Consider the following 56,506-nt stretch of genomic DNA (forward strand, 5'->3'; position numbering starts at 1 on the left):
GGGCCTGATCATCCTCGCGGCAGCACCCTGCACGGCGATGGTCTTCGTCTGGTCGAACCTGACGAAGGGCGAACCGCACTTCACCCTGTCCCAGGTGGCGCTCAACGACGCCATCATGATCGTCGCCTTCGCGCCTATCGTCGCGCTGCTGCTGGGTCTGTCGGCGATCACSGTRCCGTGGGCCACGCTGACGATCTCCGTCGTCCTCTACATCCTGATCCCGGTCGCCATCTCCCAGGTCGTTCGCAGGCTGCTCACCGCCGACGRTACGACGCGGTCGCTGGACGCCCTTCTGGCCAGGCTTCAGCCGCTTTCGCTCGTCGCGTTGCTGGCGACCCTGATCCTTCTATTCGGCTTTCAGGGCGAGCAGATCATCGCGCAGCCGACCATCATCGGCATGCTGGCGGTTCCGATCCTGATCCAGGTCTACTTCAACTCGGGGCTGGCCTATCTGCTCAACCGCATGTCGGGCGAACTGCATTGCGTCGCGGGGCCGTCGGCGCTCATCGGTGCCAGCAACTTCTTCGAGCTCGCCGTCGCCGCCGCCATCAGTCTGTTCGGCTTCCAGTCCGGMGCGGCGCTGGCGACCGTCGTCGGCGTCCTCATCGAGGTYCCGGTCATGCTGTCGGTCGTCTGGATCGTGAACCGCAGCAAGGGCTGGTACGAGACCGCTCCGGCCGTCTCCAAGAACATTGCAACCGAAAGGCCATGACCATGGACGTCACCATCTATCACAACCCCGAATGCGGGACCTCGCGCAACACGCTGGAGATGATCCGCAACGCCGGCATCGAACCGACCGTGATCGAATATCTGAAGACGCCGCCTTCGCGCGCCGAGCTGGCCAAGATGATCGCCGACGCCGGTCTGACCGTCCGGCAGGCGATGCGCGAGAAGGGAACGCCCTACGCGGAACTCGGCCTCGGCGATCCCGAGCTGACCGACGATCAGTTGCTCGACGCCATGCTGAAGGATCCGATCCTCATCAACCGGCCGTTCGTCGTAACGCCGCTCGGCACGAGACTGAGCCGCCCTTCCGAAGTCGTGCTCGACATCCTCTCCGACACCCACAAGGGCGCCTTCACGAAGGAGGACGGCGAGCACGTCCTCGACGAGGAGGGAAAGCGCATTGTCTGAAGGATTCCCCGCACTCGATGAAAGCCATCTCGCCCAGCCCGACCTCGACGCCCTTCGTCCGTCGTTCTCGGCGCATAAGCCCCGGATTCTGATCCTCTACGGATCGATCCGCGAGGTCTCGTACAGCCGGCTGCTCGCCCACGAGTCCCGTAGACTGCTTGAGCGCCTCGGATGCGAGGTTCGCGTCTTCGATCCCAAGGGGCTTCCCTTGCCCGACGACGCGCCGGTTACGCATCCGAAGGTGCAGGAACTAAGGGAGCTGTCGCAGTGGTCGGAGGGGCAGGTCTGGATCAGCCCGGAACGTCACGGCGCGATGACAGGCGTGATGAAGTCCCAGATCGACTGGATCCCTCTGGCGGTCGGCTCCGTCCGGCCGACGCAGGGCAAGACGCTCGCGGTGATGCAGGTGTCAGGCGGCAGCCAGTCGTTCAACGCGATCGGCCAGCTTCGAAGCCTCGGCCGCTGGATGCGTTTCAGGAGTTCGACGCCGAAGGACGAATGAATCCGTCGTCCTACTACGACCGTGTCGTCGACGTCTGCGAGGAACTCGTGAAATTCACGCTGCTGACCCGCGATGTCTCGTCCTATCTGACCGACCGCTACAGCGAGCGGAAGGAGGACGCCGCCAAGCTCGAGCAGCGGGTGCAGTTGAAGTCGATCTGACGGCCGGCGTCTATTCGGCGGCGACGAGATCCCGTCTCGTCGTCATCGCCACGGTCGCGAACGCAGCAATTCCCACGACGCCGAGCGCGGCCGTGGCGAACAGGGACAATCCGATCCCGAAGCTCTGCATCGCCGCCGAAAAGGTAAACGGGGCGGCCGCGCCCAGCGCCAGCCTAGCGGCGGCCATCTTGCCGGTGATCGTTCCGTAGCCGTCGCTTCCGAACAGGTAGAGCGGCAGACTGCCCTGCGCGATGGAATTGATGCCGGACCCGAGGCCAAGGCAGATGGCGAATGCGACGGCCCCCGGCAGCCAGTTCCCGCTCACGCCCAGGATGACGATGCCGACGACCATGAGCGCCGCCGAGATCACCGCGAGGATCGGTGGGGACAACCGCGTGCCGAAGATCATGTTGATCAGACGGCTGAGCACCTGGGCAGGGCCGAACAACGAGCCGACGGAGAGGCACGTCCAGAGGGATACTGTTTCAGCGAAACGTTTCCGTATTTCGGCAATAGTTTTCCGTTTTTCGGCAATGTGTCAACAATTTTCTCAGGTTCGTTTTGCATGGATTCGAGTGTCGTGAGATTTGTTGCGAATGGCGACGAAGCACCTCATCGTGAAGGCCGCACGCACGGCGTTGGGCCTCTCCAGGAAAGACTTGGCGGAGCTCGCCGGCCTTTCTGATCGGACGATCTACAACATTGAAACCGCCCAAGATTACGTGCTTCTTGATACCCTGATGAAGGTCAGGTCCGTTTTCCGTGAACGAGGCGTCGAGCTTGTCGAACCCAACGAGCATAGCGGATGGGGCTTGTTCTTCGTGGCGGACGATGGCGATCGCTGAGGCCGACATAGGCGACCTTGTGCGCTCGTTTCATTCAACTAAAAACGCAACATTCAAATCGCAACGCTTTCGGGCGTGTTGCGAAACACCTCGAGAAGTCAACTCACAACGAAATACGCTGCCTTTTGGAGAAAATTCGCAGGCTAGGCATCTGCGATTCCAGCCGTTTTCGTTACTCACTCACTCAGCAATGAAATCGAAATGGCAGTATTTGGAACAATTGGATTGATCTCAGCGAGCCTGAAGCTTCGTCATGATGACTTTGTCGCTATGGAAAGGTCTTGTCTTTCACACTGTTAGCAACCGTTTCTGATGCTGCGCGATAAACTCATTCGCCCTTCACGGTCGCGAAGACGATACTCGTGTTGCCGACGATGTCCAGTATATAGCATCGGCTTCTGACGGCCAGTGATTTGCGCGCTACGATGCCGCAACCACCGCGTCAACTTCTTCGAACTCGACATCAAAGCTCATCTGGTCATAAGCAGGTACGACATGTTCAGGCGTCTCGCCCATGACAGTGTCGTAGTCGAGCGGCGTGTGCATGTGGGTCAAAATCGCCCGCTTCGGATTCAGGCGACCGATCCAATCCAACGACTGCTCGAGCGACAGATGGCTCGGATGGTATCGGTACTGCAACGCATCGATGATCAGCACGTCGAGATCTTGAAGTTTTACGACGGTTTCCGGCGGAAAGTCGCTGATGTCGCTGCAATAAGCGACATCGCCGATACGAAATCCCAATGAGGTTACGTCACCGTGCTGCTGCGTGTGCGGCTGGAAGGAAATCGTACCTCCGGCGCCACTGACCCGCACCGGGACGTCTATGCTCTCGATAACCCTGGGTTCGACGATCGGCGGGTAATTGCTGCCCGGCGGCGTCTCCATGCAATAGCCGAATCCCTGGCGGATGCGGTCCATGGTTTCGCTGTTCGCGTGGATCGGGACGCGCTGCTGGGACTCGTAGAAATAGCCACGCAGGTCGTCCAGGCCATGGATGTGGTCTGCGTGCGGGTGCGTGTAGAGAACCGCGTCGATGTGGGTCACGCCGGCCGCGATCATCTGTTCGCGAAAATCCGGTCCGGTGTCGATGACGACAGTCGTCGCGCCACCGTTGTCGTCGAACTGCTGCACCATGAAGGCCGCGCGGGTACGTCGGTTCTTCGGGTTATCAGGATTGCAAGCACCCCAGTCACCGGTAATGCGGGGAACGCCTGGAGACGACGAACAGCCGAGAATGGTGAAGCGCCGCCTATATCCCACGCTGCTAGATCCTTGGCATCTTTGAGAAAATGCGGAACGCGTTGTCGGTCGTGATCTTTGCCATGTCGGCGTAGCTGAGTCCGAGTGTTTCGGCTAGGACCTCGGCAGTGTTCACCACGTAGGAGGGTTCGTTGCGCTTGCCACGCCAACGCTTCGGCGCGAGGTATGGCGCGTCCGTCTCGACGAGCAAGCGATCGTGCGGGACGGTCTTGGCGATCTCACGCAACTCTTCCGATTTCGGGAACGTCAGAATGCCGGAGAAGGAAATATAGCCGCCGAGTTCGACGCCGACCCTTGCGAGCTCCGCGCCCGCGGAGAAGCAGTGCAGAATGAAGGGGAATGCGCCCCTACCCGTTTCCTCGGTCAGGATCGCCGCCATGTCCACGTCGGCGCTGCGGCTATGAATGACGAGCGGCAGCTGGGTCTCACGCGACGCATCGATATGGCGACGCAATCCGGTCTGCTGGTCTTCCGGCTTCTGCGTGTCGTAGAAATAGTCGAGACCCGCCTCGCCGATCGCGACGATCTTCTCATGGGCGTTGGCAAGCCGCACCAGCTCTTCGGTCTGGATGTCCAGCTCATCGCCTGCGTTGTTCGGATGCGTGCCGACCGAGCAGAAAACCGATGGATATTTTTCAGTGATCGCGAGAAGACCGTCGAGCTTGCGTACACGCGTCGAGATCGTCACCATCTGCTTGACGCCGGAATCGTGAGCGCGCTTGACGATCTCGTCCCGCTCCTCTTCGAAGTCGGCGAAATCCAGATGGCAATGCGTATCGATCAGCATGACGTCCTCACGCTTCCGGCGCGACGTAACGCGGGAAGACCGGCGTCGGCGCTTCAAGCTGCGTGCCTACGACAAGGCGGCCGGCTTCACCGAGTGCTGCAAAGTCACGCTTGTCGGCGGCGGCAGCAACGAGATCTAGCAGCTTGCCGGCCGATTCCGGCACGAAAGGCTGCAGCAGGATGGCGATCTGGCGGACGACTTCGGCCGTGACATAGAGCACGGTGCCCATGCGCGCTGGATCGGTTTTTTTCAAAGCCCAAGGCTGCTGACCGGCGAAATAGCGGTCCGTTTCCGAAACAACAGCAATGATCGAGGCCAGGGCGCGGTGAATGAGCTGCTTCCCCATATCGTCGCGGGTGGAGGCGAGCAGCGCGTCGGCGGCCGCCAACATCGCCTTGTCCTCGTCGGTCAGCGGGCCGCATTCCGGAATCTTGCCATCGCAGTTCTTGACGATCATCGACAGCGAGCGGCTGGCAAGGTTGCCGATACCGTTGGCAAGGTCGGAATTGATGCGGGTGCCGATCGCCTCTTCGCTGTAGCTGCCGTCCTGGCCGAACGATACTTCGCGCAGGAAGAAGTACCGCACCTGATCGAGACCGAAATGGTTCACCAGGTTGACGGGATCGACGACGTTGCCGAGCGACTTCGACATCTTCTCGCCCTTGTTGAGCAAGAAGCCGTGCGCAAAGACGCGCTTGGGCAGCGGCAGCTTCGCCGACATCAGGAAGGCAGGCCAGTAAACCGCGTGGAAGCGGATGATGTCCTTGCCGATGATGTGAACGTCGGCCGGCCAGTACTTGGCACGAGGGCCGTTCTGGTCTTCGATGTAGCCGGTCGCGGTGATGTAGTTGGTCAGTGCGTCGACCCAGACATACATGACGTGGGCAGGGTCGTTCGGTACCTTGATGCCCCAATCGAACGTCGTGCGCGAGATCGACAGATCCTTCAGCCCCGACTTCACGAACGAGATGACCTCGTTGCGACGTTCGGCCGGGCCGATGAAGTCCGGATTGGCCTCGTAGAGCGCGAGCAGCTTGTCCTGGTATTCGGAGAGCTTGAAGAAGTAGCTTGCCTCTTCAACCCATTCGACCGGTGTACCCTGGGGACCATAGCGCACGCCGTCGGCACGCAGCTCAGTTTCATTTTCCTGATAGTAGGCTTCATCGCGAACCGAATACCAGCCGGCGTAGGAATCCTTGTAGATATCGCCGTTGTCGGCCATCAGGTTCCAGATGTTTCTGGACGTCTCGTGGTGACGCTCCTGCGTCGTGCGAATGAAATCGTCATTCGAGGCGTTCAGCAGCGTCGCCATTGCCTGGAACTCGCCGGAATTGCGGTCGGCAAGTTCGTGCGGCGAGATGCCTTCGGCACGCGCCGTCTGCTGCATCTTCTGACCGTGCTCATCCGTGCCTGTCAGGAAGAAGACATCCTTGCCGTCGAGGCGCTGGTAGCGCGCCATGGCATCCGTCGCGATCAGTTCGTAGGCGTGGCCGATATGCGGCTTGCCGTTCGGGTAGGAAATCGCGGTGGTGATGTAGAAGGGTGTCTTGTCTGTCATGGCGGCCATTCGTGTCCGGCTTACTCTATAAAATTTATCAGCCGCTCTTAGCGCATGTGGCCAGGAAGCGAAACACTAAGTTTCATACCGGCCGGGGATTTGAGCCTGAAACGCGCCCTGCGCTTGACTCGTTTTTTTCATGGCTCTAGGCAGGAGAGAAAGAAGACAGGGCAACAGCAACGTGACATCTAAAGCACCCCGCAGCGGCGTTTTTGGCGCAGGCCCGAGGGCCACGGCTTGACCTTGGCCAGTTTTGATCCGCTTTACTCCCTTTCCGGGCTGGTTGTCGGGGCGCTTGTGGGCATCACGGGCGTTGGTGGCGGGTCGTTGATGACACCGCTTCTCGTTCTTCTGTTCGGCGTTCATCCGGCAACCGCCGTCGGTACCGATCTCCTCTATGCCGCAGTCACAAAAAGTGCGGGTACCGCCGTTCACGGCATTCATGGCCGTATCAATTGGCGCGTCGTCGGCTGTCTGGCGGCGGGCAGTGTGCCGGCCGCGCTCCTGACGCTCTGGTTTATGGCGGGCGTCGACCGCAAAAGCATCGAAGTCGCCCATACGATCACAACGGCGCTCGGCTGGCTGCTCGTCATGACGGCCTTCATGCTGATTTTCCGCAAGCAGGTTCTCGCCATAGCGCAGCGCTCCATCGGCGAGCGTCGCCGCCCCCTCCGTCCGGCTACCATCATGGTGCTGACGACCGTGCTCGGGCTGGCGCTGGGCATTCTCGTTACCCTCACATCAGTCGGCGCCGGCGCGCTCGGCGTCACGGTGCTGTTGATCCTCTACCCTCGCCTCGATGTTCGGGAAATCGTGGGCTCGGATATTGTTCATGCAGTCCCCCTCACCTTCATCGGCGGCATGGGGTACTGGATGATCGGTGAGATCGACTGGGGCATGTTGCTCGCTCTGCTTGTCGGCTCTATTCCCGGGATTATCGCAGGCAGCCTGCTTGCACCCAAACTTCACGAGCGAACGATCCGGCTCGTGCTTGCGGCGACGCTCGCCGTAGTCGCCGGGAAGCTGCTTACCGGTTGATCAGCTCGGCTGCTTGATATCGCCAAGGATGCTCATGATCGTTTGCTTGCGATCGAGATTGTAGGCGTCCGATATCGTCAACCGGTTCACGATATCCGAATAGAGCCGTGAAAACCGCTCCGCGGCCACGACCTCCCCAGCGATGGCGGCCGACCGCGCGCGGCTCATCAGGTCGTCCCCTACGTGGCTGGTGAAGAACTCGAATATTGTCTCGCTTTCCTTGCCGGAGAGCGCATCAGCCAACCGGTGCATCGCGCGCCGTGCGGCGGGGCCTTGCGACGAGAGAACCTCGTTGTAGGCGCTGATGATATCACCGCCGCCATAGTTGATGAGCTTCAGCGCCTCGCCGACGCTGCCGTTGGCGGACGAAAGCAGCGTTCTGTCTCCAGCATCGATACCAAGGTGGTCCAGAGCGCCGGCAAGCGCCTCATCGTTCAGCGGCGCGAGCTTCAGCGGAAGGCAGCGCGAGCGGATGGTCGGCAGCAGCTTGCCGGGCGCGTGTGAAATCAACAGGAAGAGTGCCCGTTTCGGCGGCTCCTCCAATATCTTCAAGATCGCATTGGCCGCATTTTGGTTCATGTCGTCGGCGGGATCGATGATCACGATGCGCCAGTTGCCGGTGCCCGATGTCTGCGAGAAAAATCGACCAGCCTTGCGCACCTCATCGACGGTAATCGCGGACTTTATCTTTCCCGTCTTCTCGTCGACCGGTCTCGCCAGGTAGAGCAGGTTGTGAGACGCACCTGACGCTATCTGTCTGCTGACCGCCGAATTCAGGTCCGGGTCGGCCATCGTCGCCGGTGCGCTTGCCGGATCGGGATGGGACAGGACGTGATTGGCAAATCGAAAGGCAAGCGTTGACTTACCGATGCCTTCAGGTCCTTCGATGAGCATCGCGTGATGCCCTTTGCCGGACCGGTAGGATTGCGCAAGGAAGGCTTCCGCTTCCCCGTGGCCGAACAGTTTCGTGTTCTCGGGCTGCCATATGGCGCCATCGAGAAGCCCGGGACGTTCCTCACTCATGAACCGTCTCCGCAATCTTTGTTTTGAGTGGCAGTCGCCGTTCGACGATGGTCAACACGTCGTCGGCGATGACATCCTCGGGGCGCAGCGCGTCCAGCACATGGCAGCGCTCCGGTTCGCGGGCGGCGATATCAAGAAAGGCTTCGCGCCGCTTTTCGTGGGTTTCCAGTTCTTCTCTCTCGAAACGATCGGGAGCGATGGCCACCGCAGCGCCGCGCCGCGAAGCGCGTTCCAGACCGGCTTTGGCCGGCAGATCGAGAATCAAGGTGCAATCCGGCATGACGCCGTTGATAGCCACGCGCTGCAGCGTCTCGATGAAATCCGGTTCGAGGTTGCCGGTAATTCCCTGATAGACGCGGGACGAATCCATGAAACGATCGCAGAGGACGACCCTCCCTGCATTCAGGGCGGGACGAATGACGCCTTCGACGTGATCGTTGCGCGCGGCCGCGAAAAGAATCGCTTCCATTCGCGTGCCCAATGCCTGCGCGGCACCTGACAGGAGGACGTGACGAACTGCCTCCGCGCCGGGAGAGCCTCCTGGCTCGCGCGTCAGCAAAACATCGAAACCACGCGACCGCAGCGATTCCGCCAACTTGCGGATCTGCGTGGACTTCCCGGCACCTTCGCCGCCCTCAAATGTAACAAACAATCCTGTGCCGGACGACAATGATAACTTCCTGCATGTTCGCGCCCGCATCGCGCTATCGGCGTACATCTACAGGAAGATTCTGGCCAGCGGAACCGCGTTGCGAAGATCTCCCTGCTTTCCCGCAGGATTGACCATCAATATGGCGATCACGTGGGCTGGGGCTTATCCCACAGCCAGGAAAACAGCAGCGATTCAGCAAGCTCCAGGATAGCGTCGATCGCGCGGCTGCTGAGCGAGCCGGTGACGACCTCGGCCTTGGTGTAAAGCGGAACCTCGCGAAGAAGCCGACTGCCGGCAGAGATCCGCAAGGTCCCGACTTCCTGATTTGCGGCAACCGGCGCCATCAAGGGCCAGTGGTAAACGATACGAGCGGCCAGGCGGTCAGGATTATTGACAGGGATATAGACGCTCACGCCCTTATGCGCGACCAGGTCCACGTTCCGTTCAGCGCCGCCATAGACGCCGGCTGCTCCAATGACCTCGCCATCGGCGAAGAGCTGGCGGATTTCAAATGCGCCCAACCCCCACTCGAGAACCCGCTTCGCCTCGTCCGTGCGTTCCTTGTCGGACGGAAGACCACCGAGCGCCATGAAAAGGCGCCGGCCGTTCCGCTCCGCCGATGCGACGATCGAATAGCCCTCACCCTCCGCGAAACCCGTCGCCAGACCGTCGACACCGAGGCCGAGGCCGAGGCCGAGCAGCGGATTTCGGTTCCGCTGGAAGATTTTATTCCACTGGAAATCCGGAAGCGCGAAATAGGAATAGTAGGTCGGGTAGCTCTGCTGGAGATCCAAAGCCAGGGTGACCATGTCGTAGACGGTCGTCTTGCTCTTCCCGTCGGGCAATCCGGTCGAGTTGCCGAAGACGGAGCGCTGCATGCCGAGGGTCTTCGCCTTGCGCGTCATCGCCTCGGCGAAGGCGGGCTCTCCGCCACTCATGCCTTCCGCCAGGATGATGCAGCTATCGTTCGCGCCCTGAATGGCGATACCCTTCAACAGGTCCTCGACACGAACGTTCGATTTGAGGGCGGCGAACATTGTGGCCGTCCGCGACGGTGCCCCGCCCGTTCGCCAGGCATATTCCGACACGAGATATTGCGTATCGAGGGTGATCTGGTTTTTTGAAAGGGCTTCGAAAACAAGGTCCGCGGTCGCGAGCTTTGCCAGCGATGCGGGAGAAAAGGTCTGGTTCTCATTCTTCGCAAGCAGAACCGTGCCGGTCGATGCTTCGACCATGTAGGCCTGTAGGGCCTTCGTCTCAAAGCCGGCGTTCGGCTCAGCCGCCGCTACCGGTCCGGTCAGGCCGGCAGGCAACAGCAAGAAGCATGTCAGGAGAGCGCGTCGCCAAGGCAAAACCTTCATTTTCCCGCCTCCGCCAACGGCTTCTGCAATTATCGCGCGGACTGTCCGGCCGATTTCTGGCGTTTGAACGAGGCAAGGATCGACTCCTCGGTCAGGCCGTCATTACGCACCATCACGGCGTCGAAGGCGAGAGCAACGGTTACGGTCTTGACCGCCTCATCCTGGTAGCCCATGGCGAGCGAACTGCCCTGCCAACCGTTCGGGCGCTCGTATGGGACGGGGCCAATTTCAGGCAGAACGACCATCTGATCGAACGGCTGTGCGCTTGCGCCGAACGACGGAGAAGGAATAGGTGTCGGGACCGGAGCGGCATTGTAAGGCGCGCTCGGCGTCGAGCCTGCATAGGACGTCGCGGACATCGGCACAGGAACATTCTCCGCACGCGGCGGTGTAAAGCCGCCGAAGCTCTGGATTTCGTCAGCCGTTATGCGCTTGCTGTTGGAGGCGACCATGACACCCGTTGCGATCTGTCCGCCACCGGGATTGACGCCCGGAATGCGACTGCCCTTTGGAACGTAGGATGCCATCAGGTACGGCATGTCGTGACCGTCCATGCGGGCGCGGCCAACGTATTGAACACGAACGTTGCCGGTGCCGCTATGCTGCAGGTCGAGCATATCGGCCGTCTTGTTCGAGAGATCGATGATGCGCCCTTCGTGATAGGGACCGCGGTCGTTAACGCGCACGATGACCGACGAGCCGGTTTCAACATTGGTAACGCGGGCATAGCTTGGAAGCGGAAACGTCGGATGCGCGGCGGAAAGATGCATCTGGTCGTAGACTTCGCCATTTGCCGTCAAGCGGCCATGGAAGGCCGAACCGTACCACGACGCAATCCCGACCTTGCTATAGGAGAAGTCTTCCTTCGGATAATACCACTTGCCTTTGACGACATAGGGATTGCCGACGATGTAACGACCGCCGCCCTTCGGGATATTGTCACCGGTCGCAACGCGCGGACTGGCCTTTACGCCATATTCCTTTTCCGAGAAATATTCCTTGCCGTGCTTCGCCTTTGCAGGCGCAGTCGGGGCCGTGCCGCATGCCGTGACCGTTGCACAAACCAGCGATAGACCTACCCATCGCACTGCCGTTGCGAATGACGCCGCCCCGAAGTCTCGTCTCATATGTCCCACGCCGCTCAAGACCGTTATGGTTAAGAAATCCGCCCTACGGGCAAGACACCCCTAATCCCATCAACCTAACGAGACTTTAATCATGCTGCTTTCGTGGCAAATTTGCGAAGACTTTCGACGTATTAGCTACAATTCTAATTAACATGGTTAATTAAATGCTAATTTAACAATTGTAACTGCGCTTAAGGTCCCGGAAGCCACACGCGAAGCCCTGCCCTGCCAGAGGTTCAGACAGTGAACGCGGCACCTATCAGCGCTTTCGTGTAATCTTCGCGGGGTTTCTGGAAGATAGCTTCCGTATCCCCCTGCTCGACAATCCGCCCATCTTTCATCACGACAACGTAGTCCGACATTGCCTTCACGACCGAAAGATCGTGGCTGATGAAGATATAGGAAAGCTTGTGACTGTCCTGAAGCAACCGCAGAAGATCGATCACCTGTCCCTGTACCGAACGATCAAGCGCCGACGTCGGTTCGTCAAGAATTACCACCTGTGGCTTGAGGATCATCGCGCGGGCAATCGCAACGCGCTGTCGCTGACCGCCTGAGAATTCATGCGGGTACCGGTTGCGCGCATCGGGATCCAGTCCGACTTCCTTCAGTGCGGCGATGGCGCGGCGGTCGCGCTCGACCTTGCTCAATCCGGGCTCGTGAACGAGAAGGCCTTCGGTGATGACCTCTCCGACTGTCTGGCGTGGAGACAACGAACCGTAGGGGTCCTGGAAGACAAGCTGCATCTCCTTGCGGAGCGGCCGCATGCGCTTCCTGTCATAGTTGGAGATATCGATTGCACCAAAGCGGTAACGGCCGGCGCTTTTGACAAGACGCAGGAGTGCGCGTCCGAGCGTCGATTTGCCCGAACCGGATTCGCCGACGATCCCGATCGTCTGCCCTTCCCGCAGCTTGACGGTCACGCCGTCCACGCCGCGAAACAGCCGGCGACCGCCGGAAAAGAGGCCGCCTCCGATCTCGAAGTCCACGGTAACGTCCCGGCCCTCCAAGATGACAGGTGCGCCATCCTCCGGAGATAATTTTCGCCCACGCGGCTCGGCGGCCAGTAGCATGCGGGTATAGTCCGCGGTTGGCCGTTCGAAGATATCTGCCGTGGTGCCCTGCTCGACTACCTCGCCGCGTCGCATGACCACGACGCGCTCGGCGAAATGCCTGACGATGCCGAGATCGTGCGTAATCAGCACGATCGCCATCCCGAAGCGCTGCTGAAGCGACGCCAGGAGCGACAGGATCTGAGCCTGGATTGTGACATCGAGCGCTGTCGTCGGCTCGTCGGCAATGAGGATGTCCGGCTCGTTCGCCAAGGCCATTGCGATCATCACGCGCTGGCGTTGCCCGCCCGAGAGTTCGTGCGGATAGCTGTCGATGCGACGGCCCGGGTCAGGAATGCCGACAAGCTCCAGCAGTTCCAGAACGCGTTTGCGCGCTTCCTTGTGGGTTCCGCCCCGGTGATGGACGATCGGCTCCGCGATCTGACGACCGATCGGATAGAGCGGATCGAGAGATGTCATCGGTTCCTGAAAGATCATGGTGATCTTGGCACCACGAATGTCATTCAGTTCTCTCGGCGCAAGCCCGACAATCTCCTTGCCGCGGTACTTGGCAGAGCCGCTTGCCGTCCCGTTCTTGGCGAGCAGTCCCATCAGCCCCATCATGGTCTGGCTCTTGCCGGAACCGGACTCCCCCACGATCGCGAGCGTCTCGCCTGCCCGCACGTCGAGGTCGATGCCCTTGACCGCATTCACCTGCCCGTCCGGCGTCTCGAAATCGACCTTGAGGCCGCGAATGGCAAGAATCGTATCTTCGGCTGCCATGTCAGCGGTCCTTCGGGTCGAGTGCGTCACGCAGGCCGTCGCCGATGAAATTCAGCGAGAAGAGCGTTGCGACGAAGAAGATGGATGGAAAGATCAGCAGCCACGGCGCCGACTGGATGTTGTTCGCACCCTCGGAGATCAGTGCGCCCCAGCTGGTCAGCGGCGCCTGGACGCCAAGCCCCAGGAACGACAGGAAGCTTTCCAGAAGGATAACCTTCGGCACGACGACGGTGACAAAGACGATGACCGGGCCGATCGTATTCGGAATAATGTGGCGGCGTATGATCTGCCAATCCGTCAAGCCGAGTGCCTGAGCGGCCCCGACGAATTCCCTGCGTTTCAACGCCAACGTCTGTCCCCGCACGATACGGGCCATATCAAGCCATTCGACCGCGCCGATGACGAGGAAGATCAGGATGAAACTCCGGCCGAAGAAGACCACCAGAACGACGACGAGAAACACGAAGGGCAACGAATAGAGAATCTCGACAAGCCGCATCATGACATTGTCGACCCGACCACCGAGATAGCCTGACGTTGCGCCGTAAAACACACCGATGCCAAGCGACACGAAGCTGGCAAGCAGGCCGACGGCGATGGATATCTGCCCGCCGAGCATGACGCGCGCCAGCAGATCGCGACCGTTCAGGTCCGTTCCGAACGGAAAATACTCTCTGTTGACCTTGCCTGTTATGACCAATGTCCGCCCGTCGTTCTGCGTGGCGCCGAGGCTAGTCTCACGAAACTCATTCGCTCGGTCGAAATAGCGCGTGGCGCGTGGGTCGATAGGGTTTTCAGAGCTGACGGTGGCGGTGAAGGCCTCGCCCTCGACCTTGAAGCTATCGAGCTTTACACGCGCCCGGGTCGCCACGCCTTCCGCAACGTCCTGCAACGCGGAAACGTCAGGGCGCGGCTTCAGGCTCGGCGGCACCGTCACGTAGGACGAGAAGACCTGATCGTAGGTGTGGGACACGAAGAGCGGCCCGACGAACGCAAAAAGGCTGATCAGGACCATCATCACGCAACCCGCCATCGCGGCTCGATTGCGTCGGAAGCGAATAAGAGCCAGCTGGAACAGGCTGCGGCCGGCTTTGCCGGAAACGGCCTGCGATGAACCCGCGACATGATCAGTCATGACGGACCCTCGGATCGAGAAGGCCGTAGAGGATATCGACCATCAGATTGAAAATGATCACGAAAATGGCGACCAGGATCACGGTTCCCATAACCAGGGTGTAGTCGCGATTGAGGGCGCCAAGAACGAAATAGCGGCCGACGCCGGGGATTGTGAAGATCGTCTCCACGACGGCGGAACCCGTCAACAGGGCCGCTGCGCATGGAGCAAGATAGGAAACCACCGGCAGCATGGCTCCGCGCATCGCATGGGTCACGACGACCACGCGCGCAGGCAAGCCATAGGCTCGGGCCGTGCGGATATGGTCGGCGTGCAATGCCTCGATCATCGAACCGCGCGTCAGCCGGGCAAAGACCGCGAGCTGCGGCAGCGCCAGGGCGATCATCGGCAGGATGAGGAAACGCAAGGACCCGTCTCCCCAGCCACCGGCCGGAAGGAGCGATAACGAGACGGCGAAGATAAGCGTGAGCACCGGACCGACGACGAAATTCGGCACGGTTGTTCCGATGGTCGCCAGCGACATGATCGAAAAATCGAAGGCACTGTTTTGCCTGAGTGCCGCCACCGTGCCCATCAGAACACCGCCGACAAGCGCCAGCAGAAGCGCGTAGAAGCCGAGTTCCATCGAATAAGGCAGGCCCTTGCCGATCAGTTCGGCCACGCTGTTGTCCTTATAGACATAGCTCGGACCAAAATCTCCACGAACGGCATTGCCGATATAGGTTGCGTACTGGCGCCATAGCGGCTGATCGAGCTGATACGTTCGCATCAGGTTCTCCATCGTCGCCGGTGGCAGCGGTCGCTCGAGATTGAAGGGACCGCCTGGAGCGAACCGCATCAAGAAAAATGAAATCGTCACGACGATGAAAAGCGTCGGCACCGCGCTCGCGAGACGGCGCAAAACGAAGGCAATCATACCCGTCCTCCTGTGCTACGGCGCACGGGCTCTCGCTCGTGCGCCGCTTGCGCCAGTCTATTACTGGGAAACGCTCAGGAAACGGCTCAGGTGCTGATTGGCGGCATTGTCATGCCAGCCCTGCACGCGGCTCGAGACAAGCCAAAGGTCAGCCTGGGTCAGGAGCGGCGCGACCGGCTGGTCGGCCATCAGATGCGTCTCGGCCTCATGCAGCAGCTTCGAACGCGCGGCCGGGTCGGTCTCCGCATAGGACTTCGCCATCAAGGCGTCGAACTCCGGGCTTTCGTAATGACCGTAATTGAACGTCTTGTTGGTGCTGAGATTGAGCGCCAGGAAGTTCTCGGCATCCGCATAGTCGGCAACCCAGCCGGCTCGTGCGACGTTGAACTTGCCGCCTTCCTGCAGATACGCGTAGTGCGAGGAAACATCCAGGTTCACCAGCGACACCTTGGCTTTGAAGGTGTTCTTCCACATGTCGGCAACGGCAGTGGCAACTCGCTCGTGGTTCGGATTGGTATTGTAGCGGATTTCGATGTTCAGCGGCTTGCCGCCGTCACCGTAGCCCGCCTCCTTCATCAGCTCGATTGCCTTGTCCTCGCGATCGAGCTGCGAAACATCGGCGAAATCGGCCTTGGCCGGAGCGCCATAGGTATCGATACCGGGCGGAACTAGCGAATAGGCCGGAATCTGCGACCCGCTATAGATTTCCTTTGCCAGGAAATCGCGGTCGACCGCCATGGAAAGAGCGCGGCGCACGCGAACGTCGCTGTATGGCTCCTGGCGGCTGTCGAAAGCATAGTAGTAAGTGGCAAGGGTCGGCGAGACGTGCACCTGGTCCGAATAGGATGTGCGCAGGCGATCGATCTGGTCTGCCGAGAAGTTATAGACGAGATCCATTTCCTTCGCTTCGAAGCGACGAACCGATGCTGCCTGATCGTCGATCGGATAGAAGACGACCTTGTCGAGCTTCACATTGGCCGCGTCCCAATAGCTGGGGTTCTTCTCGACGACGAGGTTGTCGTTCGGAACGTGGCTCACGAGCTTGAAGGCACCGTTCGAGACCATCACGCCGGGCTTCACAAAGTCGGCGCCGTTCTTCTCGACACTGGCCTTGGAAACCGGCAGTGCCGTCTGGTGCGCCAGAAGCTCGAGGAAGAACGGCGTCGGCCGCTCGACCTTGATCTCCAAAGTCTTCGCATCAACGGCCTTGACGCCGAGTTCCGCGGCAGCAAGCCCGCCCTTGTTCACCTTCTCTCCGTTTTTGATCGGATAGAGAATGTTGGCATATTCGGCCGCGGTCTTCGGATCCTCGACGCGCTGGAACGAGAAGACGAAATCGTCAGCCGTGACCGGCGAGCCGTCGGACCACTTCGCGTCCTGGCGCAGCTTAAACGTGTAGGTTAGCGCATCGTCGGACAACGTCCACGATTCGGCAGCGCCCGGCACGATCTTGCCGGATGCATCGTAGATGGTCAGCCCCTCGTACAGATCCTTCAGAATGAACTCTTCGATATTGATCGAAGTATGCGCCTGGTCGAGCGTCTGAGGTTCGCCGGCATTGCCGCGATGGAGGACCGTTTCGGCCAAGGCGGGCGTGCTTCCAAGAAGGACGGCGCCGAGCAAAAAGGCGGTGTGAAGCTTGAGTATTCTGGATCCCATTTTTGTTTTCCCCTTTTGTTGTTCTACATAGAGTTGCCGGAGTGAAAGCCATAAAATTCGAGAAATCAAGGCATTTTGCGCGCCGCCTTCTCTCGCCTCGACGTCGGCGACGGGAATACAACCCTTGATCTCCCTCAAGAATGGCACCCCTTACATCTGTGTCAGCGACGGCGGCCAAGCAACTTTTCGCCGTTTAAAAAGTCCTCGGCGCAATGTCCGTAATGCGACGCGCGTACTTCTTTTCCGCTTATGAGAATTGAGCTGATCTGGCACTATTGGTTTTGGTAGTACGGAAGCGGTGAGCTGGACACACCGCCGAACGGTCAGCGCAACCTCTGGGCGTCGTTCCTCCACCAGTGGAAAACTACGATCGCGCCCACATCCAGATAAAACAGTAAGGTTCGAACCGACTGCGCTGCGATAGATTTCAGCGACGCGAATCTGAAAGCCCGGCGCGGAGGGACCGGCACCGGGCTTATTAGTTCCAACCGACGATTTGAGGTTGATCACCGATTGGGCGACACTACAGGAAAGCGCCGCTACGGTTTCAATGGCGGAAACGCCAGATGGTTCCATGAACGAGAAAGCCCGGCGCTTGGGCTATGCGCCGGGCCTTTTTGGACTGCTGGGATGGGTTCCAACCAGTCCGCGCAACGTTCAAATGTGGGGCGTTGCGTATATGAAACGGACGCCGCACCCAAAAGTTCCTGAGCGACAAGCAACGCGTGTTGATTCTTCGGCGGCGTTATCCAGCCGAATGATTGCATCGGAGAACTTGGCTGGAGACCCGCGATGCAAAGCGCTCGTGAGAACTTGTTGTGAGATCGATTTGTGGCGGAAGAGGTGGGATTCGAACCCACGGTACGGTCTCCCGCACGCCGGTTTTCAAGACCGGTTCCTTAAACCACTCGGACACTCTTCCTGACCTGCAACCGCACTCGATGTGGAGCAACGGTCGCGAACGATGTCAGGCTTTATAGTGACCCATGCGCGTCGTCAACAGCTGCCGTGGGTTGGCAACGGCAGCTGTCTGAGTGAACTCGACGCCGGATCAGTGAGCTGTGGTCTTTCGCGTCGCGAGAAGCAGAATGAAATCGTCGGCGGCGTCCGCTATCGCCATCGCGACTTCCGCTGGAGCCCAGCCCTGCTGCTGAGCATCTTCAATGATGCGGTGCAGCGCGGGTTCGACCTCGGCGCGGCAATCCAGCAGGCGTTGATCATGGGCAGCGTGCTTATCGGCAGACTGAAGATTAATCATGACTGATACCCCTCATTTCCAGATAGCTACCATGACATAGATTAAAGGTTGAGCAAGAGGTTGCTGAAATAAAGATTCATTTCAATGGGGGGTGCGCCATTTTGACTACACTCACGTGCTCGTAACCGAGCCCTAAAACCGCCATGCGAAAGGCAAGAGCCTACGAAATTCAAGGAGATTGGCCTCCGGCGCCTTTCCGCGTTTAGACGGCTCATCAGTGCTTTCGCTGCGCGCTGATTGTCTGCCAGACTCTCGCGTCGTGATTACTCGACATAACGTCGAGTAATTTCATAAAATCCCCACAAGGTTGCATTTTGCGGAAAGGACGCGAGATCGGGTCGTTTGCTGCCGGCGAATGCCGCACTGCAGCATTCAGAGCCTGTTTTGCGCGACCCTTGCTGCAGTCAAGCTCGTGCCTATCTACTTAGATACGGCAATGATTGCGGCGAAAGCCTGAGTATAGTCAGAAATCTCTACTGTTCATCGCCGCACCTTCATGCCGCATATTCTCGACATTGATGTCTCTTTCTTCGAAAAGGATATACATTATGGAAAGCGCAGGCGTCGGCTGGTTTGCAGCCATTATCATCGGCGGTATAGCCGGGTGGCTCGCCGAGAAATTCATGAACAGCAACATGGGTATTCTGATGAATATCCTGCTCGGCATTGTCGGCGCGATCATCGCCAATGCCATCCTCGCGGGATTTGGCGTGGCGCTCGGGGGCTGGATTGGTTATTTGATCGCGGGGTTTGTCGGCGCCTGCCTGCTGATTGCGCTCGGGCGCATCATACGACGTTAATTTTCCAGACCACAAAGGGCCGAACGGTTATCCGTTCGGCCCTTCCAGTGCGACTATTTCAAAAAATTATCGACGGCTCATAAGTCCGAACAAATAGGCTACGCCTGCCGTCACCGCGAGCGCGAAGAGGGGCTCTTCGCGAACCTTGTCGCGCACGCGCTCCGTCATGACAGAGGCCTCGTCCGCGACAGCGGTCTTGGCGCCCTGCCCCAGCGCAACCACGCTTTCGGACAGCCGAGCAAGATCCTCACGCAACGCGGCGACCTGTGCCGAAAGGTCGTCCGCTGCGATTTCCGCCTTCACGCGCGCTGCTGTAGACTGGGTGGAGGCGGTTTTCAAATCGGCCATTGTCTGCTCCTCTTTGTTCGGGATGCTGTTCAACGTGGTAGCCGCACCAAAGGTTCCGAAAGGCGAGCCATTTGTTGCGACCGGGATGCCGGAGGCAGCCGCTGATATAGCGCAGATGTTTTCACGCGATAACCCTTCATTTCCTCAGAGGTTTGTTCTAAGGAACGTCGATTGCTTTGCCCGAAAGCGGGTAAAAAGAATGCGAGGTTTGCGTTTCGATGTTCGATATTCTGCGAAGAGCCGCCCACACCTGGGTCGCCAAGCTCCTCATGCTGCTTCTGGTCGCCTCTTTCGGCATCTGGGGCGTTTCCCGTTCCTTGATTAGCGGCGGCAACAGCACGACTGTCGTATCGGTTGGTGATCAGCACGTCGACGTGAACGAGTTCCGCCTCGCCTATCAGCGGCAGGTCGCAAACCTCAGCCAACAGTTCGGCATGCGCCTGACACCCGATCAGGCGCGGGCGTTCGGTGTGGAACAGCAGGTGTTGGCACAGCTCGTTGCCGGCGCATCGCTTGACCAGCTGGCCGACGACATGAATCTCGGCCTGTCCCAGGATCGTCTTGCAAAGCTCATCGGCGACGATCCGGCCTTCAAGGCCGTCAACGGCCAGTTCGACCGCACGCTGTTTACGTCGCGCCTGCGCAACGCCGGCATTCGCGAAGAGGACTATATCAAGGAGCGCAGCAAGGTTGCGGTTCGGAGCCAGATCGTCGATGCGATCTCCAACGGCTTCACGGCACCGAAGACGCTGGTCGACGCGCTGAAGCTCTATCGCCAGGAAAGCCGTGGCGTGGACTATCTGCTGCTCACCAACGCCAACATAGAACCGATCAAGGCGCCCGCAGACGACGTTCTCAACAAGTGGTTCGAAGGTGCGAAGCCGCACTATCGCGCGCCTGAATACCGCAAGATCGCCTATCTGAAACTTCAGCCGGAAGATATCGCCGACGCTGCATCGGTTACCGACGATCAAATCCGCGAAGAGTTCGACAAGCACAAGGACAGCTATCGCATTCCTGAGACGCGGACCGTCGAGCAACTGACGTTCCAGAACAAAGACCTGGCGAACGCCGCATCAAACGCGCTGAAGATCGGGACAACGTTCGATCAGCTGGTTACCGATCAGGGCAAGACGGCCAGCGACGTGATGCTTGGAGAGTTTTCCAAGGACAAGGTTCCCGATCAGGCGGTCGCGGACGCCGCCTTTGCCGTCACCAGAAATGGCGGCACGACACCCGTCATCGACGGCACGTTCGGTCCGGTAATCCTGCGCATCAGCAATATCAAGCCCGAGAACGCCAAGACGCTCGACGAGGTCAAGGACGAAATCCGCAAGCAGCTTGCGGTCTCCAACGCGTCGCAGGAGCTGATCAACGTGCATGACCAGATCGAAGACATGCGCGGCTCTGGTTCGACGCTGGAGCAGATCGCCGATCAGTTGAAGCTCAAGGCCGTTGTCGTCGATGCCGTGGATTCGGCCGGGCTCGACAAGGGCGGCAACGAGGTGAAGGACATTCCGTCGAAGCAGCAGGTACTTGCTGCCGCCTTCCGCGCGGAAGCCGGTGCCGACGTGCCGTCGCTGTCGATCGGAACCGATGGCTACCTCTGGTTCGACGTCCGCGACGTCACGCCAGAGCGCGACCGCCCGCTCGCCGAAGTGCATGACAAGGCTGTCGCCGAGTGGACCGCCGAACAGCAGAAGGCAGAACTCGCCAAGAAGGCCGAGGAACTGAAGCAGCAAGCCCAGAAGGGTACTTCGCTTGCCGATATCGCGGCCCCGCTCGGAATTTCCGTCGAGACCAAGAGCGGCATCACGCGGGGTTCCGATGACCCGGTTCTCGGAAACGGCGGCGTCAATGCTGCCTTCACCGGCCCGGTCGATACCGTTGCCAACGCCGTCGGTGCCGATGCGACGACGCAGATTCTGCTGAAGGTTACGGAAGTGAACACCGAGCCGACGGGCGACGTGCTTGCCAACCAGGACCAGCAGATCACCGCAATGGCGAACGCCGCCGGCGATGACATTCTCGATCAGATGGTCAACCTGTTGCAGACGCAGTACGGCGCCACGGTCAACCAGGCACTCGCAGAACAGGCATCCGTCCGCTAAGGGAGAGCGCAACGCATGAGCGATCTGAAACCGCTTTTGGCGAAGGCCGCGAGCCGCGAACCATTGACGCGTGAGGAGGCGCGGCAGGCGTTCGACATTCTGATGTCGGGGCAGGCAACGCCTTCGCAGATTGGCGGCTTTCTGATGGCTCTGCGCGTTCGCGGCGAGACGGTCGATGAGATCGTCGGCGCCGTGACGACGATGCGCTCGAAGATGCTCACCGTCGAAGCGCCTGCCGATGCCATCGACATCGTCGGAACGGGCGGCGACGCAAGCGGGACCTATAACATTTCGACGCTTGCCGCCTTGATCGTGGCCGGCGCCGGCGTGCCGGTAGCAAAGCACGGCAACCGCGCACTGAGCTCCAAGTCGGGCGCGGCCGATAGTCTTGCCGCGCTCGGTGTAAAGCTCGACGTCACGCCCGAGATCATTTCCCGGTGCATCCATGAAGCCGGTGTCGGCTTCATGTTCGCGCAGCAGCACCATTCCGCAATGCGCCATGTCGGCCCGTCGCGGGTCGAACTCGGTACGCGGACCATCTTCAACCTGCTCGGTCCGCTGTCCAATCCGGCCGGAGTCCGTCGGCAGTTGCTCGGGGTCTTTGCGCCACAATGGGTCGTGCCGATCGCCGAAGTCATGCGGGACCTCGGTTCGGAGAGCGTTTGGGTCGTTCATGGCAACGGTCTCGATGAAATCACGACGACGGGAACGACGAGCGTCGCGGCTCTGGAGAACGGCAAAATCAGAACGTTCGAGCTGTCGCCAGCCGATTTCGGCGTCGAGCAATGCCAGCTCGAAGCAATCAAGGGCGGCGATGGTGTGGTCAATGCGGCTGCGCTGCGCGATGTTCTCGGTGGGGCACGAAATGCCTATCGCGATATCGCGCTCGCCAACGCGGCGGCGTCGCTCGTCATTTCCGGCAAGACGGAATTGCTCAGCGACGGGATGCGACTTGCCACGCAGTCGCTCGACAGCGGCGCCACGGCAGTGGCCCTCGATAAACTGATCGCCGTGTCGAATGATATCGACTAGGATGAACCGATGACCGATATTCTGAAGAAGATCGAACTTTACAAGCGCGAAGAGATCGCGGCTGCGAAGTCCAAGGTGACGCTGGCCGATCTCAAGGCGATGCAGGCTGGACAGTCCGCGCCGCGCGGCTTCTACCGGTCGCTGGTCGCAAAGCGCGACGCCGGCAAATATGGTTTGATCGCGGAAATCAAGAAGGCCAGCCCCTCCAAGGGGTTGATCCGGCCGGATTTCGATCCGCCGTCCCTGGCTTCCGCCTACGAACTTGGCGGCGCCGCCTGTCTGTCGGTGCTGACAGATACGCCGAGCTTCCAGGGCGCGCCAGAGTTTCTGACGGCTGCGCGCGAGGCCTGCTTCCTGCCCGCGCTCCGCAAGGACTTCATGTTTGACACCTATCAGGTCCAGGAAGCCCGCGCCTGGGGCGCCGACTGCATTCTCCTGATCATGGCCTCGCTCTCGGATGCCGATGCGCAGCGCCTTGAGGATGAGGCCTTCGGCCTCGGCATGGATGTGCTGGTCGAGGTTCATGACGCCGAGGAGACGGAGCGGGCTCTGAAGCTCAGTTCTCCGATGATCGGCATCAACAACCGAAACCTCCGGACGTTCGAAGTCAGCCTTGGCGTCAGTGAAGAACTTGCGGCGACGGTTCCCGCGGAGCGTCTTCTGGTCGGCGAAAGCGGTATCTTTACCCATGCCGATTGTCAGCGGCTGCAGAATGTCGGCATCAACACCTTCCTGGTCGGCGAGAGCCTGATGCGCAAGGATGACGTTACCGCTGCCACGCGCAGCCTGCTGTTCGGTGACGCAGCCCAGGCGGCGGAGTAACATGAGCAGCGGTGGGAATGGCGGACTGACGCATATCGACTCGTCCGGCCAGGCTCACATGGTCGACGTGGGAGCGAAGGACGATACCGTTCGCGTTGCGACGGCCGAAGGTCACGTGACGATGGCTGCGGCAACGCTGGAGCTTATCCGTCAGGGCAACGCCAAGAAGGGTGACGTCATCGGCACGGCACGCCTAGCGGGCATCATGGCCGCGAAGCAGACGAGCAATCTCATTCCGCTTTGCCATCCGCTGATGCTGACGAAAGTTTCGGTCGACATCAGCGAGGATCCTGCACTGCCGGGACTGCGCGTCGAAGCGACGGCCAAGCTGACCGGCAAGACGGGCGTTGAGATGGAAGCGCTTACGGCCGTCTCGGTCGCATGTCTGACCATCTACGACATGGCGAAGGCCGCCGACCGGACAATGGAGATTGGCGGCATCCGGCTCCTTGAGAAGTCAGGCGGAAAGTCCGGCGACTTTCGGCATCCGGAGCACAAGAAATGAGCCTCCTGCCCGTCTCCGACGCTCTGGAGCGTTTGCTCTCACGCGCCTTGCCGATCGATCGACGCGAGTCCGTTCCGCTGGCAGAGGCTGACGGGCGTGTGCTTGCGACCGATGTGTCGGCGTGTCTGACGCAACCGCCATTCGACGCCTCGGCGATGGACGGATACGCAGTGCGAAGCGCCGATGCGCCGCAGCCGGGCGCGAAGCTCACGGTCATTGGCACCTCTTCCGCCGGCCACGCCTTCGAGGGCGCGATCGGGGAAGGCCAGGCGGTTCGAATCTTCACAGGGGCTCCTGTTCCCGGTGGAGCCGATAGTGTGTTGCTCCAGGAAGACGCTCTTCGCGTGGGCGATGAGATCGAGACGACCTATCCGGTTCGCCACAACCAGCATGTACGTCCGAGGGGCCAGGATTTCCTCGATGGCGAAACGGTGCTGAAAGCCGGCACTGTCCTCGACTTCTCTCGCCTGACCGTTGCCGCCGGAATGAACCATGCGACGCTTGACGTATGGCGCAAACCTTTGATCGCGTTGCTTGCGACGGGCGACGAGCTGCTTTCTCCCGGAAGCGCGCCGGGGCCAGCGCAGATCATCGCCTCGAGCACGTTCGGTATCGCGGCCCTCGCGCGCAAGGCCGGTGCTGAAGTTCTCGATCTCGGGATCGTTCCTGATGACCGCGCGGCCATCAGCGCCGCGGTCGAAGAAGCGCAGCAGGCGAAAGCCGATGTCATCGTGACGCTCGGTGGCGCTTCGGTCGGGGATCATGATCTTGTCCAGTCCACGCTTCTGTCCGTTGGAATGGAGCTTGATTTCTGGCGGATCGCGATGCGCCCCGGAAAGCCGCTCATGGTCGGCAGCCTTGGCACCACGCACGTGCTCGGCCTGCCGGGGAACCCTGTGTCCAGCCTAGTTTGCGGCCTGCTCTTTCTCGAGCCTCTGATCCGCAAGCTTGCGGCCCTGCCCGCTGTTGCGCGCAATGCGATGGCGGAAACGACAGTAGCGCTCCGGGCAAATGATCACCGCCAGGATTACGTGCGCGCGAGGCTTCAGCGTGATGCCGCCGGCAAGGTCACGGCAGAGCCTTTCGGCAAGCAGGACTCATCGATGATGAAGATCTTTGCCCAGTCGGATTGCCTGATCGTTCGCCCACCCCATGCACCAGAACTGCCGGTCGGTGGTCAATGCCCGATCATCATGCTTCGGGATCTGGTCTAGTCGAGACCGCTGCCAGCCTGCCTGCGTCGAGCGAAATAGAGAACACCCCTGCCCGACATTCATCCCCGGGCGGCCCGCCGAAATCCGGAACGGTATGTTCGGCAATGAGTATCAGCTGATCTGACGGAAGAGACCGGCGAAACGGGTCGCCGATCAGGACATCAATGCCGACCGCTTGGCACTTTACCAGAAACGGCAGGGTATCCGCGGCAACGTCGGTATCGTAGAACACATCGCCCGCGAGAATGACGTCGACGGCCGGCGGTGTCATTGGCAGAACGTTGGCCACAAGCACTTCGACGTCAACACCGTTTGCTGCGGCGTTGAGGCGGATCGCCGTTGCGGCATTCTCGTCAATCTCGGCCGCGGTCACCGCCGCAGCTCCGCATTTTGCTGCTGCGATCGCGACAACGCCGGAACCGGCGCCAAGATCAAGCACGCGCCGGCCGAAGACAATGTGAGGATACTTCAGGATATGCCGGGCCAATACCGTGCCGCCCGCCCAGCCATAGGCCCAGTACGGCGGTTTGGCATCGGCGGTGTTTCCCTGCAGCCGTGAGAGCCGACTGCCGGGATGCGCCGTGTACAGAAGGATGTCAAGCGATGCCGGTGACGGCTCGAGCCGTAGATTGGTTGTGATGAAGGAAGCAATGTCCATCAAACAACGCCCACGTCTCGACCGCTACCAGCAGGGCTCAGCCCTTATTCTTTGCGAACTTCGGCTTGCCACCCTTCGGAGGCTTTCCGTCGAATTTCGGCTTATCCTGGAACTTCGCAGCGCCTTCCGGCTTCGGCTTCCCGGGCTTCTTGCTCCACGGCTTCGCATCGCGGTCCGCGGCAGCCCCCTCGGGCTTGCCTTTCTTGAAGTCGCCGCGCGGACGATCGTCGCGGCGACTGTCGAAAGTCTTCTTTCCCTCGTAGGACTTTGGAGCGGCCGGGCGGCTGAAATCCGGAACGCCGCTCAGGCGTGTCACGCGGATGCCCCGCTCCATGGTCTTGTTCGGACCTGTTGCGTGCAGGAAGGCCTCGGCGTTATCGGCCGCGATCTCGACGAAGGTCTCGTCCTGCTGCATCTTGATGGCGCCGATTTCGCGCTTCGTCAAATCGCCGTGTCGGCAGATCATCGGAATGAGCCAGCGAGGCTCGGCATTCTGCTTGCGTCCAACAGACAATGAGAACCAGACGCTCGGACCGAATTCGCCACGGGGAGCCTTCTCGATACGCTCGCGCGGAGCATCGGAATTGGCGCGGGGGCGGCGACGGTCGTCCTGGACGCTGACATCGATCAGGTCTTCTGGCGCAGACTGGTTCGCGCGATAGAGGTTGACAAAAGCATTGGCCAATTTCTCAGGGCCGTGCGTTGCCAGAAGGCGATCGATCAGGCTCTTCTCTTCGTCCCGCGCAGGTTCCTGGAACACGGGGCTGGCAAGCAGGCGCTCCTCGTCACGTACGGTGACGTCCTCGGCTGACGGCGGCCGTGCCCACTCAGCGGCAAGGCCGGCATTGTCGAGCAAGCGTTCGGCCTTGCGACGAGCATTGAGCGGCACGATCAGTGCGCTCACACCCTTGCGCCCAGCGCGGCCAGTACGTCCGCTGCGATGAAGCAAGGTTTCGGGATTGGTCGGGAGATCCGCATGGATCACGAGGTCCAGGCCCGGCAGATCGATACCGCGTGCGGCAACGTCGGTCGCGATGCAGACCCGCGCCCGACCGTCGCGCATCGCCTGCAATGCATGGCTGCGCTCGTTCTGCGTGAGCTCCCCTGAAAGGGCAACGACATTGAAATTGCGATTGTGGAAGCGTGCCGTCAGATGATTGACCGCTGCACGGGTGGAGCAGAATACAATGGCGGTCGTCGCCTCGTAGTATCGGAGAACGTTGATGATCGCATTCTCGCGGTCACTCGGCGCAACGACCAGCGCCCGGTATTCGATATCACCGTGCTGCTTTTCTTCCGTAGCCATGGTGATGCGCACAGCGTTACGCTGGTAGCTCTTGGCGAGCTTCGCTATCGCTGCAGGCACCGTCGCTGAGAACATCAGCGTGCGCCGGTCATCCGGCGATTCTTCCAGGATGAATTCAAGATCCTCGCGGAAACCGAGATCGAGCATTTCATCGGCTTCGTCGAGCACGACGGCTTTCAAGGCAGACATGTTCAGGGCTTTGCGACGGATATGGTCGCAGAGGCGTCCCGGCGTACCGACAACGATGTGCGCGCCGCGTTCAAGCGCCCGGCGCTCGTTGCGGATGTCCATGCCGCCAACGCAGCTGACGATCACGGCGCCGGTCATCTCGTACAGCCACTCGAGCTCTCGCTTGACCTGCAGAGCCAGTTCGCGCGTCGGTGCGATCACCAGCGCAAGCGGAGCGGCTGCGGAAGAAAAACGATCGGAATCGCCAAGCAGCGTCGGCGCCAGCGCAAGGCCGAACGCAACAGTCTTGCCCGAGCCCGTCCGGGCCGAAACGAGCGCGTCCGAAACGACCAGCTCGGGGTCAAGCATAGCATTCTGAACGGGTGTGAGCTCGGCGTAACCGCGTTTCGCCAACGCCTTGGCGATCGCCGGAACGACGCCGTTAAAATCTGTCATCTGTCTGTCTTTCGGAGTTTTCAGGCGCATGGGACGCCAGTGCCAGATCTTGCCGGCAGAAAAGTTGTGCCGTTCCTACTTGGTCACGCGCCAAATGTCAAAGCGGATGTCCGCTCCACAACCACACATCGATTTCCTCGGTCCTTCCACGGATCGACGCGGATATCGGCTCCTGCAGTCGACCGGAGCGAAAAACAACGGCGCTACCACCTGCAGCTTCGACGACAGCGTTGCTCGCGGCGAGTTCCACACGGTTTGCCGCGGCTACTTCCATCAGCCGGCTGGCGACATTGACGGTATCTCCGGTTGCCGTGATCTGCTGCCGGTTGCCGGTGCCGAGCCTCGACGCAACGACGGGGCCGCAATGCACGCCGACCTTGAAGCCGGATTTACGGCCAGACAGCTTGGGGTGCGCGGAAAGCCACTGCCGAAGACGCTCGCAGAGCATGATCGCGCAGGCTGCCGCGCGTGCCGCGTCGTCGGCGGACGGGCGCGGCAGGCCGAACAGAATCATGGCGCCATCGCCCATGAAGCTCGTGATCGCGCCCCGGTGCGCGCGGGCCACCTCATCCACCAGCTCGAAGAAACCGCTTAGCAGTTCGCGGACGTCGGTAACGCCAATTGCTTCGCTCAACCCCGTAAAGCCGGAAAGATCGACGAAGACGACGGATGCCTCTTGCCGAACCGGCTTCGAAAGGAAGGAGGGATCGCGGGCCAGCCATTCTCCCATTCCGGGCGCTTCGATGCGCTGCAGCAGCTCGCTCTGCGCCGCGAAATGGATCGCACGCCGTCGATCGAACCAAAGTTCCAACGCACCGAACAAGAGAAGCGGCGGCAATGTCGCCGCGATCGGGAGTGCGGCGCTGAACCAGTAACCGTAATCGAATGCCAGCAAGTTTATCCCGACCCATAGCACCACGATCGTGGCGATCGCGGCATAACCCGGCGCGCTCCTTCGCCATGCAAGCAGCAGGATCAGCGATATCGGCAGTGCAAGAGCAATTACGCCATCGGTTGTCCGCGTGCTGCGATCCCGCACCATGTTATCGCCGACGATCAGGTGATTGATCGCCGTCGACATCACCTCGACGCCGGGCAATATCGGATCGAACGGCGTCGGAAAAACATCGCCGCCGCCCGTGACGGTGGATCCGATGACGACAACTTTGTCGGTCACGGCATCCGACGACAGCTTGCCGTCGAAGACGTCAGCCGCACTGAAGGTCGAGATCGTTCCCCGTGGTCCATAGAACGTCAACGGCAGGCGCTGCCCTCCATCGGTTGGCAGGTGTCGCTCACCCAAGGCGAGTTCGCCGGGCTCGAATGCCGGATTGACGCCGACCGATAAGGACGCCGCCAGCAGCGAAAAAGACGGGTAAACCCGGTCTGACGCTCTCGAGATCAGGGGGACGTAGCGGGGCGTCCCGGCATCATCGGTCGAGACGTTCACGACACCGACGGCCGCGACGTCGGAGAACCGTGCGAGCGGCAGCAGGATCTTGTCGGCAACGGGGATGCCGGCAAGCGGATCGCCTGCGTCGGATGTCACCGTCTGGGTACTCTTCGAAAATATGCCGGCCGCGGCGATGACGCTTGGCGTCTCGGTCAAGGCTGTAACAAGGGCCGCGTCGCCCTCTTCTGGGCCGGGATCGACCAGCAGGAGATCAAGCGCGATGACCTTTGGCTTCATCTTGCCTACGGCATCGACGAGTCCGGCAAGTTTTGCCCGGGAAAGCGGATAGCCCTCAGCTGCCGCGGTGCGATCGTCGATTGCGATGATGCTGACGATCGGCCGCGGTTGCCGCGCACCCAGCATCGTACTCCTGAGGTCGGTCAGCGATGCCTCGATGCGATCGAGAAAGCTAAGCTTGCCCGCGATATGCAACGAGGTCAGCGATCCGGCCCAGAGCACGGCAACGACGAGGGAAATAGCGACAAGAAGCCGTTTGGCGTGCATGGGCGGCTATTGGCCGAGACGCGCCAGCAGGGCTGCAGCGCGTGCCGGCGGCCAGCGACGCACGGTCAGGACGTCGCTTCCTCGCGTTACGTCAACACCCTCGCCCACGGAGAGCACAACGCGCGCCCCCGAGGAAGGTCGCCCGACGGCGACGCGCCCTCGGACAACGAAGACGGAGGTCGTTCCATTCTTGACATCGACTGCCCAGCGCGTGCCTCGGACAGCGGCGATCGCCTGCGGCGTCACCACCTCAAATCCGCCTCGGCGCCTAGCGCTATCGACATCCACCAGCACCGCCTTGTTTCGCAGGGATACGGCATCGGGTCTGCCGTCCCGGTCGCGATCGATGACATTGAACCGGGCACCGCCCTCGGCGGTGATCGTCGCGCCATCGCAGTGCATGATCTGTCGTGACGTTCCCGCCACGCGCTCCATGGTGCAACCCGGCACCTGTGCGGATGCTGTATCGTGCGCAAGCAGGCTCATGGCGCCGCTGGACGCGAAAACTGCCAAAAGCAATCGGGAGATAAAATGCATACTCGTCACCTCCGTCAAAACCGCGATCGTATCGCTGCCTATCTATGTCGATTGCTGAAGCACGCGCACGAAAACGTCAACGAATATCGGGAGCGATCTACAGTTTAAGCGTCGCCTCTATCGCCGGACCTGTGTAGCGCGCCCTCGGGCGGATGAGATGACCACTCTCTACCTGCTCCATCGCGTGGGCAAGCCAACCGACCGACCGCGCGAGTGCGAAGAGCACGAGTGGCGCATTCTCGGGTAGATCGAAGGCCGCCGATATGGCTGTCAGAGCAAAATCGACATTCACCCCTTCCCCGACGAGCTCCTCTCCCGTTGCGGCAAGTTCCGCGTAACTTGCGGGCATGTTGAACCGGGAAACCAGCGCCTTGGCCCTGATGTCTCCATCCGGATACAACGGGTGGCCGAAGGCCGCGAGCGATCGCCCTTCAGCCAATGCTTTGCGCACAGCTACTCCGGCGCCAACGGCCTTGACCTCCTCGATCAACGACGCAACGCCCTGCCACGCACCGCCATGGAGCGGCCCGGTCAAGGTCGAAAGGCCCGATAGTACCGCAGCGGAGAGCGTCGCACCGGACGAGGCCGTCACCCGGGTCGCGAAGGTCGACGCGTTCAGCTCGTGATCGGCAAGAAGAACCAGCGCGCGTCGTATGCAATCAGCGGCGTCCGGCCTGTGCCAACTCATTGCCAAGCGCTGGTGCAATGGCAGGCTTGTCGAGCCTGGGGCAAGCGCGCCCGCCACGGTCGAGAGGACATCCTGCGCCTCGATCTTCAACACCTTAGGCGACCTGCCCAGTGTGGGAAGATCGCGGGTTGCCCTCTGCCCAAGCAGAAGGAAAGCCTGACCGAGCGACGGCACGCCTTCAGAAATTGCGGCGGGCGCCGTCTCAACGGCAGCAGAGCTCCAGAGAAGCGCTGCCGTCTCTTCCAGTGACGCGTGCTCGGCCCATACAGCCGCATCGCGCCCCCGATAGTAGAGCCGGCCATCCACGATCGTTGAGATGGCCGAGGGTAGCACCGGATCGCCCCATTGGATCGTATCCGCCGCAACCGTCTCGGTTTTGCGCCGGCCGGCGTTTCGTTCCGCAAGCCGCATGACGTCAGCGGCGTTGTAGAGGCTGCGCCTGACGTCAGCGGCATCAGGCTTCGCGCGAATGCGACCACGGCTCACATTTGCATAGAGCGTCTGTGGCTTCGTGCCGAGTTTTTCGAGCGCCTGTTCTGCCGTCAGCCACACGACCGCACCTCACACATTGATCTATTTCATCAAGATTGACGTCAATCAATCTAGGCTCGATCCTTTTGAGCGTAAAGGAGAAACACCATGAAAAACGGCTTGGAAGATGTCATCGCGGCTGAAACGCAGCTCTCGGATGTGGACGGGGAAGCTGGTCGCCTGATCATTCGCGGCATCTCACTCGATGAACTTGCATCGACCGCAACCTATGAAAGCGTTGCCGCTCTGTTGCTCGATGGCTTGACGGAGCGCCCGGTCAGCGAGGCGGAATTGCGCGGCCAACTGGGCTTGATGCGGACGCAGCTCTTCGCTCATGTGCAGTCGCTCGATCAGGATTTGCTCGCCCTGCCGCCTGTCGATGCGCTGCGCGCCCTTATCGCACGTTTGCCGGATGGCGAGGATCTCGACGCGGCCCTGAGACTGCTTGCGGCCCCGGCAGTCTTCCTGCCGGCAATTCTCCGCCTACAGGCCGGTAGCGAGCCCACGGAGCCGGACGCTAAGCTGTCGCAATCGGCCGACATTCTGCGGATGCTCACCGGACGGCTGCCAAGCAAGGAACAGACGTCTGCACTCGACGCCTACCTCGTTGCGATCTCGGATCACGGCCTGAACGCCTCGACCTTCGCCTCCCGCGTGATCGCCTCGACCCGTGCCGGTCTTACCTCTTCGGTGCTCGCCGCGATCAGCGCCCTCAAGGGCCCCCTGCATGGTGGAGCGCCCGGCCCCGTTCTCGATATGCTTGACGCTATCGGCAGCGGGGAAAACGCACGCGGCTGGCTGGCTGAGGCATTGGATCGGGGCGAACGCCTCATGGGCTTTGGTCATCGTATCTACAGGGTCCGCGATCCCCGCGCCGATGCGCTGAAACAGGCGCTGCGCCCACTCGTATCAGCAGGTCAGGTTGATCGACGGCGGATCGAGCTTGCGGAATCGGTCGAGCAGGCAGCGCTGGCGATCCTCCGCGAACGCAAGCCGGACAGGCCGCTCGACGTCAATGTCGAGTTCTACACGGCATTGCTGCTTGATGCGCTGGGCTTCCCGCGCGAGTCCTTCACAGGTGTCTTTGCAATCGGGCGGACCGTCGGGTGGATCGCCCATGCCCGCGAACAAGCCCTGGAAGGTCGATTGATCCGGCCGCGATCGGTCTATGTCGGCCCGCTGCCGCGCGCGGCCTGACGGTTGCCCGCAAAGTGACCCGGCGACTTATCGCCGGGTCACCGTTTCAGCCTTCCACCTCCAGGCCGAGGAATCCGTCGGATTGGCGAGCCCAAAGGCGTGCGTAGATCCCGTTCATCTCCAGCAGATCGTGGTGGCTGCCCTCCTCGGCAATGCGACCATTGTCCAGCACAACGATCCGGTCCATTCGTGCGATCGTCGAGAGGCGGTGAGCGATCGCCATCACGGTCTTGCCCTCCATGAAATCGTAGAGCGTGTCCTGGATCGCCGCCTCAACCTCCGAATCGAGCGCCGATGTCGCTTCGTCGAGAATCAGGATCGGTGCGTCCTTCAGGATTGCCCGGGCGAGCGCGATACGCTGCCTCTGTCCGCCTGACAGTTTCACGCCACGTTCGCCGACATGGGCATCATAGCCGCTGCGGCCCCCCTGATCGCGCAGGCCAGGAATGAAACCATCCGCATGGGCCTTTGCTGCGGCTGCCTCGACCATCGCCTGCGGTAGATCCTCACGCCCGTAGGCGATGTTGTCGCGAACCGAACGGTGCAGCAGCGCGACATTCTGCGCCACCATGCTGAAGCGTCCGCGCAGGCTCTCCTGTGTCACCGAGCGGATGTCCTGGCCATCGACGGTAATCAGCCCGCTCTCCGCCTCGAAGAAGCGCAGCGCCAGATTGACGAGCGTCGATTTGCCCGCACCCGAGCGACCGACAAGGCCCACCTTCTCACCCGCAGCGACATGCAGGCTGACATGATTGAGACCGCCCTGCCGCTTGCCGTAATGATGGCTGACGTTGTCGAAGAGAAGCGTCCCGCCGTCGAGCTGCAGCTCTCTGGCATTGGAAGCATCGGGAATGTCGATAGGCTGGGCGATGGTGCGCAGCTGGTCGCGCGCCGCGCCGGCATGGTTGAACAGCGACGCCACGGCATCCAGCAGCCACTCGGCCATGGCTGTGATACGGAAGCCGAGGGCAATGGCGGCGGCGACCATGCCGAGCGGCGCGCTTCCCGTCTGCCAGAGCACGATCGAATAACCGATCAGGCTGACCATCAGCAGGCTACTCAGGAACACCATGCTGCTGTTGACCGTCACTTCCAGCACCTGCGATCGGATGAAGGCGCGGCGGCTTGTATCGAGATGACGCCTGCTGTCTCGGTCCTCGTCAGGACCACGTGAAAATAGCTTGATCGTGTCGATATTCGAGAAGGTGTCGACCAGCATGCCCGATAGTGCCGATTCCGCTTCCTGGAAGCGCTGCGACGCCTGCCGGATCCTCGGGATCACATAGGCCATGAGCGCGAAATAAAGTGCCACCCAGATGAGTATCGGGATGACCAGCCTGATATCGACCGAAGCCATCAGCAAGAACGACCCCGCGATATAAATCGCAACGTAAGTGATGGTGTGGATGACGGAATAGGCCACGCCGGTGGCGCTGTTCCCAAGTTCCTGAACGCGCCAGGCTATGCGCCCGGAGAAATCATTCTGGAACCATCCGACCGATTGCCGCTTGACATGCCGGAGCGCCCGCCAGCGGATCATTGCCACCGCGTTCGGCCGAAAGATGATATCGTCGAGCCCCTCGTTTAGTACGGCCGCACCCGGGCGGACCACCAGCAGCAGGAAGGCGGCCAGCATCAGCTCGCTGCCATGGTGTTCCCAGAGTTGATCGGGGCGGATGGCGGCCAGCGTATCGACCAGGCGACCGGAATAACCGATCAGCCAGACCTCGAGGACGGCGCCGATGGCGGTCAGCGCCAGGCTTGCGGCGACGATGCCGCCGAGCGGCTTCAGCGTGGAGAGGATAAACGGCCAGACGCGATCAGGCGGCGTATCATCGGCATGAGATTGGAAAGGATCAGTCAGCTCTTCGAAGCGACGAAACATGAAGGCCCTCCATGGGGCAGGATAATGTCATTTGATGATGGACCGAACAGGCAGCCCAAACGGCAACGCTGTTCAGCGGTTGTTTCCGGTGCCGTTGGTTTTCATCAAACGATCTCCCCATGGGTCGCTTCGTGCCGGGAAAGCCCGGCGAATGCCGCAGTTTCTACCATTTCCGACTGTGTCTGTGAACCCCTCCACGCTCGCAGGCCGAATCCTCTCGTCACCCACCTAGATAGTCGGCGAGTTGCTGCAGCGTCTCCCGGCAGCCCATTTCGTTGTCTTCGAGCCGGATGCCCTGCGGAATGTTTTCCGTCACCATCGTCACTTCCGTGCCATTGCCAGCGGCAAGCAAGTGGGTGCTGACAATCATCTCGCCTGCGAAATCGGGATCGGGACTATCGAACGTCGTCGCCCAGACCACGAGCGCATCCGGGATGACCTTCGCAAATCGCCCGGAGAAGCGGTCCGTCTTTTCCGACGTCTTGCCAACCATCTCAGTCTCGTCTTCCGGATAGACCAGAGACATGGAAAACGCGCCGCCCTCCCGGCCTTCGAATTCGTGCACGATGCCGCGCATGCCGCCGGGCGGCAGCCAAGTGGCCACGGCTTGCGGATCAAGGAAGGCGGCGTAGACCGCACATGGCGGGGCATAGATAACGCGGGAGACGGTTGTGCTGCGGGTCGGGCTCATCCGACCCAAAATAGCGGCTGCGGCCCAATTGCAAAGGCCGCCTCGAACTAACGAGGCGGCCCTTGGAAATCAGACTAGGCGGCTCTGCTCAGTTGCCGCTTCAATGAAGCTTGCAAAGAGCGGGTGCGGATCGAGCGGCCGGCTCTTCAGCTCCGGATGGTACTGGACGCCAATAAACCAGGGATGATCCGGATATTCCACGGTCTCCGGGAGAACGCCGTCCGGCGACATGCCCGAGAATACAAGGCCGCAGCCTTCCAGACGATCTTTGTAGTCGACATTGACTTCATAACGGTGGCGATGACGCTCCGAAATATCGGTCGAGCCGTAGATATCGGAGATCTTCGTCCCCTTCTTCAGGGCCGCCTTATAGGCGCCGAGCCGCATGGTGCCGCCGAGATCGCCAGCAGCGTTGCGCTTCTGCAGTTCGTTGCCCTTCACCCATTCGGTCATCAGACCGACGACCGGCTCATCGGTCTTGCCGAACTCGGTCGACGAGGCCTTTTCGATGCCGGCGAGGTTACGGGCCGCTTCCACGACTGCCATCTGCATGCCGAAGCAGATGCCGAAATACGGCACGTTGCGTTCGCGGGCAAACTGGGCCGCGAGGATCTTGCCTTCGGAACCGCGCTCACCAAAGCCGCCGGGCACGAGGATGCCATGAACCTTTTCGAGGTACGGCGCCGGATCTTCCTTTTCGAAAATCTCGGACTCGATCCACTCGAGGTTGACCTTGACGCGGTTGGCGATGCCGCCATGGTGCAGCGCTTCGATCAGCGACTTGTAGGCATCCTTGAGGCCGGTGTACTTGCCGACGATCGCGATCGTTACCTCGCCCTCAGGCGTGCGGATGCGATTGCAGACCTCTTCCCAGGAATCAAGACGCGGCTTCGGAGCCGGCTCGATGCCGAAGGCGGCCAGAACTTCGTTGTCGAGGCCTTCCTTGTGGTAGGCGATCGGCACGTCATAGATGTTGGCGACATCGAGCGCCTGGATGACGGCGGACGGACGAACGTTGCAGAACAGCGAAAGCTTGCGACGCTCGGCTTCCGGAATTTCGCGATCCGCGCGAACCAGCAGGATGTCGGGATGAATGCCGAGTGCTTGCAGTTCCTTGACGGAGTGTTGCGTCGGCTTGGTCTTCAGCTCGCCTGCCGCCGGAATGTAGGGCATCAGCGTCAGGTGGACGTAGATCGCGGTGCCGCGCGGCAGGTCGTTGCCGAGCTGGCGGATCGCTTCCATGAACGGCATAGCCTCGATATCGCCGACAGTGCCGCCGATTTCGCAGATGACGAAGTCGTAGTCGTCATTGCCCTCGATGACGAAATCCTTGATCTCGTTGGTCACGTGCGGAATGACCTGGACGGTCGCGCCGAGGTAATCGCCGCGGCGTTCCTTGTCGATGATGTTCTTGTAAATGCGGCCAGTGGTGATGTTGTCGGTCTTGGTCGCGGAACGCCCCGTGAAGCGTTCGTAGTGGCCGAGATCGAGATCGGTTTCCGCGCCGTCGTCGGTGACGAAGACTTCGCCGTGCTGGGTCGGGCTCATGGTGCCCGGATCCACGTTCAAATAGGGGTCGAGTTTGCGGAGCCGCACCCGATAACCACGGGCTTGCAGCAACGCTCCGAGAGCCGCGGCCGCAATTCCTTTACCGAGAGAGGAAACCACGCCGCCAGTGATGAATACGTATCGCGCCATGGGAGTCACCGGATACCTTTTCAAAAACGATTCCACCAGCCCAAAAATTCTTTTCCAGAACTTTTGGTGCCAGTGCGGGAATCTGAACAAAAGAAAACCGGCAGACCCTGGGGCCTGCCGGCGGTTTATTCTATCTGCCGCTTACTGTCCGCTTGGGACGGTGGCGGGTGCCGGAGCGGCAGGCGTGGTTGCCTGCGGTGCTGCCGGAGCAGTTTGAGTGGACGGAGCCGTTTCAGCAGGTGCCGATGCAGCCGGAGCAGCAGGTGCTGCCGGAGCCGGAGCGGCCTCACCGCCGGTCGGAACGCCGTTGCTGCTCTGTGGTGCCGGAGCCGGCGCCGGAGTGGCGTTGCCGTTCTGGCCGCCCAGCGAATCGAGGATACCGCTACCCTGCCCGCTTGTTGCCGGGATCCGGTTCAGGATATCCGTCGGACGGCTTTCATAGCGCGTCAGGATACCGAGAGCGAGTGACGTGATGAAGAACAGCGTCGCCAGGATCGCGGTGGTCCGCGTCAGGGCGTTGGCCGTGCCACGGGCGGACATGAAGCCCGAACCGCCGCCAATACCGAGGCCGCCGCCTTCCGAACGCTGGATAAGCACGACGCCGACAAGCGCCAGCACGATCATAAGATGAATAACAATCAAAACTGTCTGCATGGGTCCAGTCCTGCCCACACACACGGCGGGCACAAAGCAAAATTCTGGCGCTCTTTACATGAGGTAATCGGCTATTCCAAGCCCTTCAGCTCGGAATATACACGTCTCTAAGCAAGCAACGCCTCGTATGCGCCGTAGATGGCGAGGAAATCAGTGGCTTTCAAGCTTGCGCCGCCGATCAGCGCGCCATCGACGTTCGCGACGCCCATGAGCTCCTTGGCGTTGCTCGGCTTGACGGATCCGCCATAGAGGATGCGCATCTTCTTGCCCGCATCGCCGAATCGGGAAACGAGCTCGGAACGCATGAAGGCATGCGCCTTCTCAACGTCGTCCACAGTTGGCGTGAGGCCGGTGCCGATCGCCCAGACGGGCTCATAGGCGATAACCGTGTTCTCAGGCGTCGCGCTGTCGGGCACAGAGGCCGAAAGCTGGCGCTTGATGATATCAAGGGTCTGGCCGGCCTTGCGCTCGTCGGCGGTTTCGCCGATGCAGACGATCGCAGTCAGTTCAGCCGCGAAGGCAGCTTCGGCCTTGGCACGAACGAGATGGTCGGTCTCGGCATGGTCGGTACGGCGCTCCGAATGCCCAACGATGACGTAGGTGCCAAAGCAATCCGCGATCATTTCAGCCGAAATGTCGCCGGTATGGGCGCCAGACGGGTTCTGGTGGCAATCCTGCGCACCGATCGCAAGCGGGCTGTCGGTGCAAAGCGCGGTGGCGACATAAAGCAGCGTCGCCGGCGGGCAGATCAGTGCTTCTACCTTCGCAGAAAGTGGGCTTTGAACCCCTTCGGCGATCGCCTTGATCTGGTCGAGTGAGGCACGTGTGCCGTTCATTTTCCAGTTTCCCGCCACGAGCGGACGCACGTCAGGTGTCATGCCAGCCTTCCCAAACTTTCAAGTACCGAGCGGCCTTAGCAAAAGCAGCCGCCAATGAAAAGGTTTCGGACCCTTACGTAAGGGAAATATCGGGTTTTTGTCGCGTAAATGCTTAAAATTGGCGGACGATGGTGCCGAAAGTCGTACAGCGGGCCACCCCCACCCCGGTCGTCACACCAAGTCCATCAGGATCCCAGAATCCAGTTCAGCGTACGCCGCCAATCGATCATACGAATCGGCGTGCCGTGGTTGCCGGTCTGGTAAAGTGTGAAATGCGCCGGATAACCTGATTTCAGAAGCTTTTCGAAGAGCGCTTGTTGGTCGGTGGCCGCATAAACAGGATCGCGGCTGCCATGCGCGAACCAGATCGGCAACCTTGCCTTGAACAGCGGACTCTTGGCGAAGTCCGGATCGGTTACACCGCTCATGATCACCATTCCCGTCAGCCGTTTCACGCTATCCGCATCACGGCTGACGCCCCAGCAGATCTGGGTTCCCATCGAGGCGCATGCGAGAACGACCGGTGTGCCGGGAGACTGCGCCGAAGCGTACCGGATCAGTCCCTCGATTGCCGTCACACCATCACTGTCGAAGCTCTTCACCGATGGCGCATAGTAGACGCCACCGTTGCCCGCGACGAGGTTTTTCAGTCGATTGAAGTTTCCGCCGAAGGTGTAGTCGTTCGCGCCGAGCCGGCGGTCGCCGTTCCGACCGTGGATGAAGATGACCGTGAATGCCGCCCCCTTCGCAGGTCCCACCCTGGTGACATCGAGCTTTTGGGCGCCGAACTGCAGGGTTTCGTCGGATTGCTGTTTTTTCACGCCGAGTGAGACGTATTTCTGCTGGGCGCGCTTTTCCGGGATCTGATCGCGGCCATTGATGTCGCGCATCTCGTTGTAGTCGATGATGTCGAAGGCACCGTCGCTCGAGGTCTGTAGCACCGTCTGCGCGGAGAAAAGATCATCCTTGAAGGGCGGCAGATCGCCTGCTGCGCCTGCTCCGGCGCCGATCGCCAGGAAAAAGGCCGCAATTGCAGTGACAATTGTGCAATGACTTGTGGACATTCGCATGCGCATGGTTCCCTGATGTGTCTGGGCGCTTGCCATTCCGCGCCCATCAACGCAAACCATTTCTGAATAGATCCGCCCGGAGCGGCGGCGTCGCGTGTGAAAGTGCTTTCTGGCACAATCTCTGTGATTCGTAAGCGTGACATCAAATGCGGTGAATTTGGGTCAGGCCCGATTGATGGCCGCCCACCAACGATAAAGTTCTGAACGGCTCATGGACGATAGCAACGATCTCTTTTCCGGAATGCCTTCGACGTCCAAGCGCGAAGACGCGCCAAAGGCGGAACCAGCGACAAATGCCGTCGCGGAAACTGCGCCCGCCCCGGCGCCACCGGTACGCCCCACGGCGACTACCGAAGAATATGGCGCATCGTCGATCCGGGTTCTTGAAGGCCTAGAGCCGGTTCGCATGCGCCCTGGCATGTATATCGGCGGCACGGACGAAAAGGCGCTTCATCACCTCTTCGCCGAAGTCATCGACAACTCGATGGACGAGGCCGTCGCCGGCCATGCGAACTTCATCGAAGTTCATCTCGACATTCACGGCTACCTGACGGTCACCGACAACGGGCGCGGCATTCCAGTCGAGAACCATCCACAGGTTCCCGGAAAATCGACGCTCGAAGTGATCATGACGAAGCTGCACGCGGGCGGCAAATTCGACGGCAAGGCATATGAGACCTCTGGCGGTCTGCACGGCGTCGGTGTGTCGGTCGTCAACGCCCTCTCCGACGTCCTCGAAGTCGAAGTGGCCCGCAACCGCAAGCTCTACCGTCAGCGCTTCTCCCGCGGCATTCCGCAGGGCGGACTTGAGGATCTCGGCGACGTTCACAACCGCCGGGGCACACGCGTTCGTTTCCATCCTGATCCGCAGATCTTCGGCGATCACGCCAAGTTCGATGCCGGCCGGGTGTTCCGGATGGCACGCTCCAAGGCCTATCTGTTCGGCGGCGTCGAAATCCGGTGGAGCTGCGACCCGGGCATCGTACCCGAGGGTGGCGAGATCCCTGACAAGGCGGTTTTCCATTTCCCTGGCGGTCTGAAAGACTACCTCCAGGCGACGATGGGAAAAGAGTTCACCGTCACCCGCGAAATCTTCGCCGGCAAGACGGAGAAGACTAGCGGCCACGGCTCGCTCGAATGGGCGATCACCTGGTATGGCGGCGATCCGCAGGTTCACTCCTACTGCAACACGATTCCGACACCCGAAGGCGGCACGCATGAGGCCGGGCTTCGCATCGCGCTGACCAAGGGCCTCAAGGCCTATGGCGAGCTGACGCAAAACAAGCGCGTCGCGCAGATCACCACCGATGACGTGATGATCTCGGCCGTCGGCATGCTTTCGGTCTTCATCCGCGAGCCCGAATTCGTCGGCCAGACGAAGGACAAGCTTGCGACCGTCGAAGCCCAGCGCATTGTCGAAAACGCGCTGCGCGACCCCTTCGACCACTATCTTGCCGACAATCCGAACGAGACGGCCAAGCTTCTCGACTGGGTGATCGAGCGCGCGGAAGAGCGCCTTCGTCGACGCAAGGAAAAGGAAGTCAGCCGCAAGACCGCCGTGCGCAAGCTGCGACTGCCCGGCAAGCTCGCGGATTGCGCGCAGAACACCGCGCAAGGCGCCGAACTGTTCATCGTCGAAGGCGATTCGGCAGGCGGCTCGGCCAAGCAAGCCAGAAACCGCGCGAATCAGGCAATCCTTCCGCTTCGCGGCAAGATCCTGAACGTCGCCAGCGCCGGCCGCGAGAAGCTCGGCGCCAACCAGCAGCTCACCGATCTCGGCCAGGCGCTCGGTTGCGGTACCCGCTCGAAATATCGCGAGGAAGATCTCCGTTACGAGCGCGTCATCGTCATGACCGATGCCGACGTCGACGGAGCTCACATCGCCTCCCTGCTGATTACCTTCTTCTATCAGGAGATGCCCGAGCTCGTTCGCGGCGGACATCTCTTCCTTGCCGTGCCGCCGCTCTACAAAATCACGCAGGGTGCGAAGTCCATCTATGCTCGCGACGACGCGCATCGCGCCGAGCTGATGGAGACGGAGTTCAAGGGCAAGGCGAAGATCGAAATCAGCCGATTCAAAGGCCTCGGCGAAATGCTGCCGGCGCAGCTCAAGGAAACCACGATGGACCCCCGCAAGCGTACGCTGCTCCGGGTACTGATCGACGAGGTGGATTTCGAAGGCACGCGGACCGCAGTCGACGATCTGATGGGAACGAAGCCGGAAGCACGCTTCCGCTTCATTCAGGATCGTGCCGCCTTCGCGGAAAATCTCGACATCTGATCTGAGGCTCAATCGAGCCTGATATCGATCTCCGTCTTGATCGAGTTTGCGATGAAGCAGAGGTCATGCGCCTGATGGTGCATCTTCTCTTCTTCCTCGCGGCTCGGCGCTAGGGCCGTATACAGAACTTGTGGCCGCAGTTCGATGCGACTGACCATCGTGCGCCCTTCGACCGTCTCCATTTTCCCGATCGCATCATCGATGTAGCTCTCGACACCGATGCGCTTCTTCGACGCCAGCCAAAGATAAAACAGCATATGGCAGCTTGACACCGCCGCGACGAACGCCTCTTCCGGGTCGACGTTCTCGGCAATGGAGAAAGGCAAAGGCACATTGTGCGGAGATGCCGATGCCGGAATAGTCAACCCGCCATCGAAGGACCAACTATGGCCCCGGCTGTAGCGCCCGTCGACGAAGCTGTCGTCACCGCGTTGCCACGCAATCTTGGCTGAAAACGATGTCATGTCTTGCTCTCCTTCATCACAAGCGGTGCCGTGGTCTGCCGCAGGTGTCGGTCCAACGCATCGCTTGCCGCGGCAGCGTCTCCTCGCGCGCAGGCATCAATGATCGCATTATGGTCGGCATAAAGGATCGGACGCTCCGCTGAGCCCTTGGGCTGGCGTGAATAGGCGCGCCGCGATTCGCGCCTGAGATCGTCGATCATGCCGAGAAGGCGTGCGTTTCCGCCGCGACCGTAGAGCGTTCGATGAAAGGCCAGATCCAGCTCTTCCAGAATAGCCGGCTCGTCCTCTTCGATCAGATCCTCGTTCAAGCGGCGAGCCTTGCGGAGATCGCTTTCCGTCATCGCTGCAATCGCGCTGCGCAAGGCCGCGCATTCAAGAAGCGAACGAACCTCGACAAGTTCGCGCACCTGGTCGGCATCCAATCCCGCAACGGCGAGGCTCCGATCGGGTCGCCGATCGAGCAGGCCCGATTCCAAAAGCCTGTCCAGCGCCTGCCGCACCGGTTGCCGGCTGACCTTGAAACGTTCGGCCAAGGCCTCCTGCTTCAGGACCGCGCCAGGCGGCAGCAAGCCATTCTCTATTTCACGCCTCAGCGTGGCCAGCACATCATTTGTATCCATGGATCCAAACTATTGCCATTCATAAAACTTTGCAACGCTACTGCAGGGGTTTTGTCATACTCATTGCTGAAACTGCGCTTAGAAGAGCCTAGGCAAACCGTCGGGGAAGCTGCGGCGCCGGCCATTAATCGCACCCGCCGCTTGCGTCGGGGGCGTCCATGGCCCATATCCATAGTCAATAATCGGGGGAAAAAGACGACGTGAGCCTTCAGAATCAAAATGCCCAGCGCGAGTCTCGGTGGATCGGCCCTTCAAGCCCGGCACGTACACCCTTGATACCTTCGATCTCGGCTGCCCGTTGGCTCCTGATCCTGATTGTCGCCGCAGGCGTCTATTTCTTCTACGGTTTTCTCGTCCCCGTACTGGCTGCCCTTGTCATCGGTTTTGCAAGCTGGCCGCTTTACCGGCGACTGCTTGGCAATGTCGGCGGCAACACCACGGTCGCGGCCACGATTGCAATCATTCTCATCGTCACCTTTCTCGTTATTCCGATCGTCATCGCAGTCAGTTACACGACGGGCGAAGTGCGCGAATGGGTCGGCTGGCTGATCCATGCCAACCGGTTCGGCGCCCCAACGCCGCAGTGGATCTCCGCCCTGCCCTTGGCAGGTCCTTATCTCGATGAGTTGTGGACGAAGTACATCGGCAGCCCCGGCACGATGGGAGAGTTCATCCAGGCCGTCAGCGGCGCCAATATCGGCAATATCTATCGTGCGGTTCTGGCCGCCGGCGGCGGAGCGTTTCATCTCCTGCTGACGCTGCTCTTCATGCTGATTGCGCTCTTCTTCGTCTATCGTGACGGCTCGGCGTTCTCGCGCCAGATCGACATGCTGGGCGAACGGATTCTGCCCAACCGTTGGGAGCGCATTTCCAGGGTCGTGCCGGCGACGATCAGTTCAACGGTCATGGGCATGACGCTGATCGCCATTGGTGAAGGCATCGTGCTCGGTGTCGCCTACTGGGTTGCCGGCGTTCCTTCGCCCGTGACTCTCGGCGTGCTCACCGGCGTCATGGCTCTGATCCCCGGCGGGGCGCCGTTGTCGTTCACGCTGGTATCGATCTATCTGCTCGCAAGCGGCTCACATGTTGCCGGTATCGGGCTTTTCGTATGGGGCACGGTGGAGCTGTTCATCGTCGATAAGACGCTGCGCCCCAAGCTCGTTGGCGGTCCGATCAAGTTGCCGTTCCTGCCCACGTTTTTCGGCCTCGTCGGCGGCGTTAAGACCATGGGTTTCCTGGGTCTCTTCATCGGTCCCGTTCTGATGGCGCTGCTCGTCGCAATCTGGCGCGAATGGATGCATGAGGTGCGCACCTCCGACCAGAGCCAAGCGGGACCGCAGATCATTATCGATGAGCAGCCTCCGGCAACGCCGCCGCGCGCAGCGGAAGGCTGATTAGGCCAACCGCTTTTCCATGAAGATGCTGAGCGGATCTTGAAGATAGCTGCCGAACGGCTCGATCTCGACATAGCCGTACTTGCGGTACAATCCGATCGCTTCCGGTTGATAGATGCCTGTTTCCAGCTGGATTGCAGCCAACTGTCTGTCAGCCGCGATCGCCTCAAGGGCATTCATCAGGCTGCTCGCGACCTTCAATCCGCGCGCTTGCGGATCGACGAACATCCGCTTGATCTCGGCCGTGCCGTCGCCGGCCTCCACCAGCGCACAGCAACCGACGATCGCACCGGCATTGCGGGCAACCAGAAAGTTGACCGTCGGCTTCTCGAGCGTCGATAGGTCGACAAGATGGTTGCTCTCCGGCGGGTATAGCGACTGCGCGTAGGCGTCGGACATCTCCAAAAGACGGATCACGCCTTCCTGTCGCGGCTGTTCGACGGCGATCGTTATTGTCACGGCGCTTCCTGCTCTTGCTCTGCTAAGGCCTGCAGCACCGCATGACAAAACGTTAATGCGGCCAGCCATCTTTTGGTTGAAATTCCTGCCTCTAAGGCTTCATCGTTTTCATTATTGCAAAGGCGTGAACATGCAAGCTGTTCTGATCGCAATGACTATTCTCGGCTGCAACGACGCCGTCACGCAATGCAATTACGTTGCAACGGTGGAGAAGCATTGGGAGAGCGTCGCGCTTTGCGACGCAGAGTCGGAGCGGCAACTGAAGCACTACACCAATATCAGCTACCCGACCGTGATTGCCGTCTGCGAACCTCCGAAGCCGGAAGCCGCTCCTTCGAAGGAGGCGGCAGTCCCAGCGGTCCCTGCCCCTGGCAATACTGCGCCGGAGCCGGAGAAGGGCCTCTCAGCCTTTGCCAGCGATATCGCGGGGAAGGTCCGATCTCACCTGCCGTCCGGTCATTCGATGAAGTCCGCCATTACGGCGCCGGTGCACTTCGTGTCGGACAGCTATTCCTGGGTCGTCAAGAAGATCGGCGACTAGGCTGCAGCCAGGCAGGTCAGCTGCGCGTAGCCACGCGCGGTCTGCCGCTGCTCGGCAAGGTGCAGTCGTTCGACCATATCAAGCAGTTCCTGCACGGCGCCGTGCGATGTGCGGCGGTCGCGGAAAAGATCCAGCAGATGGCCGCATACGGTCGCAAGGATGGTTCCTGACGGCCGGCGCGATGCCTCGCGCCAAAGGAAGGTCGCCTCGACGAAGATCGTGCTGATCTCCCGCGTCAGGCCGGCGGACTCATACAAAGCACGAACCGCATGCATCCGTCCGGTCGCGAGAATGGAACGGACGCGTCGCTCGTCGCAACCCGTCAGATCCACGATCGCGCAGGCAAATACCTCGACCTTGCCGGAGCAGAGAACATGCATGAGAAACGACGGCGTCATGCGCCCGCTTCTCCTGAGATGCTCGACGAGATCGGGAATATCCCTCGACGGAATGTCTCCGGCAATCGAGACGACAGCCGCCTCAGCGGCTTCACGCACGACCGATTGCAGGCGTTGTTCGCCAACAACAGCCTGGGCAAAGGGCAACGAAACCAGAGCGGCGCTCACGTGCTGTGCCAGTAATTGCCGTGCGTCGGCCGGGAGATCCGTGCGCTCCAGCAACAGATTGCGAACTTCTGGTCGGTCACCCTGGCGCTCGGCTATGCGCTTCAGCGAATAGGATGCGATCGCCGCGCCTTCATTTTCCAGCAGGCACAGCAAGTCTTCCTCATCACCGATTTCAGCCAACGCGGCCGATACAGGTCGGGAAACGGTTGCGCGCGCGGCGATCATCATGCGGGTCGCGATGCTGCCGCGGGCGGCCAGATCAACAAGGTCTCCGTCGGAAAGCAGTGGCGAACATGTGATCGCATGGCAGGCGACTTCGGGCTGGTCTCCAGCCAGTGACAGCACCACGGTCCGGGGCGCGTCAGCAGACCATGCAACGGCCTCTGCAAGGGCAAGGCGGACTTTCGGCGATGGGTCATCAAGCAGGAAGGTCATCGCCATCTCTGCGGCGGCCCGCTCTTCCCGCGACATGGCGGACTGAAGATAGGCTCGCCCGAGAGCGTTGGCCGCTCGGGCGCGATCTCCGGCCTTGGCGGTTTCAACCCAACGAAGAAAAGCCTCTACGATCACCGCGAACCCCAATTCTCAAGCGCGATTCCCTCACGCTCCAATCGTGACGATCAAGGTAGCGGCAAAAAGTTTATGATTGGTTCACCATATCCTTTAACGGTTACAGCTGCGGCCTGAACATCTCGAAGACGTCGCTGCCTTCGCTGTAATCCATATAGCCCATGCGGGCGATGGGCCGCGCAATGGCCATATCCAGGCGGCCGTCGACGATGATTGCTTGATCGATGTGAATGCCGACCACCTCACCGAAAACCATGACGTTCTCCGAGGCCTCACCGCTGAGTGACTTCGGCACGATGATCTCCGTCACCTTGCATTCAAGGACCGCAAATGCCTCCGCGACATAGGGCGCATCGACGATCTGCCCCTTCGTCGCCGTCAAACCCGACAGTTCGAACTCGTCGACGCCGTAAGGAACCGCTGCCGAAGAGATGTTCATCTTCTCGACCAGGTGGCGGCTGACGAAATTGCAAGTGAATTCACCCATCTCGGCAGCATTCCGCTGGCTGTGCTTGCGGCCGCTCGACGAGAACATCACAAGCTTCGGTCGATCCGACACGGCGTTGAAGAACGAATAGGGAGCAAGGTTCATCGACCCATCCTCACCCCTGCTGCCGATCCAGCCGATCGGACGCGGCGACACGATCGCCTTGAACGGATCGTGCGCCAGCCCGTGGTCGTTCGTCCGGGTGGTATAGAACATCAAGCCTCTCCGCCGACCCAGGTCACGGTCTCAGCTGTTTCGGGGCGCGGACGTTCAACGGCGGGGAACGTCGTCGAGCCGATATGAATGAAGCCCGCGACCTTCTCGCCTGGCTGCACGCCGAGCACCGGATAGGCTCTCTCATCGTAGGCGAACCACTCGGTCAGCCAGTTGGCCACCCAGCCGTGAGCGTTGGCGGCGAAGATCGTGTTCAGGCATACGGCGCCAGCTGACATCAGCTGCTCCCATTCCGGGATCTTGATGTGCGGGCCGGCCTTGCTTACGACCGCAACGACGACGGGAGCGCGGGTCAGACGCGTACGCTCCACCTGCACCATTTCGTCGGACAGTTCAGGCTTGGCCTGCACTGCGAGCTTCAGCAACTCCTCGCTGATGCGAGCGCGCTCTTCGCCCCGATAGACGATGAAGCGCCAGGGGGCCAACTTGCCATGATCGGGAACGCGCGATGCAACACGCAGGATTTCCTCGATCTCTGCCTTCTCCGGTCCCGGCTCGCACATCTGGAAAGCAGGAATGGAACGGCGAACGCCGAGATAGTCGATCAGCTTGATGTCGGATTTCATACGGAAAAAACTCTCATTTTCACGGCAGAGCGAGATGGGTCTTGAATTTGCCATCCGGTTGGTTTTGAAGTGACCTCTGTGCTTCAAGATGTCAATCGGTTCACCAAACACATGCTCGGCATTTTGCGCTATGCGCGTCTGAGCCTTGCTGCCGGCCTGCTGGTTCTATCGCCCCTGGCGATCCAGGCGCAGGAGGCATTCAAGGATTTCAAACAGCTGGACACAACGGCGAAGATGCCGAAGCTGAATGCGTTCATCGCGCCAGGTACGGCGCCTGAAGGCTCCAAGCTTCATGCCGTCTCGCTGGAAGCGAAGCTGACCGCGAAGGGTGAGGCGGTTCAGGATGGATTGTCCTGGTATGTCTTCAGCCCCAACGCGGGTGCAGATGGCAAGCTACCTCTCATCGCCAGCTCCCAAGGCGGCTCGGCCGACTTTCAGCTCGCGGCTGGCGACTACTTCGTCAACGTTTCCTTCGGACGCGCGGGCGTGACGCGGAAGCTGACCGTTCCCGAAGAAGGCGAAGTCGACAAGCAGACGATGGTGCTCGAAGCCGGTGGCCTCGTGCTCAACGCCGTCTCCGGCTCCGACATGCGCATTCGCCCCGACCAGTTGAGCTTCTCGATCTATTCGGCTGATGTGCGCGAGGACGGCGAACGCGGCCTGGTCATGGCCGATGTAGCGCCGAATACCGTCGTCCGGCTGAACGCCGGCACGTACCATGTCGTTTCCGAGTATGGCGACATCAACGCGTCGGTTCGCGCGGATATCCAGGTGGAAGCAGGCAAACTGACGGAAGCAACGATCCAGCACAAGGCGGCGCAGATCACCTTCAAGCTTGTATCCGACGCCGGTGGTGAGGCGATCGCGGATACGGCGTGGTCGATCCTGACAGCCGCCGGCGACAGCGTCGGCGAAAGCGTAAGCGCGTTTCCGACGATGGTGCTTGCGGAGGGCGAGTATTCGGCCGTCGCACGCAACAAGGACAAGATCTATCAGCGCGATTTCAAGGTCGAGGCGGGCAAGAATACCGACGTGGAAGTCCTCATGAAGGATGTCCAGCCGGAGCAGCCGGGCGCTGCGGCGGAGACGGTGCAGCAGCTGCCACCGGAGCAGACCGAACAGCCGACACAGAATCAGGCCACGCCGCTTCCGTCCTACGATCAGCTTCAGAATGGCGGAACGAGCGGGCAAGATTCCGACTGACCACCCGGCCCTTCCCAATTGATATGCAATAAAAAACACCCGGCCTCGCGAGAGACCGGGTGTTTCATTTCATTCATCCATCGAAGGCTCAGGCTAGAGCTTTGGCCTTCTTGGCCTCCGCCTTGCGCTTCACGTCCGGCGGTGTTGCCTCGAGGGAAAGGGCAGCAATCGCGTCGTCCAGAGATAGCGACGTCTGCTCCTGGCTACCGAGACGACGGATGTTGACCGTGCGCTCCTCGGCTTCCTTCTTGCCGCAAACGATGATGACGGGAACCTTCGTGACGGAATGTTCACGGACCTTGTAGTTGATCTTCTCGTTGCGGAAATCGGTCTCGACCACGAGGCCTGCATCGCGAAGTGCTTCCGCGACTTCCAGACCGTAGCCGTCCGCCTCGGAGGTGATCGTTGCAACGACCACCTGCAGCGGCGATATCCACAGCGGCAGATGACCTGCAAAGTTTTCGATGAGAATGCCGAGGAAGCGTTCCATCGAACCGCAGATCGCGCGGTGGATCATCACCGGTTGGGTCTTTTCCGAGTTGCTGTCGATGTAGAAAGCGCCAAATCTCTCCGGCAGATTGAAATCGACCTGCGTCGTTCCGCACTGCCATTCGCGACCGATGGCGTCCTTCAGGGTGTACTCGAACTTCGGGCCGTAGAATGCGCCCTCGCCCGGCAGGATGCCGGTCTTGATGCGGCCACCCGACTGCGCCTCGATCGTTTTCAAGACATCCATCATGACGGATTCGGCGCGATCCCACAGGGCATCGGAACCGACGCGCTTTTCAGGACGGGTCGACAGCTTGACGACGATCTCCTTGAAGCCGAAGTCTTCGTAGACCGACAGGATGAGATCGTTGATCTTCAGGCACTCGGCAGCCATCTGCTCGTCCGTGCAGAAGATGTGCGCGTCATCCTGGGTGAACCCGCGCACACGCATCAGACCATGCAGAGCGCCCGACGGTTCATAGCGATGTACATTCCCGAATTCCGCCAGTCTGATAGGCAGTTCGCGGTAAGATTTCAGGCCGTGCTTGAAAATCTGAATGTGACCCGGGCAGTTCATCGGCTTGAGCGCGAAGACGCGGTTGTCGGCTTCCTTGTCCTCCGGATGCGTCAGCGCATGCGCCGACTTCACCGCGAACATGTTCTCCTGATACCAACCCCAGTGGCCCGAGGTTTCCCAGAGAGCCGTATCCAGAACCTGAGGCGCATTCACTTCCTGGTAGTCCATTTCAAGGCGACGGCGCATGTAGGAAACCAGGCTCTGGAAGATGCGCCAGCCCTTGCCGTGCCAGAACACCACGCCTGGACCTTCTTCCTGGAAATGGAACAGGTCCATCTCGCGGCCAAGCTTACGGTGGTCGCGCTTCTCCGCCTCAGCGAGAACGTGCAGGTAATTGTCGAGCTCGGACTGTTCCGCCCAGGCCGTTCCGTAGATACGGGTCAGCATAGGGTTGTTGGAATCGCCGCGCCAATAGGCGCCTGCAACCTTCATCAGTTTGAAGGCAGTGCCGATCTGGCCGGTCGAGGCCATATGCGGGCCGCGGCAAAGGTCGAACCAGTCGCCCTGATAATAGATCTTCAGGTCCTGGCCCTCAGGAATCGCGTCAACGAGCTCGACCTTGTAACTCTCGCCTTTGGCGGCAAAGACTTCCTTTGCCTTGTCGCGAGACCAGATCTGCTTCGTGAAGGGTGCGTTGCGCGCGATGATTTCCTTCATCTTCTTCTCGATCTTCGGCAGATCGTCGGGCGTGAAGGGCTCGTTCTTGGCAAAGTCGTAATAGAAGCCGTTTTCAATCACCGGGCCGATCGTCACCTGGGTGCCGGGCCACAGTTCCTGAACGGCTTCGGCCATGACGTGTGCGGCGTCGTGGCGAATGAGCTCGAGCGCGCGGGGATCCGAGCGCGTCAGAATCTCGATCTTGCCGTCGGCAATCGGGTCCGACAGATCGCGAACCGTGCCGTCGATCGCGATCGCGACAGCCTTCTTGGCAAGGGATTTCGAGATGGATTCGGCAACATCCTTGCCGGTGGCCCCAGCATCGTAGCTGCGCACACTACCATCTGGGAAAGTCAGGGAAACGGATTGGGACATATCGATATTCTCCTTGTCCAGTCCCGCCAACGAATGCGGGTGGTTTCAAATGAAGCGCTTCGTCCGCACGAATACGCAGCCGCCTGATAGTAAAAAATTGTGCCCTAGTAAAGGAAAAGCCCGCCTAGACGAGCATTTCGGCGAGGCCACGAACCGTGTTCCAGTTCCGCAACGTGCCGACGCCCATGCGTTTGGTGGTCAGCGCCGACAAGAGCTTCCACTCACTTGGTTTGCCGGCGAAATCGATCCAGAGATTACCAGCCGTCAGCGCCAGACGCTGCTTTTCGTCGGCATATTTTCTGAGATCGGCAAGGACAGCGCTTTGCAGCGGTTCGCGCATGACGCGGACGATCACCTGGCTCCCCTCGCCGTCCGGAAACGGGTTTGATCGAGCGAGCGCCAGCCAGTTCGCGCCCTTCCGGACGATGATGTCCACGTGTTTCCCGAACCGTGACCTGAAGGCGGCCTCAAGGCGCTGCTCCATGTCACCAATCGGTGCATCGTCTGCCTCGAAGACAATATTGCCGGTGGAGACCAGCGTTCGAGGGCTGCGAAAGCCGATCGATACGGCCATATCGCGCAGATCCGACATCACCACGCGCCGGCCCGGTGACAATACGATGCTATGTAGCAGACCGACGTAGACGGTCATGCTGCCCGGAACTCCGATGGGCAATCCGGCAGGGTCATGATGGCGCCCGCGAAAATTGCCCGATCCACACACAGCCACATCGCCTAGACTGCCTTCCTCCCCACGGTCCAGTACCTCCAGGGCGCCCACCAATGATATCGTTCCTCGAGCCGTTCGGGTACAGGATCCAGGCCGCTCGTTCCACCGGGTCCGCAGCGCGCTACCCGAAAAAGCGTCATCCAGCCGCCAGCCCACAGGCCGTGCCGGGCGATCGACTCGTAGCCATACTCAGAGCAGGTCGGAATGTGCCGGCAACTGTTCCCGATGAATCCCGACAGCGTGGTTTGATAGACAAGGATCAGACCCATCCCCAACAGGCGGTCGGGCGTGCGGGAAAAATGACCGCTGAAATTGCGTGATCGCCGCTTTGGACGAGCGGCAGCCGCGCCGCCCTCGTCCTCGTCATGATCGTCACCGGCTGAACAAAACTGACACATAGCGTTGCCTGGACCTACGCGGTGACCGTCTGTATTCGCTTGGCTTCCACCTGACCGATGGCATCGACCACGGCGTCGAATGTCAACATCGTTGAAGCGTGGCGTGCTTTATAGTCCTTTACCGGGCGAAGGAACCGCATGTCCTCAAAACGCCCTTCCGGCCCGTCACCGTCGGCTTTCAGCATTGCGAGCATATCTTCGCGTGCCCGGCGAATTTCCTGCGCCGTCGCGCCGACCACATGCTGCGCCATGACGGAAGACGATGCCTGACCGAGCGCGCAAGCCTTGACGTCATGGGCAAAAGCAACGACGGTTTCGCCATCCATCTTGAGCCAGATTGTTACCTTCGAGCCGCAGAGTTTTGAATGCGCGTGCGCGCTTGCGTCGGCGTCCGAGAGAGTCCCGATCAAAGGGATATTGCCCGCGAATTCGAGAATCTTGCTGTTGTAGATGTCTTCCATCTTGGATTTTGCTCCAAAACATGTGCCGAGCGCCATTCCTACTGTCATTGTAGCACAAACAAAAAACACACTGTGTCGCGCTGAAAGACTTACATAGGGGTGCCGTTTTCCTATATGTATGTCGTTCGAAGGCCATAAAAATGCAATGGCCTCGGGTAAGTTTGATTGGGAAACCGTGCCGGAAGGGCGGAATTACGCCCCGAAAGCCCCGGAGCCTGCCAAAGGTGCATGAATTCCCTTGTGGGATTGCCAGTGGCTAGTCCGAAGACGGTCCGCCAACGCGGACCAGGAGACAGTTGCATATGGACGCCATAGTCAAGAATTTTCCGCAGACCACGCCTGAATCCAGTCGCCCTACACAGAAAGAAGCCGAAGACGCTGTCCGGACTTTGCTTCGCTGGGCTGGCGATGATCCTGCCCGCGAAGGTCTGCTCGATACGCCGGCGCGTGTGGCAAAGGCCTATCGCGAGCTTTTTGCCGGCTACGAAATGGATGCCGAGGATGTGCTTGGCCGCACATTCGAGGAAGTGGCGGGCTATGACGACATGGTCCTGGTGAAGGACATTCCGTTCTTCTCCCACTGCGAGCATCACATGGTGCCGATCATCGGCAAGGCCCATGTGGCCTACATGCCGGAAGGACGCGTGCTCGGGCTCTCGAAGATCGCGCGCGTCGTGGAAATCTATGGACGTCGCCTGCAGACGCAGGAGACAATGACGGCTCAGATCGCCAAGGCGATCGACGAAACGTTGCGGCCGCGTGGCGTGGCAATCATGATCGAAGCCGAACACATGTGCATGGCCATGCGCGGTGTTCAGAAGCAGGGATCGACCACGCTGACGACCACATTTACCGGAAGCTTCAAGACCGAGCCTGCCGATCAGGCGCGTTTCATGTCCATGGTGCGAGGCCGCTAACCCGCCTTCGCTTGAGAGAGCCGCAATATGCCCTTCGCCTTCAATGCACCGTCCGACGACAAATCTGAACTCGAGGATGCTGGCGATTTCACGCCGCGGTTTGACGACCGCGGCCTGATCACGGCGATCGTGACCGACGCTCATGACGGCGAGCTTCTCATGGTGGCTCATATGAACGCTCAAGCGCTCGCGTTGACGATCCAGACCCGCAAAGCGCACTATTTCAGCCGCTCGCGCGGCAAATTGTGGATCAAGGGCGAAACCTCCGGCAACATCCAGATGGTGAAAGAGATCCGAACGGACTGCGATCAGGACGCCATCTGGCTCAAGGTCGAGGTGGCAGGCCACGACGCGACCTGTCACACCGGCAGACGTTCCTGCTTCTACAGGACGGTCGATCTTGTCGAAGGGCGCCCCATGCTCGATATCGTCGACGACGAGCGCCAGTTCGATCCCAACGAAATTTACGGAAAACAGCCGTAAAACAGCATCGCCGTCTCTTTTTGAGACGGAGAATGCGGCCATATACCAATTGGAAAGGGAAACGGGACACTAATGATCCGATACGGGTGTTCCGGCCATGAGGGAGGCGAAGGATGTTGAGCTGGAGTTCGAACCGTCAAAGCGCTGAGGGCGGCGGTTCCGACATGGGTACTCCGGCGGACACCAAGGTTTTGCCTCCTGCCCCGCCTGCTCCGAAGAAATCCAAGCTGGCGCTTGCCCTCGGTGGAGGCGCTGCGCGCGGCTGGGCTCACATCGGGGTTCTGCGCGCGCTGGACGAAGCCGGCATCGAGATCGGCATGATTGCCGGCACATCGATAGGTGCCCTGGTCGGCGGCTGCTACCTTGCCGGAAAACTCGACGAACTCGAATCATTCGCGCGCTCGCTTACCATGCGGCGCATCGCGAGCCTTCTCGACCTGACCATCGGCGGCAGCGGCCTCTTCGGCGGCATGCGGCTGACGAAGCGAATGCAGGAACACCTGGAAGGATTGAGCGTAGAAGATCTGGACCGTCCGTTCGTGGCGGTTGCTGCGGAGGTCAATACCGGGCACGAGGTATGGATCGCGAATGGCTCGCTGATCACGGCGCTGCGCGCCTCCTACGCCCTGCCCGGAATTTTCGAGCCGATCCGCAGCAATCATCGAACACTTGTCGATGGCGCCCTGGTCAATCCTGTTCCGGTTTCCGTCTGCCGCGCCTACGAGCAGCCGCTGGTCGTTGCCGTGAACCTCAACTACGATCTGTACGGGCGTTCAGCCGTCGTGCGACACAGCGCCGGCCTGTCCCCGCTCGAAGTGCAGAAGCAGGAGCACGCACCATACGCGAAGCTCGGCATGACAGGCGTGATGGTGCAGGCCTTCAACATCATACAGGACCGGATCGCCCGCGCCCGTCTCGCCGGAGATCCGCCCGACATCTCGCTGCAACCCCGCATGAGCGACATCGGACTTTCCGAATTCCACCGCGCCGGCGAAGCGATCGAGCGTGGATACGAGGAGGCGAAAGTTCGCCTTCCGGAACTCAAGAGAATGCAAGAGATGTATGCCGGCTCTATCTGACGAGCCGGCACGACTTCAGCCGGCGATGTAAGCCTTGATTTCTTCGGCTTCGCGCTCGACTTCGGCAATGCGCGTCTTCACGACGTCACCGATCGAGATAATGCCCGCCAGTTTGCCGTTTGCCTCAACCGGTACGTGACGGAACCTGCGGCTCGTCATCAATTCCATCAGTTCGTTGACTGTCGTGCCTTCGTTGCAGCGATAGACCTTCGCCGTCATCAGTGTCGCCACGGGCTGTTCGAGACAGCCTGCACCGAGTTTGGCGATCGCATGGACGACGTCTCGTTCGGTGAATATGCCGGAGATCTTGTTTTCCATCCCGACGATAACGATCGCGCCGATCTTCTTCTTGCTGAGAATCACAGCGGCTTCGGAAACGGTCGTTTGCGGGCCGGCCGTCACCACATCCCTGCCCTTGGCCTCGAGTATGGCTCTGACTGTATTGGACATTTTTAACCTCCTATGTCGAAAGCGAAATACTTCTACTGATCACAGGTGCCCGCGGCGGTCTCTCCTCCCATCGCGGATCAGGTCAAATGGTGCACTCCTCTCAAGAGGATTGCAACACATCCGAATTATCTTGATCTTCCGACGGCGCGCGGTCGAAAAATGCAAAGAGCAGGAAGCCGAAAGCGAAGCCACCGATATGCGCATCCCATGCGATCGGCTGATCGCTGGTTCCGATCAGGGGTATCCCAACTGCGATAAGGATATTTCCGGCGAACCAGAACAGGATAAACATCGCAACGGTGCGGCTGCGCAGCGCAAGAGGGATTGATAGGCGCGGATTGAGGTGCGCGGGGCCCGGCGGTCTGCGCTCGGGCGGGAAGGCGAAGCGGCACGCCGCTCCCATCAGCGCGGAGACGACGCCCGACGCACCGATAAGTACGGTGGCTCCGCCCCAGTTCAAGCCCGCATGCAGAGCAGCCGAGGCAATGGCTGAAAGAACCCAGAAGACCACGTAGCGCGCGACGCCTATCCTGCGGGCAACCGGGGCACCGAAGGCCATCAGCCACAGTCCGTTGAAGACGATATGCTCGACACCGCCATGCAGCAGCGAATAGGTCACCGGCGTCCAGTAAAGCTGCGGCCCCTGCTCCGCCAATGCGGTGGCATAGCGCAACGGGATGAAGCCGAAATTGAAGAAAAGCCAGTCGGTGGCCGCTTCGGAAAGCAGCAGGGCCTGAACCGCGTATATCGCCACAAGTACGGCGATGCTCGCCAGCACGGGGCCGGGAAGATTGAAAATCGGGGTGCGCTGTGGCGACGGGGGTTCCGCTGTCGCTTGCGGTTCGACCGAATCGTCCATCAACAGCCCTCGCTTGCTTCGAAAGGCAGGCTTACAGGAGCGACAGACAAAAAAAAAGCCGTTCGGCATGAAGCCGAACGGCCCGCTGGGCGCCCCTCCCCCGAGATGACCTGCGCACCAGCAATCTGTGCTGAACTTCCGCAACCGGAAGCGATGACTGGATAGTTGCATGCCGCGCCGCGC

54 protein-coding genes, 1 tRNA gene and 2 pseudogenes are annotated in these 56,506 nt (G+C 60.5%); 20 read left to right on the forward strand and 37 right to left on the reverse strand.

What is annotated here, in order from left to right; genetic code table 11:
- The 3 genes and pseudogenes from ASE04_RS17005 to arsH all read left to right on the forward strand — a co-directional run.
- On the forward strand, positions 1-712 hold a 712-nt coding region (locus ASE04_RS17005; RefSeq protein WP_056819334.1), incomplete at its 5' end, for an arsenic resistance protein.
- On the forward strand, positions 709-1,137 hold the full coding sequence (arsC, locus tag ASE04_RS17010; protein ID WP_056819336.1) for an arsenate reductase (glutaredoxin): 429 nt from the start codon (positions 709-711) through the stop codon (positions 1,135-1,137). The genes ASE04_RS17005 and arsC, both read left to right, overlap by 4 nt.
- Positions 1,130-1,800: pseudogene (arsH, locus tag ASE04_RS17015) on the forward strand (arsenical resistance protein ArsH). The gene arsC and the pseudogene arsH overlap by 8 nt, the downstream one beginning before the upstream one ends.
- Positions 1,801-1,810: 10 nt before the next feature.
- On the opposite strand, the pseudogene ASE04_RS17020 reads toward arsH, so the two are convergent.
- Positions 1,811-2,257: pseudogene (locus ASE04_RS17020) on the reverse strand (arsenite efflux MFS transporter ArsK); the annotation flags it as partial.
- A 139-nt stretch (positions 2,258-2,396) separates the two neighbouring features.
- On the opposite strand from ASE04_RS17020, the gene ASE04_RS17025 reads away from it, so the two are divergent.
- Positions 2,397-2,645: a helix-turn-helix transcriptional regulator gene (locus ASE04_RS17025; protein ID WP_056819338.1), complete on the forward strand. Its 249-nt coding sequence runs from the start codon at positions 2,397-2,399 to the stop codon at positions 2,643-2,645.
- 420 nt (positions 2,646-3,065) lie between these two features.
- Here ASE04_RS17025 and ASE04_RS17030 read toward each other — a convergent pair whose 3' ends face one another.
- Genes ASE04_RS17030 through metG form a run of 3 tightly spaced genes read right to left on the reverse strand, consistent with a single transcriptional unit; the run spans position 3,066 to position 6,253 of the window.
- The gene (locus ASE04_RS17030) at positions 3,066-3,908 is read right to left on the reverse strand and encodes an MBL fold metallo-hydrolase (protein ID WP_056819339.1); all 843 of its coding nucleotides are present in this window, start codon (positions 3,906-3,908) and stop codon (positions 3,066-3,068) included.
- 4 nt (positions 3,909-3,912) lie between these two features.
- On the reverse strand, positions 3,913-4,695 hold the full coding sequence (locus ASE04_RS17035; protein ID WP_056819341.1) for a TatD family hydrolase: 783 nt from the start codon (positions 4,693-4,695) through the stop codon (positions 3,913-3,915).
- A gap of 7 nt (positions 4,696-4,702) precedes the next feature.
- Complete coding sequence (gene metG, locus ASE04_RS17040; RefSeq protein WP_056820397.1) at positions 4,703-6,253, reverse strand: methionine--tRNA ligase; 1,551 nt, start codon at positions 6,251-6,253, stop codon at positions 4,703-4,705.
- A gap of 243 nt (positions 6,254-6,496) precedes the next feature.
- Here metG and ASE04_RS17045 point away from each other — a divergent pair, with 243 nt between their 5' ends.
- Positions 6,497-7,291, forward strand: a complete 795-nt coding sequence (locus tag ASE04_RS17045) for a sulfite exporter TauE/SafE family protein (protein WP_056820400.1) — start codon at positions 6,497-6,499, stop codon at positions 7,289-7,291.
- On the opposite strand, the gene ASE04_RS17050 is transcribed toward ASE04_RS17045, so the two are convergent.
- The 9 genes from ASE04_RS17050 to ASE04_RS17090 form a co-directional block, all read right to left on the reverse strand.
- Entirely contained in the window at positions 7,292-8,314 is a 1,023-nt protein-coding gene (locus ASE04_RS17050; protein ID WP_056819343.1) for a DNA polymerase III subunit delta', read from the reverse strand. It lies immediately after the preceding gene.
- Complete coding sequence (tmk, locus tag ASE04_RS17055) at positions 8,307-8,984, reverse strand: dTMP kinase (protein ID WP_056819345.1); 678 nt, start codon at positions 8,982-8,984, stop codon at positions 8,307-8,309. The genes ASE04_RS17050 and tmk overlap by 8 nt, the downstream gene beginning before the upstream one ends.
- Before the next feature lie 128 nt (positions 8,985-9,112).
- On the reverse strand, positions 9,113-10,327 hold the full coding sequence (locus ASE04_RS17060) for a D-alanyl-D-alanine carboxypeptidase family protein (RefSeq protein ID WP_056819348.1): 1,215 nt from the start codon (positions 10,325-10,327) through the stop codon (positions 9,113-9,115).
- A gap of 29 nt (positions 10,328-10,356) precedes the next feature.
- A complete protein-coding gene (locus ASE04_RS17065; protein WP_056819350.1) occupies positions 10,357-11,454 on the reverse strand; it encodes a septal ring lytic transglycosylase RlpA family protein in 1,098 nt (365 codons plus the stop codon).
- Between the two features lie 236 nt (positions 11,455-11,690).
- A complete protein-coding gene (locus tag ASE04_RS17070; protein ID WP_056819352.1) occupies positions 11,691-13,289 on the reverse strand; it encodes an ABC transporter ATP-binding protein in 1,599 nt (532 codons plus the stop codon).
- Position 13,290: 1 nt separating this feature from the next.
- Entirely contained in the window at positions 13,291-14,424 is a 1,134-nt protein-coding gene (locus ASE04_RS17075; RefSeq protein ID WP_056819354.1) for an ABC transporter permease, read from the reverse strand.
- Positions 14,417-15,340, reverse strand: coding sequence for an oligopeptide ABC transporter permease OppB (gene oppB / locus ASE04_RS17080; RefSeq protein WP_056819356.1), 924 nt, complete (start codon positions 15,338-15,340; stop codon positions 14,417-14,419). Before oppB ends, ASE04_RS17075 begins: the two co-directional genes overlap by 8 nt.
- 60 nt (positions 15,341-15,400) lie before the next feature.
- On the reverse strand, positions 15,401-16,999 hold the full coding sequence (locus ASE04_RS17085) for a peptide ABC transporter substrate-binding protein (protein ID WP_056819358.1): 1,599 nt from the start codon (positions 16,997-16,999) through the stop codon (positions 15,401-15,403).
- Positions 17,000-17,831: 832 nt separating this feature from the next.
- Positions 17,832-17,921 (reverse strand) — tRNA-Ser (locus ASE04_RS17090).
- A 57-nt stretch (positions 17,922-17,978) separates the two neighbouring features.
- Between ASE04_RS17090 and ASE04_RS32255 the strand changes: the two genes are divergently transcribed.
- Both ASE04_RS32255 and ASE04_RS17100 read left to right on the forward strand, forming a co-directional pair.
- Positions 17,979-18,263 (forward strand): hypothetical protein, encoded by a 285-nt coding sequence (locus tag ASE04_RS32255; protein WP_056819361.1) that lies wholly within the window; start codon positions 17,979-17,981, stop codon positions 18,261-18,263.
- A 542-nt stretch (positions 18,264-18,805) separates the two neighbouring features.
- The gene (locus tag ASE04_RS17100) at positions 18,806-19,057 is read left to right on the forward strand and encodes a GlsB/YeaQ/YmgE family stress response membrane protein (protein WP_056819363.1); all 252 of its coding nucleotides are present in this window, start codon (positions 18,806-18,808) and stop codon (positions 19,055-19,057) included.
- A gap of 66 nt (positions 19,058-19,123) precedes the next feature.
- On the opposite strand, the gene ASE04_RS17105 is transcribed toward ASE04_RS17100, so the two are convergent.
- Positions 19,124-19,405, reverse strand: coding sequence for a hypothetical protein (locus ASE04_RS17105; protein WP_056819365.1), 282 nt, complete (start codon positions 19,403-19,405; stop codon positions 19,124-19,126).
- A 218-nt stretch (positions 19,406-19,623) separates the two neighbouring features.
- Between ASE04_RS17105 and ASE04_RS17110 the strand changes: the two genes are divergently transcribed.
- The 5 genes from ASE04_RS17110 to ASE04_RS17130 are packed head-to-tail and all read left to right on the forward strand — an operon-like array spanning position 19,624 to position 25,089.
- A complete protein-coding gene (locus ASE04_RS17110) occupies positions 19,624-21,516 on the forward strand; it encodes a peptidylprolyl isomerase (RefSeq protein WP_056819367.1) in 1,893 nt (630 codons plus the stop codon).
- A 15-nt stretch (positions 21,517-21,531) separates the two neighbouring features.
- On the forward strand, positions 21,532-22,548 hold the full coding sequence (trpD, locus tag ASE04_RS17115; RefSeq protein WP_056819370.1) for an anthranilate phosphoribosyltransferase: 1,017 nt from the start codon (positions 21,532-21,534) through the stop codon (positions 22,546-22,548).
- Positions 22,549-22,557: 9 nt separating this feature from the next.
- Entirely contained in the window at positions 22,558-23,370 is an 813-nt protein-coding gene (gene trpC, locus ASE04_RS17120; protein WP_056819372.1) for an indole-3-glycerol phosphate synthase TrpC, read from the forward strand.
- Between the two features lies 1 nt (position 23,371).
- The gene (moaC, locus tag ASE04_RS17125) at positions 23,372-23,875 is read left to right on the forward strand and encodes a cyclic pyranopterin monophosphate synthase MoaC (protein ID WP_056819374.1); all 504 of its coding nucleotides are present in this window, start codon (positions 23,372-23,374) and stop codon (positions 23,873-23,875) included.
- On the forward strand, positions 23,872-25,089 hold the full coding sequence (locus tag ASE04_RS17130; RefSeq protein WP_056819376.1) for a molybdopterin molybdotransferase MoeA: 1,218 nt from the start codon (positions 23,872-23,874) through the stop codon (positions 25,087-25,089). The genes moaC and ASE04_RS17130 overlap by 4 nt, the downstream gene beginning before the upstream one ends.
- On the opposite strand, the gene ASE04_RS17135 is transcribed toward ASE04_RS17130, so the two are convergent.
- The 5 genes from ASE04_RS17135 to ASE04_RS17155 form a co-directional block, all read right to left on the reverse strand.
- Positions 25,067-25,747 (reverse strand): class I SAM-dependent methyltransferase, encoded by a 681-nt coding sequence (locus ASE04_RS17135; protein WP_056819378.1) that lies wholly within the window; start codon positions 25,745-25,747, stop codon positions 25,067-25,069. The genes ASE04_RS17130 and ASE04_RS17135 overlap by 23 nt on opposite strands.
- Positions 25,748-25,784: 37 nt before the next feature.
- Positions 25,785-27,677 (reverse strand): DEAD/DEAH box helicase, encoded by a 1,893-nt coding sequence (locus ASE04_RS17140; protein ID WP_056819381.1) that lies wholly within the window; start codon positions 27,675-27,677, stop codon positions 25,785-25,787.
- A 97-nt stretch (positions 27,678-27,774) separates the two neighbouring features.
- Positions 27,775-29,634 (reverse strand): CHASE2 domain-containing protein, encoded by a 1,860-nt coding sequence (locus ASE04_RS17145; RefSeq protein ID WP_056819383.1) that lies wholly within the window; start codon positions 29,632-29,634, stop codon positions 27,775-27,777.
- A gap of 6 nt (positions 29,635-29,640) precedes the next feature.
- A complete protein-coding gene (locus ASE04_RS17150; RefSeq protein WP_443216881.1) occupies positions 29,641-30,162 on the reverse strand; it encodes a FecR domain-containing protein in 522 nt (173 codons plus the stop codon).
- A 106-nt stretch (positions 30,163-30,268) separates the two neighbouring features.
- On the reverse strand, positions 30,269-31,411 hold the full coding sequence (locus ASE04_RS17155; protein ID WP_056819386.1) for a citrate/2-methylcitrate synthase: 1,143 nt from the start codon (positions 31,409-31,411) through the stop codon (positions 30,269-30,271).
- 87 nt (positions 31,412-31,498) lie between these two features.
- On the opposite strand from ASE04_RS17155, the gene ASE04_RS17160 reads away from it, so the two are divergent.
- Positions 31,499-32,587 (forward strand): citrate synthase/methylcitrate synthase, encoded by a 1,089-nt coding sequence (locus ASE04_RS17160; protein WP_056819388.1) that lies wholly within the window; start codon positions 31,499-31,501, stop codon positions 32,585-32,587.
- Positions 32,588-32,633: 46 nt separating this feature from the next.
- Here ASE04_RS17160 and ASE04_RS17165 read toward each other — a convergent pair whose 3' ends face one another.
- The 6 genes from ASE04_RS17165 to ASE04_RS17190 form a co-directional block, all read right to left on the reverse strand.
- Positions 32,634-34,472 carry an ABC transporter ATP-binding protein gene (locus tag ASE04_RS17165; protein WP_056819390.1) on the reverse strand — a complete coding sequence of 613 codons (1,839 nt, stop codon included), beginning with the start codon at positions 34,470-34,472 and terminating at the stop codon, positions 32,634-32,636.
- 220 nt (positions 34,473-34,692) lie between these two features.
- Positions 34,693-35,163 carry an SRPBCC family protein gene (locus tag ASE04_RS17170; protein WP_056819392.1) on the reverse strand — a complete coding sequence of 157 codons (471 nt, stop codon included), beginning with the start codon at positions 35,161-35,163 and terminating at the stop codon, positions 34,693-34,695.
- Between the two features lie 69 nt (positions 35,164-35,232).
- Complete coding sequence (locus ASE04_RS17175) at positions 35,233-36,861, reverse strand: CTP synthase (protein ID WP_056819394.1); 1,629 nt, start codon at positions 36,859-36,861, stop codon at positions 35,233-35,235.
- Between the two features lie 141 nt (positions 36,862-37,002).
- Positions 37,003-37,515: a preprotein translocase subunit SecG gene (gene secG / locus ASE04_RS17180; protein WP_056819396.1), complete on the reverse strand. Its 513-nt coding sequence runs from the start codon at positions 37,513-37,515 to the stop codon at positions 37,003-37,005.
- A 107-nt stretch (positions 37,516-37,622) separates the two neighbouring features.
- Positions 37,623-38,393 (reverse strand): triose-phosphate isomerase, encoded by a 771-nt coding sequence (gene tpiA, locus ASE04_RS17185; RefSeq protein WP_056819398.1) that lies wholly within the window; start codon positions 38,391-38,393, stop codon positions 37,623-37,625.
- Between the two features lie 185 nt (positions 38,394-38,578).
- A complete protein-coding gene (locus ASE04_RS17190) occupies positions 38,579-39,463 on the reverse strand; it encodes a phospholipase (protein WP_056820402.1) in 885 nt (294 codons plus the stop codon).
- A gap of 211 nt (positions 39,464-39,674) precedes the next feature.
- On the opposite strand from ASE04_RS17190, the gene parE reads away from it, so the two are divergent.
- The gene (gene parE / locus ASE04_RS17195) at positions 39,675-41,744 is read left to right on the forward strand and encodes a DNA topoisomerase IV subunit B (RefSeq protein WP_056819400.1); all 2,070 of its coding nucleotides are present in this window, start codon (positions 39,675-39,677) and stop codon (positions 41,742-41,744) included.
- Positions 41,745-41,752: 8 nt separating this feature from the next.
- Here the strand turns inward: parE and ASE04_RS17200 are convergent, their stop codons facing one another.
- Positions 41,753-42,208, reverse strand: coding sequence for an OsmC family protein (locus ASE04_RS17200; RefSeq protein ID WP_056819402.1), 456 nt, complete (start codon positions 42,206-42,208; stop codon positions 41,753-41,755).
- Positions 42,205-42,828: a GntR family transcriptional regulator gene (locus tag ASE04_RS17205; RefSeq protein WP_056819404.1), complete on the reverse strand. Its 624-nt coding sequence runs from the start codon at positions 42,826-42,828 to the stop codon at positions 42,205-42,207. Before ASE04_RS17205 ends, ASE04_RS17200 begins: the two co-directional genes overlap by 4 nt.
- Positions 42,829-43,028: 200 nt before the next feature.
- On the opposite strand from ASE04_RS17205, the gene ASE04_RS17210 reads away from it, so the two are divergent.
- Entirely contained in the window at positions 43,029-44,222 is a 1,194-nt protein-coding gene (locus tag ASE04_RS17210) for an AI-2E family transporter (RefSeq protein ID WP_056819406.1), read from the forward strand.
- Here ASE04_RS17210 and ASE04_RS17215 read toward each other — a convergent pair whose 3' ends face one another.
- Positions 44,223-44,681 carry a GNAT family N-acetyltransferase gene (locus ASE04_RS17215; protein WP_056819408.1) on the reverse strand — a complete coding sequence of 153 codons (459 nt, stop codon included), beginning with the start codon at positions 44,679-44,681 and terminating at the stop codon, positions 44,223-44,225.
- 130 nt (positions 44,682-44,811) lie between these two features.
- On the opposite strand from ASE04_RS17215, the gene ASE04_RS17220 reads away from it, so the two are divergent.
- Positions 44,812-45,222 (forward strand): hypothetical protein, encoded by a 411-nt coding sequence (locus ASE04_RS17220; RefSeq protein ID WP_056819410.1) that lies wholly within the window; start codon positions 44,812-44,814, stop codon positions 45,220-45,222.
- Here the strand turns inward: ASE04_RS17220 and ASE04_RS17225 are convergent.
- From ASE04_RS17225 to ASE04_RS17235, 3 genes are all read right to left on the reverse strand, one after another.
- A complete protein-coding gene (locus ASE04_RS17225; protein ID WP_056820406.1) occupies positions 45,219-46,358 on the reverse strand; it encodes a DUF2336 domain-containing protein in 1,140 nt (379 codons plus the stop codon). The genes ASE04_RS17220 and ASE04_RS17225 overlap by 4 nt on opposite strands.
- A 100-nt stretch (positions 46,359-46,458) precedes the next feature.
- Entirely contained in the window at positions 46,459-47,061 is a 603-nt protein-coding gene (locus ASE04_RS17230; RefSeq protein WP_056819413.1) for a flavin reductase family protein, read from the reverse strand.
- Complete coding sequence (locus tag ASE04_RS17235) at positions 47,061-47,645, reverse strand: nitroreductase family protein (RefSeq protein ID WP_056819415.1); 585 nt, start codon at positions 47,643-47,645, stop codon at positions 47,061-47,063. Before ASE04_RS17235 ends, ASE04_RS17230 begins: the two co-directional genes overlap by 1 nt.
- A gap of 111 nt (positions 47,646-47,756) precedes the next feature.
- Between ASE04_RS17235 and ASE04_RS17240 the strand changes: the two genes are divergently transcribed.
- Entirely contained in the window at positions 47,757-48,848 is a 1,092-nt protein-coding gene (locus ASE04_RS17240) for a hypothetical protein (RefSeq protein ID WP_056820409.1), read from the forward strand.
- Between the two features lie 88 nt (positions 48,849-48,936).
- Here the strand turns inward: ASE04_RS17240 and thrS are convergent, their stop codons facing one another.
- The 4 genes from thrS to ASE04_RS17255 form a co-directional block, all read right to left on the reverse strand.
- Entirely contained in the window at positions 48,937-50,946 is a 2,010-nt protein-coding gene (thrS, locus tag ASE04_RS17245) for a threonine--tRNA ligase (RefSeq protein ID WP_056819417.1), read from the reverse strand.
- A gap of 124 nt (positions 50,947-51,070) precedes the next feature.
- Positions 51,071-51,598 (reverse strand): DUF1697 domain-containing protein, encoded by a 528-nt coding sequence (locus tag ASE04_RS17250; RefSeq protein WP_056819418.1) that lies wholly within the window; start codon positions 51,596-51,598, stop codon positions 51,071-51,073.
- A gap of 83 nt (positions 51,599-51,681) precedes the next feature.
- Positions 51,682-52,074: a membrane protein insertion efficiency factor YidD gene (gene yidD, locus ASE04_RS30195; protein WP_082597391.1), complete on the reverse strand. Its 393-nt coding sequence runs from the start codon at positions 52,072-52,074 to the stop codon at positions 51,682-51,684.
- 14 nt (positions 52,075-52,088) lie between these two features.
- On the reverse strand, positions 52,089-52,535 hold the full coding sequence (locus ASE04_RS17255; protein WP_056819421.1) for an iron-sulfur cluster assembly scaffold protein: 447 nt from the start codon (positions 52,533-52,535) through the stop codon (positions 52,089-52,091).
- Between the two features lie 302 nt (positions 52,536-52,837).
- Here ASE04_RS17255 and folE point away from each other — a divergent pair, with 302 nt between their 5' ends.
- The 3 genes from folE to ASE04_RS17270 all read left to right on the forward strand — a co-directional run bounded on the left by folE (position 52,838) and on the right by ASE04_RS17270 (position 55,014).
- Positions 52,838-53,452, forward strand: coding sequence for a GTP cyclohydrolase I FolE (folE, locus tag ASE04_RS17260; protein WP_056819422.1), 615 nt, complete (start codon positions 52,838-52,840; stop codon positions 53,450-53,452).
- Between the two features lie 27 nt (positions 53,453-53,479).
- The gene (gene hisI / locus ASE04_RS17265; RefSeq protein WP_056819424.1) at positions 53,480-53,935 is read left to right on the forward strand and encodes a phosphoribosyl-AMP cyclohydrolase; all 456 of its coding nucleotides are present in this window, start codon (positions 53,480-53,482) and stop codon (positions 53,933-53,935) included.
- A 113-nt stretch (positions 53,936-54,048) separates the two neighbouring features.
- Positions 54,049-55,014 (forward strand): patatin-like phospholipase family protein, encoded by a 966-nt coding sequence (locus ASE04_RS17270; protein WP_056819426.1) that lies wholly within the window; start codon positions 54,049-54,051, stop codon positions 55,012-55,014.
- A gap of 15 nt (positions 55,015-55,029) precedes the next feature.
- Here ASE04_RS17270 and ASE04_RS17275 read toward each other — a convergent pair whose 3' ends face one another.
- Both ASE04_RS17275 and ASE04_RS17280 read right to left on the reverse strand, forming a co-directional pair.
- A complete protein-coding gene (locus ASE04_RS17275; protein WP_056819427.1) occupies positions 55,030-55,464 on the reverse strand; it encodes a CBS domain-containing protein in 435 nt (144 codons plus the stop codon).
- A 100-nt stretch (positions 55,465-55,564) separates the two neighbouring features.
- Positions 55,565-56,326 carry a rhomboid family intramembrane serine protease gene (locus ASE04_RS17280; protein WP_056820412.1) on the reverse strand — a complete coding sequence of 254 codons (762 nt, stop codon included), beginning with the start codon at positions 56,324-56,326 and terminating at the stop codon, positions 55,565-55,567.
- Positions 56,327-56,506: the final 180 nt, after the last annotated feature.

Source organism: Rhizobium sp. Root708 (genome assembly GCF_001429725.1).
Lineage (GTDB): Bacteria > Pseudomonadota > Alphaproteobacteria > Rhizobiales > Rhizobiaceae > Rhizobium.

Bases quoted from the DNA above. Each gene is read 5' to 3' on its own strand.
- ASE04_RS17170 (WP_056819392.1), bottom strand. From the start codon at position 35,163: ATGAGCCCGACCCGCAGCACAACCGTCTCCCGCGTTATCTATGCCCCG.
- ASE04_RS17175 (WP_056819394.1), bottom strand. From the start codon at position 36,861: ATGGCGCGATACGTATTCATCACTGGCGGCGTGGTTTCCTCTCTCGGT.
- trpD (WP_056819370.1), top strand. From the start codon at position 21,532: ATGAGCGATCTGAAACCGCTTTTGGCGAAGGCCGCGAGCCGCGAACCA.
- oppB (WP_056819356.1), bottom strand. From the start codon at position 15,340: ATGATTGCCTTCGTTTTGCGCCGTCTCGCGAGCGCGGTGCCGACGCTT.
- ASE04_RS17190 (WP_056820402.1), bottom strand. From the start codon at position 39,463: ATGCGAATGTCCACAAGTCATTGCACAATTGTCACTGCAATTGCGGCC.
- folE (WP_056819422.1), top strand. From the start codon at position 52,838: ATGGACGCCATAGTCAAGAATTTTCCGCAGACCACGCCTGAATCCAGT.
- ASE04_RS17075 (WP_056819354.1), bottom strand. From the start codon at position 14,424: ATGACTGATCATGTCGCGGGTTCATCGCAGGCCGTTTCCGGCAAAGCC.
- secG (WP_056819396.1), bottom strand. From the start codon at position 37,515: ATGCAGACAGTTTTGATTGTTATTCATCTTATGATCGTGCTGGCGCTT.
- ASE04_RS17085 (WP_056819358.1), bottom strand. From the start codon at position 16,999: ATGGGATCCAGAATACTCAAGCTTCACACCGCCTTTTTGCTCGGCGCC.
- metG (WP_056820397.1), bottom strand. From the start codon at position 6,253: ATGACAGACAAGACACCCTTCTACATCACCACCGCGATTTCCTACCCG.
- ASE04_RS17165 (WP_056819390.1), bottom strand. From the start codon at position 34,472: ATGTTTCGTCGCTTCGAAGAGCTGACTGATCCTTTCCAATCTCATGCC.
- ASE04_RS17250 (WP_056819418.1), bottom strand. From the start codon at position 51,598: ATGACCGTCTACGTCGGTCTGCTACATAGCATCGTATTGTCACCGGGC.
- moaC (WP_056819374.1), top strand. From the start codon at position 23,372: ATGAGCAGCGGTGGGAATGGCGGACTGACGCATATCGACTCGTCCGGC.
- tpiA (WP_056819398.1), bottom strand. From the start codon at position 38,393: ATGACACCTGACGTGCGTCCGCTCGTGGCGGGAAACTGGAAAATGAAC.
- ASE04_RS17200 (WP_056819402.1), bottom strand. From the start codon at position 42,208: ATGACATCGTTTTCAGCCAAGATTGCGTGGCAACGCGGTGACGACAGC.
- ASE04_RS17255 (WP_056819421.1), bottom strand. From the start codon at position 52,535: ATGGAAGACATCTACAACAGCAAGATTCTCGAATTCGCGGGCAATATC.
- yidD (WP_082597391.1), bottom strand. From the start codon at position 52,074: ATGTGTCAGTTTTGTTCAGCCGGTGACGATCATGACGAGGACGAGGGC.
- ASE04_RS17275 (WP_056819427.1), bottom strand. From the start codon at position 55,464: ATGTCCAATACAGTCAGAGCCATACTCGAGGCCAAGGGCAGGGATGTG.
- ASE04_RS17035 (WP_056819341.1), bottom strand. From the start codon at position 4,695: ATGCTGATCGATACGCATTGCCATCTGGATTTCGCCGACTTCGAAGAG.
- arsC (WP_056819336.1), top strand. From the start codon at position 709: ATGACCATGGACGTCACCATCTATCACAACCCCGAATGCGGGACCTCG.
- ASE04_RS17205 (WP_056819404.1), bottom strand. From the start codon at position 42,828: ATGGATACAAATGATGTGCTGGCCACGCTGAGGCGTGAAATAGAGAAT.
- ASE04_RS17145 (WP_056819383.1), bottom strand. From the start codon at position 29,634: ATGCACGCCAAACGGCTTCTTGTCGCTATTTCCCTCGTCGTTGCCGTG.
- trpC (WP_056819372.1), top strand. From the start codon at position 22,558: ATGACCGATATTCTGAAGAAGATCGAACTTTACAAGCGCGAAGAGATC.
- ASE04_RS17050 (WP_056819343.1), bottom strand. From the start codon at position 8,314: ATGAGTGAGGAACGTCCCGGGCTTCTCGATGGCGCCATATGGCAGCCC.
- parE (WP_056819400.1), top strand. From the start codon at position 39,675: ATGGACGATAGCAACGATCTCTTTTCCGGAATGCCTTCGACGTCCAAG.
- ASE04_RS17110 (WP_056819367.1), top strand. From the start codon at position 19,624: ATGTTCGATATTCTGCGAAGAGCCGCCCACACCTGGGTCGCCAAGCTC.
- ASE04_RS17065 (WP_056819350.1), bottom strand. From the start codon at position 11,454: ATGAGACGAGACTTCGGGGCGGCGTCATTCGCAACGGCAGTGCGATGG.
- ASE04_RS17105 (WP_056819365.1), bottom strand. From the start codon at position 19,405: ATGGCCGATTTGAAAACCGCCTCCACCCAGTCTACAGCAGCGCGCGTG.
- ASE04_RS17060 (WP_056819348.1), bottom strand. From the start codon at position 10,327: ATGAAGGTTTTGCCTTGGCGACGCGCTCTCCTGACATGCTTCTTGCTG.
- thrS (WP_056819417.1), bottom strand. From the start codon at position 50,946: ATGTCCCAATCCGTTTCCCTGACTTTCCCAGATGGTAGTGTGCGCAGC.
- ASE04_RS17220 (WP_056819410.1), top strand. From the start codon at position 44,812: ATGCAAGCTGTTCTGATCGCAATGACTATTCTCGGCTGCAACGACGCC.
- ASE04_RS17100 (WP_056819363.1), top strand. From the start codon at position 18,806: ATGGAAAGCGCAGGCGTCGGCTGGTTTGCAGCCATTATCATCGGCGGT.
- ASE04_RS17240 (WP_056820409.1), top strand. From the start codon at position 47,757: ATGCTCGGCATTTTGCGCTATGCGCGTCTGAGCCTTGCTGCCGGCCTG.
- ASE04_RS17070 (WP_056819352.1), bottom strand. From the start codon at position 13,289: ATGGCAGCCGAAGATACGATTCTTGCCATTCGCGGCCTCAAGGTCGAT.
- hisI (WP_056819424.1), top strand. From the start codon at position 53,480: ATGCCCTTCGCCTTCAATGCACCGTCCGACGACAAATCTGAACTCGAG.
- ASE04_RS17130 (WP_056819376.1), top strand. From the start codon at position 23,872: ATGAGCCTCCTGCCCGTCTCCGACGCTCTGGAGCGTTTGCTCTCACGC.
- ASE04_RS17270 (WP_056819426.1), top strand. From the start codon at position 54,049: ATGTTGAGCTGGAGTTCGAACCGTCAAAGCGCTGAGGGCGGCGGTTCC.
- ASE04_RS17235 (WP_056819415.1), bottom strand. From the start codon at position 47,645: ATGAAATCCGACATCAAGCTGATCGACTATCTCGGCGTTCGCCGTTCC.
- ASE04_RS17160 (WP_056819388.1), top strand. From the start codon at position 31,499: ATGAAAAACGGCTTGGAAGATGTCATCGCGGCTGAAACGCAGCTCTCG.
- ASE04_RS17140 (WP_056819381.1), bottom strand. From the start codon at position 27,677: ATGACAGATTTTAACGGCGTCGTTCCGGCGATCGCCAAGGCGTTGGCG.
- ASE04_RS17230 (WP_056819413.1), bottom strand. From the start codon at position 47,061: ATGTTCTATACCACCCGGACGAACGACCACGGGCTGGCGCACGATCCG.
- ASE04_RS17135 (WP_056819378.1), bottom strand. From the start codon at position 25,747: ATGGACATTGCTTCCTTCATCACAACCAATCTACGGCTCGAGCCGTCA.
- ASE04_RS17025 (WP_056819338.1), top strand. From the start codon at position 2,397: ATGGCGACGAAGCACCTCATCGTGAAGGCCGCACGCACGGCGTTGGGC.